Genomic DNA, 56,801 nt, shown 5'->3' on the forward strand with positions numbered 1-56,801 from the left:
CATCGCTCTCTCGGTGGTCTGTCGCCTATCCGCTATGCCATGGCATCATCAACCACCTCTATTTCCAGATGACTCGAAAGTACGAGGACGCTTCAGGGGGCCTCGCCAGCCTCGGAAACCTATTCCTATGATTCGCTCTACCGATTGACGTCGGTCAAGAGCGCTGGCGGCAATGCGATCGAGACCTACACCTATAGTCAAGGCGGTGATCGGCTCAGCAAAGCCGCGCCCGGTCTTGCAACCGGCACCTACGGGTATCAATCCGGTACGCACTGGCTAACCAGCATTGGCAATAGCGCGCGCACCTACGATGCAAATGGGTCTATGACCGGCAACGCAAGCGGGGGCATTGCGTGGGGTTTTGGCTACAACGGGCGCGGTCGGCTCGCGATGGCCCAGCAGGGGGAAGGCACGCTAGCGACTTACGCTTACGACGCACTGGGCGAGCGTGTGAGCAAGACTGTGGGTACCTCGCAGACACGCTTCGCTTACGACACGGCCGCCCACCTGCTGAGCGAACTGGGGGATGCTTCGCGTGACTATGTGTGGCTCGACAACATGCCGGTTGCAGCGGTGACTGGGGAGGGAGTGGTGTTCATTCACGTCGATGATTTGAATACTCCGCGGGCGGCCACCGACGCCAGCGGCGCACAGGTGTGGACGTTCCCGCGTCGAGCCAATCCGTTTGGCGAGACGCAGCCGAGCACGACCAACGGCACCACCATTAATCTTCGCTTTCCTGGGCAATACTTTGATGCCGAGAGCGGGCTGAATTACAACGTCCATAGGGACTATGAACCCGCGACGGGGCGGTACATCCAGAGCGATCCGATCGGCTTGCGGGGTGGTGTGAGTACTTATGCCTATGTGGGCAATAACCCGCTCACGTATATTGACCCGTTGGGCTTGTGGTCTTTCTCTTTCGAGGCTTACCTTGGGTTTGGCGGCGGTATCCAGTTTGGCCGTGACCCTACGTCTGGCGAATGGTTCTATGGCGGTCGCATTGGCGTAGGCGTGTCAGTTGGTGGCTCGCTCGATCCTGTCGGCAAGCGACCCGGTGCAGACGGTAAGGATTGCACCCATGGCTCAACGCTCGGAATTTTCAATGAGGGCGGAGCCACTGCTTTCTTTGCATCCTGGAATCCGATACAAAACTCAGTCGGCTTGAATCTAGACAGTTCGGGCAACGGGTACGAGGAATATGGGCCGGCCGACTCTCCAACCCTCAATCGAACCCCGAGGAAAGGTTTTGGGATTGGATGGTCCACCGGGATTGAGGTTGTAGGCCACTAGACATGAATGACCTTGCCACCAATTTTGGAAGAATGCCTGGGCCTCTAAAGGTCATAACATTGTTCTCGTTAACGTCAGTGCTGCTTGTCGTTGGGACGATCGTTCCAGGCGGGGCTGTTGTCGGTCAGAAGAAGATCGGCTTCGTGGACTGGTGGATCAACGGCAGCGGACTAGTATTCGCCGTAGCTATTTTTCTTTTCTTCAGAGCGGGGATCTTGCTGCTAAAAACTCGACGGCTTGGTCGACTGGCCTATATATCCGGCGTCGCAGGAATCTACCTTGCAGGCTATTTTATCGAGCGGATCAACGGCGTGAGTTACTCTCGCGACGAATATTTTTATGATCTTCTCTTTGCGGCTTTGCAAGTTATAGCTTTGAGCGCTTATTTTTTTCTGAACCGCCGGGTGAAGGACTTCCTGGTTACGTAGCAAGGCTGCGTAAGCAGATTCGAGCCGCCCGGCTAGTACTTCGCTGCCCGGAGCGGGCTTGCTGCAATGAGGACTTGCTTCAGCGCCAGATACGTCTTATGCCGTTCTCGACAATGGCAAAACCCTGGTTATGCAGAACGCGCAGGTCCTTGCAGCCATAGATGGCTGGCGCTGTTCAAAGTAGTTTCCGATAGGGCGAGGGCGATAAGAGGTCAGTGCGAAGAAGGTGTCTTCGTCAGCGGCCTTCCGAGCCGGAAGAGGTCATGAGCAACGAAGGGCGTCGTTGTGAACTGCACCCCAGGGATTGGACGGGTGTCCAGCTTCCGGGGTGCAGTTCACTTGATTCGCGACGCGGTTTTTCAGGCTACGTGCCCCAGGCTATCCGCAGAAAGCTTTGGATGGCTTGGGGCATTTGCTACCAGATAGCGATTCACCAACGCATCACGCGTCGACTTCGTCATCCTTGAACGCATCAATGGGGATGCATGCGCACATGATGTTCTTGTCGCCGTACACGTTGTCGACGCGCGCGACGGGCGACCAATACTTCTGCAGCTTGAGGCTGGGAAGCGGGAAGGCAGCCAGCTCGCGCGGGTAGGCGTGGGTCCACTCCGTAGCGGTAACCATGGCCGCGGTGTGCGGAGCGTTGCGCAGCGGGTTGTCTTCGCGATCAAGACGGCCATCTTCCACGGCGCGGATTTCTTCGCGGATCTGGATCATGGCGTCGATGAAGCGATCGAGCTCGTGCTGGGATTCGCTTTCGGTCGGTTCGACCATCAGCGTGCCGGCGACCGGGAAGCTCAGGGTCGGGGCGTGGAAGCCGAAGTCGATGAGGCGTTTGGCGACGTCTTCTGCACCGATGCCCGTGGCGTCCTTGAGCGGACGCAGGTCGAGGATGCACTCGTGTGCCACCAGGTCGTTACGGCCGGTGTACAAGGTCTTGAAGTGCGGAGCGAGGCGCTTGGCGATGTAGTTGGCGTTGAGCAGGGCGACCTGGGTTGCCTTGCGCAGACCTTCGGTGCCCATCAGGGTGATGTACATCCAGGAGATGGGCAGGATGGATGCGGAGCCGAAGGTGGCTGCACTGACCATGCCGACATCGCCTTCGTTACCGAGCGCGCGCGGCAGGAACGGCGCCAGATGCGACTTGACGGCGCACGGACCCACGCCCGGGCCACCACCGCCATGCGGGATGCAGAAGGTCTTGTGCAGGTTGAGGTGGGAAACGTCCGAACCCCACTTGCCCGGCTTGGCGACGCCGACCAGCGCATTCATGTTGGCGCCGTCGGTGTAGACCTGGCCACCGTGCTGATGGACGATGTCGCAGATGGCGACAACGTCTTCTTCGAACACGCCATGCGTGGACGGGTAGGTGATCATCAGCGCGGCGAGGCGGTCGGAGTACTTCTCGGCCTTGGCGCGGATGTCTTCCACATCGACGTTGCCGTTGCTGTCGCAGCGAGTAACCACGACCGTCATGCCGCACATCTGGGCGGATGCAGGGTTGGTGCCGTGCGCCGACTCGGGGATCAGGCAGATGTCGCGATGAGCCTCGCCGCGCGAGCGGTGATACGCACGGATGGCGAGCAGGCCAGCGTATTCACCCTGGGCACCGGAGTTGGGCTGCAGGCTGACGGCATCGTAGCCGGTGCATTCCACCAGCATGGCTTCGAGTTCGTCGATGAGCTGCTTGTAGCCGGTGGTCTGGGATGCCGGTGCCAGCGGGTGAATGTTGGCGAACTCCGGCCACGTGACAGGGATCATTTCCGCCGTGGCGTTGAGCTTCATGGTGCACGAGCCCAGCGGGATCATGGTGCGGTCCAGCGCCAGGTCCTTGTCGGAAAGGCCGCGCAGGTAGCGCAGCAGTTCGTGTTCGCTGTGGTGGGTGTTGAACACCGGATGCTGGAGGAAGTCGACATCGCGGCGCAGCGCAGCGGGCAGTGCGTCTGGCGTCGCGGCATCGAGGGCGTCGATGTCGTTGGCCGAGGCACCGAACAGGCTGGCCAGGGCGGCCACGTCGGCGCGGGTGGTGGTTTCGTCCAGGCTGATGCCCACACTGTGCGCGTCGATGGCGCGCAGGTTGATGCCTGCGGCCGCAGCGGCCGTGTGGATGGCAGCAGCGTCGATCCCGGTGACGTGCAGCGTGTCGAAGAAGTTGTCGCCGACGGCAACGTTGGCCTTGCGCAGTGCGCCGGCCAGGATCGCCGCAAGACGATGGGTGCGATGGGCGATGCGCTTCAGGCCATGCGGGCCGTGGTACACGGCATACATGCTGGCCATGACAGCGAGCAGCACCTGCGCGGTACAGATGTTGGACGTGGCCTTCTCGCGACGGATGTGCTGCTCGCGGGTCTGCAGCGTGAGGCGGTAAGCCGGCTTGCCTTCCGCGTCAACGGATACGCCGATGAGGCGGCCCGGCATGGAGCGCTTGTAGGCATCGCGGCAGGCGAGGTATGCCGCATGCGGGCCACCGAAACCGAACGGCACACCGAAGCGCTGGCTGTTGCCCACGACGATGTCCGCGCCCCAGCTGCCCGGCGATGCGATGAGGGTCAGGGCCAGCAGGTCAGTGGCCACGGCGACGATGCCACCACGTGCGTGCACGGCCTCGGCCAGGGCGCGGTAGTCGTTGGCACGACCGAAGGTGTTGGGGTACTGCAGCAGCACGCCGAAGCTGTCGACCGTGGAGCCTTCGGCATCATCACCGATATGCAGTTCGATGCCGATGCCGTCGGCGCGCGTGCGCAGCACTTCCAGCGTCTGCGGATGGACGTCGCGCGACACGAAGAAAACGTTGGATTTGGACTTGGCCGAACGCTTCGCCAGCGTCATCGCTTCGGCGGCCGCAGTGGCCTCGTCCAGCAGCGATGCGTTGGAGATGTCCATGCCAGTGAGGTCGGCGACCATCGTCTGGAAGTTGATCAGCGCTTCCATGCGGCCCTGGGAGATTTCTGCCTGGTACGGCGTATAGGCCGTGTACCACGCCGGATTCTCCAGCACGTTGCGCAGGATCACGTTGGGCGTGTGGGTGCCGTAGTAGCCCTGGCCGATGAAGCTGCGGAACACGGTATTGCGGTTGGCAATGGCGCGAATGCGGGCCAGTGCGTCCACTTCCGTGATGCTCTCCGGCAGTGCCAGCGGCGCGGGTGACTTGATGGAGGCGGGCACGATGGCGTCGGTGAGGCTTTCAAGCGACGCCTGTCCGACCACATGGAGCATGTCCGCGATTTCAGCGTCGTTCGGGCCGATGTGGCGCTCGACGAAGGCGTCGTGGTTTTCGAGTTCGCGCAGCGAAGGATGGGATGTCTGGCTCATGGGTAGGGGCGTCCGGATACAACGTGCCGTGCCGCACGTGGGGCGCCCCTCTGTCCTTTTGCCTGAGAGTTTGGAGGGGCATGAAAGCCGCCTCTTGCACCTTCGGCGCCGGATCTAACCGGTCTCTCCAGAGTGTTTCCGTGCACGGTGGTTTGGGAGCCTGAGCGATTACGGGCGTTGCGCCTTCGGCAGCGGGTCGGACCCGCTTCTCCCACCGAGCAATATGACGGGGATTATAACCCGGCGCGGTGGGCGTTTGCCGACAGGGCGAGGCGCTGGTCAGGGTCGGGCCAGGCTGTGCTTACCGGGGATGGGGCCATGCCCGGGAGCGCTGGCGTCCCGCGCGCCGGTGATACAGCCACGGAGGCCGCTCCACGGCGCGATTTTCCGGCTCCCGGACCCCCCGGCGGGCTGGATCTATGATGAGCTTCAGCCCTTTGAGGAGACCCAGGCAGATGGCCAGCACCCCCTTTGCACTGCAAGGCATCGACCACGTGGTATTGCGGGTCATCGACAGCGCGGTGATGGAGCGTTTCTACCGGGAGGTGCTTGGCTGTGTGCCGGAGCGCCGCCAGGACGAGATCGGGCTGGTGCAACTGCGTGCCGGGGCGGCTTTGATCGACCTGGTGGCGGTCGACAGCAAGCTCGGGCGCATGGGTGGGCCAGCGCCTGGCGAGAGGGCGCATAACGTGGATCACATCTGCCTGCGTATCGACCGTTTTGACGAAGCGGCCATCCGCGCGCACCTGGAAGCGCACGGTGTGCGTGTGGGTGAGGTGGGATCGCGCTATGGCGCGGGCGGCGAAGGTTTGTCGATCTACCTGTACGACCCGCAGGGCAACATGGTGGAACTCAGGGCCACGTAATCAGGCAATTCCTGCCCGGCCTTCGGGGAGTGTCGTGTTCTGTCCGGTCAGTGGCCCTGTTCGCTGGTCAGGCTTTGTCTGATTGCGTCGTAGGGCGTGTGCACATGATCGGTCAAGTCAGACTAACGACGTGATCAGCGCAGCATCTTCGCTGATCTTCCAGCGGCTCGTTGCGCGTGCGCCTTGAGGACGCCTAAGACTTCTTCCGAAGTATTTCGCCTATGTTCGAACCTCCCCAACGACACGGAGGTTTTATGAAAAGGCGGCTTCTTCTTTCCTCATTTTCAGCTGCAATGTTTGCGGCTGGCATGAGCATTTCCCTGCTGGCATCTGCGGAGGTTCGCGCGAGTGCCAGTGTGTCAGCGAGCTTCAGCACGCTGGTGGCATTTGGCGGCGTTGAGGTATCGGCCGATTCGATGCAGGCGGCCGGAGCGTCCCGCGTCATCAAGGGTGCATCGCTTGCAGGCAGTGATCTTCAGCAGCTTTACAGTGCGCCCGATGGCGATGTGGTGGCGATGGTTGCGTCGAAGGATCTGCCGCTGTCGCAGCGGGACACCGAGACGCTGCAGCGGTTGATGCTTACGAAGATTCCTGTGTTCATCCGCATGAATGGGCAGTCGTCCGTCGACCGGCAGAGGGTGGCGATGCTGCTGGGTGTTGCGCCGAAGGGAGAGTCCGCCCTTGTCCATCGCGACACATCGGGCGACATGATGGTATTTCTTCCTTCCACCACGGAGGCAGCCAGCGACGGCGCCATCCTGCGCGACCTGCGAGCCGCGCGGGCCATGCAGGTTGAAGCGGAGGCCGACGCACCTGCGGCCCCCGTGAAGAAGTCAGTCCGTACGGCCAGGTCGATGAGCGCTGTCGCCTCAGTGAATTCGGTCACTACCCCGCCGGAGATTTCGTTTGCGCCCATTCGCCGCTACAAGCTTTTTCCCGTCAGCAAGGAGAATGGCATCGGCGGAGGTACGACCATCGAGGTGGCGCGTGCGGTCACTCAGGTCGGCGACCGCAAGATCATCACGGTAACGTCCGACATGGATATCACGCCGCCGTATGTCGGGTACTACCGGACGCCGGAAACGATCTACAACCAGTTTGCGTTGCCGACAAACTACGGGGCGACCCACCAGGTGTCGTATACGCCGCCGGAAGGGGGCGAGGAACTCCTCCGAAACCTGGACTATCTGCCCAAGTCCGACGGCCGCACCGATTTCGACTTCAACGACACGAGCACGGTGACTACCACCTTTGGTGGCACCGCCGGTGCAGAGGTCAGCTCGTCGGGCAAACCGGATGAGGCGCTTGCGGCGAAGGCGTCCGTGCAGGCTTCAGCCAGTTACACCAAAACGCGTACGCGTGCGTTGAGCATGAAGTTCACCGATTATTCCCTGCAGGCCTCGTCGGCCGAGTTGGGGCGGGTCAGCTGGAAGGCTCCGATTGCATCGCGTGCTTACCATAATGTGCTCAATGGCAATGGCGGCGGGTTGTGGTGGAGGCGCTATCACACGTCCCATCATGTGGTAAGTGCGATGACGCCGATGATGCGATCGGCACATCTGGCCGGCGAGTCCACCTGGTCGGTGCCCGGCGCCTCTGACGGGAATGTCACGGTCACAGTGAAAGTGGCCTTCGAGAGGGCCGAGTACCGTTCGCCAAGCACGAGATTGTTGCGCCACGTCAATAAGGAGGCGGTAGCCAGCATCGAGATTCCGATGGAGGACCCGTACCTCACGCGCGAAATGACCGTGCTCATCAGTTCCTGGGAGGATGGCCGGTGCCTGGCTGGCGTGGAGGGCAGGGCCGAACTCCTTGCATGCAACAAGGCTGACCGGCGTCAGATGTGGTCACTGGATACGAACGACCGCTACGTCAACTTCGCATCCAAGACGTGCCTGACCGCTACCAGGGGCAACCAGCCGGTGTCGCTCCAGCCATGCGTCCTCAACGGAAACAACCAGCGCTGGCGCTGGCTGGCTGACCGCCTGCATCTGTATCGCGGCGGCACCCGTGGTGACCGGTTGTTCGTGAAAAACGGCGAGCTTCATTCGTCGGTGCCGAGTCCGGGCATCGAGAGCTTCCCCGTCAACAGTCACCACCCCTTGCTGCCGCCGTATCCCAGCTATCCCTCGCCGCCGTTCCCGGGCGAGCTGGTGCCGGCACCGTCACATGTGGCGTCACCCACGCGCGTCGATCCGTCCGTGGTGAATCTGCCGCCGGTCGATGATCGTCAGCGCTGGGACGTGCAGGTGCTTCGCAGCGGGTTGTAGCGGTGGGTGGGTGCGCGCGTTCGCCCGAGGGCGCGCGCACTTCTGCATGAATGGATGCCTTCGGTAGCGAAGGCCAAAAAAAACGAAGCCCCGCATCTGCGGGGCTTCGTCTATAATTGGTGCCCAAGAGAGGACTCGAACCTCCACGGTTTTACCCGCTAGTACCTGAAACTAGTGCGTCTACCAATTCCGCCACCTGGGCAGGTGTCCCGAGACGTTTGCGCCTCGTGAGCCGCGTAGATTAGGCATCGACCTCACTCTTGTCAACAGTCTTTCTACATTTGGATGCGAAAATGATCGCGTCCCCTCATACAAGGTTTATTCGTGACAAAAAGCAAACAAGGTTCCGGCGGTACGCGTGGGCCCAAGAAACCCCGCGCGACGCGCCCGACCAAGGCGCTGGAACGTTATCGCGACACCATGCCCCCGCGACCTGTGGACCCGCAGGCCGATCGCGAGGCGCGCCGATACGAGCAGCCCATCCCCAGCCGTGAGGCCATCCTCTCGTTATTGAACGAGCGGGGCGAATTGCTCTCCGCCGAAGCCATTGCGCTGGCGCTTGGCCTGTTTACCGAATACGACATCAACGCACTGGGCAAGCGCCTGGCTGCGATGATCCGCGATGGCCAGCTGCTTCAGAATCGCCGCGGCACCTATGCCCCGGCCCAGAAACTCAGCCTGCTGCCGGGTCGCGTCATTGCCAATGCCGAAGGCTATGGCTTCCTGCGCCCGGATGAAGGCGGCGAGGATCTTTACCTGTCACCCCAGCAGATGCGCACCGTGATGCACGGCGACCGTGTGCTGGCCAGCGTGGTGGGCATCGACCGTCGCGGTCGTCGTCAGGGCGCCATCGTCGAAGTGCTGGAGCGCCGCTCGCCCAGGCTGGTGGGGCGCATCGTGGTCGAAAACGGCATGACGCTCGTCGAGCCGGATGACCGTCGCCTGCATCAGAACATCATGATTCCCGCCGGTCGCGAAGCCGGCGCGCGTCAGGGCCAGATCGTGGTGGTGGAAATCACCGATCCGCCGTCTGCCCACCGCGGCCCGCTGGGCACCATCCGCGCTGTGCTGGGCGAGCGTCTGCAGCCGTCGCTGGTGGTCGAGATGGCCATCGCCAGCCACGACCTCCCGCACGAATTCCCGCCCCAGGTCGTCCGTCAGGCTGAAGAGGTTGAGCCGCAGGTCACGGCCGCTGATCGGGCAGGGCGCACGGATATCCGTCACCTTCCGCTGGTCACCATTGATGGTGAAGATGCGCGCGACTTCGACGACGCTGTTTACGCCGAACCGCTGAAAGACGGCGGCTTCCGCCTGATCGTGGCCATCGCCGACGTGTCCTATTACGTGCCGGTCGGTACTCCGTTGGATGTGGAAGCGTACGAGCGCAGCACGTCCACGTACTTCCCGGGCTTCGTGGTGCCCATGCTTCCTGAAACGCTGTCCAATGGCATCTGTTCGTTGATGCCGAAGGTCGAGCGCATGTGCATGGTGTGCGACATGGAGATCGACGAGGAAGGCGAGGTTGTCCGTTCGAAGTTCTATGACGCCGTGATGCTGTCGCATGCGCGCCTCACCTATAACAAGGTGTGGCAGGCCGTGGGTGAGCGCAACAAGGATGTCCGTCAGGAAATTTCCGACGTGTTGCCCCAGGTGGAAAACCTTCACCGTCTCTACAAGTCGATGGCCAAGGCACGCAAGCGTCGTGGCGCCATTGATTTTGAAACGCCTGAAGTCAAGTTCCGCCTCGCGCAGTCCGGTGAAGTGGTGGCCATGGGTGCGCAGCCGCGCAACGATGCGCACAAGCTCATCGAGGAATGCATGATTGCGGCCAACGTGCAGGCGGCGAAGTTCCTCTCCCGGCGCAAGATCCCCGCGCTGTACCGCGTGCATGCACCGCCGCCGGCCGAGAAGTACGAAGACCTTTTGCAGTTCCTGCGCGAGTTCAAGCTGAAAATGCCGCCTGCGGACGAAGTCACGCCGGCCGATTTCTCGGCGCTGCTGAAAAAAGTGCACGACCGTCCGGAAGCGGCACTGATCCAGTCCGTGCTGCTGCGTGCGCAAAGCATGGCCGTGTATCACCCGCAGAATGAAGGCCACTTTGGTCTGGCGCTGGAAGCGTACGCACACTTCACTTCGCCGATCCGTCGTTACCCCGATCTGCTCGTGCATCGCGCCATCCGCTACGCCATCACGAAGAAGAAGGCGCCCGAATACACCTACACCGACACGGAAATGGCCGCCATGGCCATCCATTGCTCGCAGCGCGAGCGCCGTGCGGAAGAGGCCGAGCGCGACGTCGACGAGCGCTTCAAGTGCGCGTGGATGGAAAAGCACGTGGGCGAGGAATTCGACGGCACGGTTACTGGCGTCACCTCCTTTGGTCTGTTTGTCGAGCTGATCGAGTCGCGCGTGTCCGGTCTGGTGCATGTGTCCCAGCTGCCGAACGACTACTACAAGTTCGATCCCATCCGTCACCTGCTGGCTGGCGAACGCACGGGCACGCAGTATCGTCTTGGCGATCACGTACGCGTGCAGGTGCTGCGCGCCAGCCTGGAAGATCGCAAGATCGACTTCCGTCTGGTGGCCCGCATCGAGTTGCCGCTGGCGTCAAAGTCGAAAGAAGCCGTAATCAAGCCGGCAGCGAAGTCGGGCATGGGTGCGGCACTGGGTCGCGCCGCGAAAGCTGTGGGTCGTGTGTTTGGCCGGGGCAAGAAGGTCGCCAGCGAGCCGCAGGCGAGCGATAATCCGCCTCCTGCGCCGAAGTCGCCGTCGCGTCGTCGCGAAGAGCCCGAAGCGGTCGCTTCCCGTCCGCCGCGTCGCAAGGCTGCTGCCGTTGAGGCGCCGCGTCCGGCGGGTCGTGCCGGTACACCGGCCGCCGCGAAGAGTGGTGGTCGCTCGCGCGCTGCGGCGGAGCCGGCACCGGCGCCCACGCGCAGGAAAACACCGAAGAAACCACGGAGCAAGCCCCGGTCATGAGTGAAACCTGGATAGTCGGCATCAACCCGGTCGAAGGCGCGCTCGCCAACGACCCGGAGCGTGTCCGCGAAGTACTGACCGAGCAGGGCTCGAAAAACGCACGCGTCGGCGAAATCGCCGATGCGGCGCGCAAGTTGAAAATTCCGGTCAAGCCGGTCGCGCGTGAACAGCTGGAAAAACTGGGCGGCGAAGCGCGTCACCAGGGCGTCATTGCGCGTTACGACGTCCCGCCGATGCGTGGCGAGAACGACCTCCCGGACCTGCTGGAAGCGGCCGGCGCCAACGCGCTGGTGCTGGTGCTTGATGGCGTGACCGATCCGCACAACCTGGGCGCATGCCTGCGCAGTGCGGCAGCGGCAAACGTCACCGCCGTGGTCGTGCCCAAAGATCGTGCCGTTGGCATCACGCCTACGGTGCGCCGTGCGTCGGCAGGTGGAGCGGACCTCGTTCCGGTCATTGCCGCCACCAACCTGGCGCGCGCCATGCGCATGCTGAAAGATGCCGGTGTGTGGATCACCGGCCTGGATGGCGACACCCAGCAGTCGATCTATGGCATCGACCTGAAGGGCCCCATCGCGCTGGTGATGGGCAGCGAAGGCGACGGCATGCGCCGGCTGACGCGGGACACCTGTGATTTCGTGGCCAAGATCCCGATGCCCGGTGGCATGGAGAGCCTCAACGTCTCCGTGGCCACGGGTATCGTTCTGTTCGAGGCACTGCGGCAGCGCGGAGGCAAGTGATGGAAACGCACTTCTTGTGGCATGACTGGGTAGGTCTGGCAGGTGTCGGCCTGGTCCTCATCGCGTTCTTCATGCTTCAGGCACGCCAGCTCAGCGGCCAGTCGTATGTGTACCAGTCGATGAACCTGCTGGGTGCGTTGGGAATCCTGCTGTCGCTGATCTTTGGCGAGTTCAACCTGTCCGCATTCCTGCAGGAACTGGCCTGGTTTCTCATCAGCGGTTACGGCATCGCGCGTGGCGTGCGTGAGCGTCGCGCGGCGAAATTTACCGCCCCGTAGTAGAATGGCGCCGCTCCGACGCAATGTCGGGGCGGCTTCGGGGACGACCCCGAACGCGCATTATCCTCCGCGGGGACGACCCCGCCTTTGCGGAGACACGCCATGTCATGGATCGTGCTTGCTCTTGCTGGTCTGTTTGAAATCGTCTGGGCTATCGGGCTGAAATACACCGAAGGCTTTACCCGCCTGTGGCCGAGCGTCGGCACGGGTGCCGCCATGGTGGTTAGCATCTGGCTGCTTTCCACCGCGACCCGAAGCCTTCCCATCGGTACCGCTTATGCCGTGTGGACAGGCATTGGCGCCGTGGGCGCCGTGATTCTGGGTATCGTGCTTTTTGGCGAATCCGCAGCACCGTTGCGGTTGCTGTGCGTCGGCCTGATCGTGGCCGGCATTCTGGGCCTGAAGCTCACGGCCTGACCGCAACCGGCTGCCATGTGGGAGCGTGTTCGCTCCCACAGCAGGCTTGCCCGGGCTGGTATTACTTGGTCTCGAAGTCTGCGCTGGCCGTCAGGTCGCGCTTGGCGCGGGGAGCCACCAGCGGCTCGCCGTGCACCACGAACCAGACGTTTTCCGCGATGTTGGTTGCATGATCGCCGATGCGCTCGATGTTCTTGGCCATGAACAGCAGATGCGTGCACGGAGTGATGTTGCGCGGGTCTTCCATCATGTAGGTCAGCAGCGAGCGGAAGAGGACGGTGTATGCGTCGTCCAGCTCTGCATCGTCTTTCCATACCTGGTACGCGGCCTCTGCATCGCGGTCGCGGTAGGCGATCAATACCTTGCGCAGCAGTTCATTGGCCAGGTCGGCCAGGTGCGCGAGGCCACCGGCCACGGCGACGGGCGCCACCAGGTTCAGTGGAATGGAGCGCTTGGCCACGTTGGCCGCGTAGTCGCCGATGCGTTCGATGTCGGCCGCAATACGCAGGGCAGCGAACACATTGCGCAGGTCGCCCGCGATGGGAGCGCGCAGCGCCAGCAGGCGGACCACGTCGTGGCTGATTTCCTGCTCCATGACGTCGATGGCGTCGTCGTTGTCGACCACGCGCTGGGCAGCGCGCTCGTCGCGACGGGCCACCACTTCGATGGCGCCCTCAAGCTGCTTGGCAGCCAGTTCGCCCATGCGCACGATTTCGCCGGTCAGCCGGGTCAGTTCGTCGTCGTAGCTCTTGATGATGTGTTCGCGGGACATGCGCTTTGCCTTGAAGTAATGGTTAAGGCCTAGCCGAAGCGGCCGGTGATGTAGTCTTCGGTCTGCTTCTTGTTGGGCTTGGTGAAGATCTTTTCAGTGCGGTCGAACTCGATCAGCTCGCCCATGTACATGAACGCGGTGAGGTCCGAGCAGCGTGCCGCCTGCTGCATGTTATGCGTCACGATGACGATGGTGAAATCGTTTTTCAGTTCTTCCACCAGCTGTTCGATACGGCTGGTGGCGATGGGATCAAGCGCCGAGGTCGGCTCGTCCAGCAGCAGGACTTCCGGCTTCAGGGCAATGCCACGGGCGATGCACAGACGCTGCTGCTGACCACCGGAGAGGCCAAGTGCGCTCTGCTTGAGCTTGTCTTTCACCTCGTCCCACAGCGCAGCGCTGCGAAGCGCCTGCTCCACACGGATTTCCATGTCGGCGCGGGAAAGTTTCTCGTGGTGGCGGATGCCGTAGGCCACGTTCTCGAAAATGGTCATCGGGAAGGGCACGGGCTTCTGGAACACCATGCCGACCTTGCTGCGCAGGCGGTTCAGCGAGTACTTCGGATCGAGGATGTTCTCGCCGTCCAGCACGATTTCACCAGAAGCGACCAGCTTCGGATAAATGGCGTAGATGCGGTTGAAGATGCGCAGCAGGGTGGACTTGCCGCAGCCGGACGGGCCGATGATGGCCGTGACCTTCTTCTCGGGGATGTCCATCGCGATGTTCTTCAGCGCGTGGAATTCACCGTAGTGGAAATTGAGGTCGCGAACCGTCATTTTCGCAGCGGCCATGGTGCCGTCGGAAGCGCTGGCCTGGGCCGTGGCGGCGAAGCTGGGAGCGGCTTCGTTCATGTTAGTCATTGGACACCTTGGAGCGCGAGAACGCGAAGCGGGCAGTGAGGCTGAGCAGCAGGACGAACATGGTCAGGACGAATGCACCGGCCCACGCAAGCGTGTTGATGTCCGGGCTGGGATCCTTCGTGTATTCGTAGATGACCTGCGGAAGGCTCGGCATCTTGTCCAGCGGATTGAAGGTCATGAAGTTGTTGCCGAAGGCGGTGAACAGCAGCGGGGCGGTTTCGCCGCTGATGCGCGCCAGGGCAAGCAGCACGCCGGTCACGATACCGGATCGCGCCGAGCGGATCAGGATCTGCACCGTGAGCTTCCACTGCGGCACGCCGAGCGACAGCGCAGCTTCTCGCAGCGTGGAGGGCACCAGGCGGAGCATTTCGTCCGTGGTGCGCACGATGACGGGCAGGGCGATCAGGGCCAGCGCAATACCGCCGGCAAAGCCGGAGAAGGTGATATCGCCATTGGTAGCCCACTTCATGGGCAGCACGATGATCGTATAGGCGAACAGGCCCAGCACGATGGAGGGGGCCGAAAGAAGAATGTCGTTGAGGAAGCGGATCACCGGCCCGAGGCGCGAGCGCAGCGAATATTCCGACAGCCACGTACCGGCCATCACGCCAATGGGCGTGGCAATAAGGATGCCCAGCGAGTTGAGGATCAGGCTGCCGACCATCGCGTTGGCCAGGCCGCCTTCCTCACGATACGCGGTGATCCTGGTGAACAGCTGCGGCTTCAGCGCGGAAATGCCCTGGCTCAGGGTCTCCCACAGAATCCAGGCCAGAAACAGAAGGCCGACGCCGGTCGCCAGAACGCTGAGCACCATGGCGATGATGTTCTTGAGGCGGCGGCGGGCGTAAATGTGCGAGGTGGCCATCAGCGGCCCTCCTTGTTGCCAAGCTGGCGCAGCATCAGGCGCGCAATCAGCAGCACGATGAAGGTGACCACGAACAGCAGGAAGGCCAGCGCCATCAATGCAGACTTCTGCAGGCCCTCTGCCTCACCGAACTGGTTGGCGATGGTCGAGGCAATGGAGCTGCCGGTTTCCAGAATGGACGGGGTGAACTTGAACGTGTTGCCCAGCACGAAGGCCACGGCCATCGTTTCGCCGAGCGCGCGGCCCAGGCCGAGGAACACGCCGCCGATCACGGCCGAGCGTGTGTAGGGCAGCACGATGTCCCACACCACTTCCCATGTGCTCGAACCCAGCGCATACGCCGACTCCTTCAGGCGCGTGGGCACCGTCTGGAACACTTCGCGCATCACCGAGGAGATGAACGGGATGATCATGATGGCCAGGACCATGCCGGCGGTGAGCACACCTGCGCCGAAGAATGGGTATTCGCTGGAGAAGAACTTCGCGATCCACGGCACATGCTGCACCAGCCAGGAAATCTGGCCATCCGGCGGCGTGTCGCTGAAGTTGTTCATCAGCCACGGCTTGACGTGCGCAGCCACGAAGGGGGCGAAAATGAAAAGGCCCCACATGCCGTAGATGATCGAGGGGATGCCGGCCAGAAGTTCGATGGCCGAGCTGACCGGGCCGCGCAACCACGAAGGGGCGATCTCGGTAAGAAACAGGGCGATGCCGAAGCTGATCGGCACGGCAATAATCAGGGCGATAAGCGCGGTAATCACCGTGCCCATGACTGGCACGAGCGCGCCATAGCGGTCGTTGCCCGGGTCCCAGGCATCACTGGTGAGGAAGCCCCAGCCAAACGTACCGAAGGCATCACTGCCGCCCCACAGCGTGGAAGCTGCGGCGCCAAGCAGGGCCACAAGCACCAGCAGGGCGCAGCTTTTGAGCACCCAGCCGAACACCCGGTCGTTGCGTGCATCTCGCGCGTTGCGCGCCGCCTCCGCCTGACGGGCGGGTGAGACGGTGGGATTGACGCTTGCGTGCATGGGGCTTGGCTTTCCTGTGGATCATTACGTCAATGGGTCGCCGTCCCCATTGGTACGGCGACCCGCCTTTTTGCGCAGCTGACCTGATGGAAGGTCAGCTGCCTTTTTTGCTTAGTTCTTGAACTCAGCCGACCAGTAACCTTCGATCTGCTTGACCAGGGTGTCCGGCAGGGCCACGTAATCGAGCGAAGCGGCCTGGTCCTGACCATTCTCAAGCGACCACTTGAAGAAGTCGAAAGCAACCTTGGCGTGCGAGGCGTTCTTGGCCTTCTTGTACATGATGACCCAGGTGGTCGCCGTGATCGGCCATGCCTCGGCGCCCGGCGCGTTGGTCATGATCAGGTTGAAGTCCTTGGAGTTCTTCCAGTCGGCCGTGGCGGCGGCGGCGGCGAACGTCTTGGCGTTCGGCTGCACGTAAGCGCCCGAAGCGTTCTTCAGCTGTGCGTAGGTGATCTTGTTCTTGACCGCGTAAGCGTACTCGACGTAACCGATCGAGCCCGGGATCTGGCGGACGTACTGCGACACACCTTCGTTGCCCTTGCCACCCACGCCGGTCGGCCATTCAACGGCCGTGCCGAACTTGACCTGGGTCGCCCACTCGTTGCTGACCTTGGACAGGTAGTTGGTGAAGTTGAACGACGTGCCCGAACCGTCCGAACGATGCACGACGGTGATCTTCGTATTCGGCAGCGTCAGGCCCGGGTTCAGCGCGGTGATCTTCGTGTCGTTCCAGGTCTTGATCTTGCCGAGGTAGATGTCAGCGAGGGTCTCGCCGTCCAGCTTCAGCTTGCCGGCTTCCAGGCCCGAGATGTTGACGACGGGCACGATGCCGCCGACCACGACGGGGAACTGACCGAGGCCGAACTGCTGCAGGTCTTCGGCCTTCATCGGAGCATCGGACGCGCCGAAGTCGATGGTGCCTTCCTTGATCTGCGCGACGCCGGCGCCCGAACCCACCGACTGGTAGTTCAGCTTGTTGCCGGTCTTCTCGGCATACGTGGCGGACCACTTGGACAGGACGGGGTAAACGAAGCTCGAACCGGCACCGGTGATGTCGGTGGCCTGGGCGGCCATGCCGAACAGGGAGGCGGCGACGATCGTTGCGATGCGGAGTTTGCTTGAGGTCAACACGGAAAGTTCCTCGGATGTAAGGTGTCGGGCGAGGCCCGCCCGCTCTCTATTTCAGGGGTGCCGTGTTGCAATGAAATGAGTTAATTGTTTCAGCTGTGTGACACGCGTCGCCGGGCTGTCATTTTTGACGCCGGAAACGTGCCTGCAACTGCCGTCCTTCCTCGCTTTGTGGCGAGATGTCACGGACAACCGGATTTCCCCTGCCGCGATGGTGGGGTTTGATTGTTACAGGTTGATGATTCGGCGACGGGCAGCACGGTGGCTGCCACGGCCGGGTCAGAGCGCGACGGCGCCTGGCAGGTTGTCAGAGGCCAGATCGCGCTCCTGAAGTTCCAGTCGGCGCCAGCGGTTGACGATTTCGCAGAAAAGTTCAGCGGTGCGCTCAGCATCGTAAATGGCTGAGTGGGCTTCGCGGGCATCGAACTCGATGCCGGCGGCCAGCACCGCCTTGCTCAGCACGGTCTGCCCGTAGGCCAGGCCGCCGAGGGTGGCGGTGTCGAAGCAGCTGAAAGGGTGGAAGGGATTGCGCTTGTGACCCACGCGGCGCACGGCCGCGTTGAGAAAGCTGAGATCAAAGGCCGCGTTGTGGCCGACCAGAACCGCCCGCTGGCATTCGGCATCGCGCACGGCCAGACGTACACCGTTGAACACATGGTCCAGTGCGGCCCGCTCGGACAGCGCGCCTCGGAATGGGTGGTCAGGGTCGATGCCGGTGATCTCCAGCGAGCGCGGATCGATGTTGGCGCCGGGAAAGGGCTCTACATTGGCCGCGATGGCAGGCAGGGGAACCATGAGGCCCGCGCCGTCCATCGCAATGGGGACGACCGCGATCTCCAGCAGGGCGTCGCGGTCGGGGTCAAACCCGCCCGTCTCGACGTCCACGACGACCGGCAGGAACCCCCTGAACCGCTCGGCCATTCGGCTGGCGGTGCTGTTGCTCGTTTTATCCATGCGCGAAGGATATCAGCCCCGGAGCCTGTCGTTCTGCGGCTTGCCGGTCGCAAGTTGTTAAGACGGCGTACTGGTGTCGTCGTTTTGTCACAAAAACAGCACGGAACGGTAAACGGGCAGAGCCATGCTGCGCGCCGTCAGACCCCTCCTTGAGAAAATTCGTATGGGGTGACAGGGGATCAGCCATGCCTTATTCATTCAAGCGGAGACATTCCATGCGTTCCACATTGCTCGCGGTAGCGATCGCCACCGGCTTGGGCTTCACCAGTTTCTCGGCGGTTGCCGCGACTCAGAAAGCACCGGCCAAGGTGAGCGTCGACGCTGCCACTCTTGAGCAGATGCAGGCCCAGCTGGCCGCACTGCAGGCCAAGGTGGCCGAGCTGGAATCCAAGCAGGACGCGCAGGCTGATGCACAGGTCGAAACGGCCAAGGTCATCAACGAAGTGCAGGTTGCCTCGGCCAAGCCGACGGACGATCTGGCCAAGAAGCTCGACAAGATCGACAAGCTGGTCAGCAACACCAAGATCGGCGGCACGATGTTCTTCGACTTCACCAACGTCGACCACAAAGAATATGCGGCCAACGGCCCGGGCAAGAAGGTGGACGGTCACGGCGCCGTCAACGGCACCGGCTTTGACGTCAAGCGCTTCTACCTGACCGTTGATCACCAGTTCGACGACATCTGGTCGGCGAACCTGACCACCGACTTCAACTACGTGTCGGCCATCTCCCAGACCAGCCTCTTCGTGAAGAAGGCTTACGTGCAGGGCAAGTTCGATCCGCTGTTCACCGTGCGCTTCGGTGCGGCTGACATGCCCTGGATTCCGTTCGTTGAAAAGTGGTATGGCTACCGCTTCCTGGAAAACACGATCACCGATCGTTCGTTTGAAGGCGGCCGCGCCGGTTCCACGGCCAACGCTGGCGGCGTTGGCGCATTCGGCAACTCGTCCGACTGGGGTATCCATGCCCTCGGTGCGACGACGGGCGACAACTCCATCAACTACCAGCTCTCCGTGGTCAACGGTCGCGGTTTCCGCAACCCGAGCCGTTCGGACAGCGTCGACGCAGAAGGCCGTTTCGCCTACTCGCCGATCGAGCAGATGGTTGTTGCCATCGGTGGTTACACCGGCAAGCGCGGTAACGACGTGACCAATGGCCAGCCGACCCGCGATGCATCGCGCGGCGACTTCATGGTGGCGTGGCGTGACAAGACCTTCGGCATCGGTGGTGAGTACTTCCACGCCGAAAACTGGGACGACATCCTGAAGTACACCGGTACCGGCACGGCACCGCTGTCCGTCAAGGACAAGGCCGACGGTTACTCGCTGTGGGCTGACTGGAAGTTCCTGCCGCAGTGGGCTGTCTTCGCCCGCTACGACAGCCTGGACTACAAGTACACCACGCCGACCAACATCGACCGCAAGCTGAAAGATACGTACTACAACGCCGGCGTCTCGTACGACGTGCTGAAGAACCTCAAGCTGGCTCTGGCTTACAAGCACAACGATCTGGAAGGTCCGGCGCTCACGAAGTATGAGTACAAGACCAACGAGATCGGCTTCTGGGGCATGCTGAGCTTCTGATCGGTTATCGGAAGGGAGTTCGACTCAGGGACGACATGGCGGCGGGCGAAAGCCCGCCGCTTTCTTTTTGTCATTTTGACCTGACGAAGTTCGCACTTCAGTTGTGCGCCCGGTCAACTCTCAATCCGAAAAATCTGAGAAATGTCGTATGCGGCGCGACGGCGAATCGAGCGTTCAGACGTCTGAAACGGCATGAAAAGGCTGCGCATTCGTGGAATGCCGGCTTATTCATGAATAGATGCAAGCATATGATTTGTAAGTGAAAAAATGGGCGTCAGCCTGAACGAAAAAGCCTTTCCTGCCCGATTTGCGCACACGTGCTGCGCCGCCACACTTGCAACGCCAATCGCCTCTGCGTAGGTTCGGCCCCATGAACCTCCAGGCCCTCCTCACAGCACGCCGTACGCTCCGCACGATTTTCGTGCTGGTCGCGCTGCTGTTCGTGAGTGTCGGCGTTCATGCCGCATGGCACGATGATGCGGCGGGCAACGGCATTCATGCCACCCCAGTCGAGATGACTCAGGTGCTTGCCGATGCTCCGGACAGCGATCAACTCCCCGCTGATCTGCCGTCCCTTGAAGATAACGGCGGCGTGGATGACACGTTCGTCGTTCCCCCTTTCAGCCATGTCAATGTCACGCGCTTTCCCACTGGCGTCGTGATGTCGCCTGTGCCGTCGTTGACTCCGCACCATCCCGCGCTGGATCTGCGTCCTCCGATCGTCTGATCCCTCATCGGCCGCGAACCGTTTCCGGCTGATCTCCCCGCTTTCGATCGCACTTCCCCAACGCCATTCAGCGCGCCTTTGCGTGCGCCTTCCCTATTCGATAAAGAGAGGAATTCCCATGGAAAATCTTATCCAGGGCTTTGCAGATTTCCGTCGTGACATGTCCGCCGAGCACCGCAGCCTGTTTGCAAAACTGGCTTCCGGGCAGACGCCGCACACCATGTTCATCACCTGCGCCGACTCGCGCATCATGCCGGAACTGATGTTCAACGCTGAGCCGGGCGAGCTTTTCGTGTATCGCAACGTGGGCAACATCGTGCCGCCGTATGCGCAGCACGTCAGCGGCGTCGTTGCCGCCATCGAATACGCCGTGCTGGCGCTGAAAGTTCAGCACATCGTCATCTGCGGCCACTCGGACTGCGGCGCCATGAAGGCTCTGCAGAATCCCGCCGCGCTCAAGGGCATGCCGTCCGTGACGCAGTGGCTGATGCACGCCGATGTTGCCCGCTACGTCGTGGCAGAAAACCGCCCGACCATCCTCGGTGAGGAAGGTCTGCGTTATCTGACGGAAGAGAACGTCGTGGGCCAGCTTGAGCACATGCGCACGCTTCCCGTCGTGGCTGCGGCCATGGCCAATGGCAGCCTGCGCATCCACGGCTGGATTTACGACATCGCCCGTACCGAAATCACGGCATTCGACGCCATGGAAGGCACCTTCCGTCCGTTGGTCGCCGGCAGCAACAACCTCCCGGACGCCACCCCGCACGCACGGTTCTCCGTGCCGGTGGCCTCCGCCGCTTAAGGATTGTCACCATGCGTGCGTATTTTTCCCAAGGCCTTTTTGGCCGCGACCTGCTGGGATCAGTGGTCGTTTTTCTTGTCGCTCTGCCATTGTGCATGGGCATCGCCATTGCGTCGGGCATGCCGCCCTCCGCAGGGTTGATCTCAGGCATCGTTGGCGGTCTGGTGGTGGGTGCCATTGCGGGCTCACCCTTGCAGGTCAGCGGCCCGGCAGCGGGCCTGGCCGTGCTCGTGTTCGAGCTGGTACGCGCGCATGGTGTGGCAGCGCTGGGTCCGGTGGTGCTGCTTGCCGGTGCCATTCAGCTGGTAGCCGGCGTCTGTCGCGTCGGCGTCTGGTTCCGCATGACATCGCCGGCCGTCGTGGCCGGCATGTTGTCCGGTATCGGCATCCTGATCGTTGCCTCGCAGGCACACGTTCTCATGGACGCGGCGCCGAAGGCTCGTGGTCTTGAGAACTTCGCTGCGCTGCCGGGCTCCCTGTATGAAGCGATTACGGGGGAGGGCGAGTCGCATATCGCCCTGATGATTGGCCTGGGCACCATCGCCATCATGCTTGCGTGGGAAAAGCTGCGTCCGGCGAAGATGAAGTTCCTGCCTGGCGCGCTCATTGCCGTGGTGACCATGACGGCAGCGGCGCAGTACTTCGCTGTCAACGTCAATCGCGTGGATGTGCCGTCGAATCTGTTCTCGGCCATCAGCCTGCCGACCATGGGCAGCCTGTTCGGCCTGTTCGATTCGACACTGCTGATCGCCGCCGCAACCTTCGCCTTTATCGCCAGTGCCGAAACGCTGCTCTCCGCGGCAGCCGTGGATCGCATGCACGACGGTGTGCGCACCAATTACGACCGCGAGCTTGCCGCTCAGGGCGTGGGCAACATGGTGTGCGGTTTTCTCGGTGCGCTGCCGATGACGGGCGTGATCGTGCGCAGCGCGGCCAATGTGCAGGCAGGTTCTGCCACGCGCATGGCAACGGTGATGCACGGTGCCTGGCTGCTGGTGTTTGCCCTGCTGCTGCCGTGGCTGATGCGCATGACTCCCGTGTCGTGCCTGGCCGGTATCCTCGTGTTTACCGGTGTGAAGATGGTCAACCTGAAGCAGGTGAAGGATCTGGCCGTGTTCGGCAAGGGCACGGCAGCGATTTATCTCGCTACCACCCTGGCCATCGTGGCGACCGATCTGCTGACCGGTGTGATCGTGGGCTTTGGTCTGTCGCTGTTCCGTCTGGCCCTGATGTCCTCGAAGCTGAAGGTCGATCTGGCTCACCATGATGGTGACAAGAAGGGCACCGCATCGCTGACGCTGCGTGGCTCGGCCACCTTCCTGAAGGTGCCGTCGATGGCACGCACGCTGGAAAGCGTGCCGCCGAACACCCGCGTCAATGTGGTGATGGATGGCCTGCATCACGTGGACCAGGCTTCACTGGAGTTGCTGCGCGACTGGGGCCGCAATGCCTCGAAGAAGGGCTGCGAACTGGTGGTGGACTGGAAGGAACTGCATCTGAAGGTCGAAGGCGCCCGCGCCGCATAGCGGACGCCAGGAGGCTTGCTGAAAAGAAGACGCCCGGTTAGCCGGGCGTCTTCTTTTTATAGCGACACAGGTCGATGATGACGCATTGCGGACAGTCCGGCTTGCGCGCCTTGCACACGTAGCGGCCGTGGAGGATCAGCCAGTGATGGGCGTCCTGCTTGAATTGGGCCGGAATCACTTTTTCGAGTTTGTCTTCCACCTTGCGCACGTCCGCGCCGGGCGCAAGGCCTGTGCGGTTGGCGACGCGAAAAATATGCGTGTCCACGGCGATGGTGGGTTCGCCGAATGCGGTGTTGAGCACTACGTTGGCGGTTTTGCGCCCGACGCCGGGCAAGGTTTCCAGCGCTTCGCGTGAGCGGGGTACTTCGCCGCCGTACTCGTCCACCAGAATGCGCGACATCGCGATGGCGTTTTTTGCCTTGTTGTTGAACAGGCCAATGGTGCTGATGTACGACTTCAGTTTTTCCACGCCCAGATCGAGAATGCCTTGAGGCGTGTTGGCCACGGGGAACAGCCGGCGCGTGGCCTTGTTGACGCCCACGTCGGTGGCCTGGGCGGAAAGCGCCACAGCCAGCAGCAGCTCGAACGGTGTGGTGTACTCCAGCTCGGTCTTCGGGTGCGGATTGAGTTCACGCAAGCGCGTGAACATCTCGACGACGTCGGCCTTCTTCATGTCTCGGGGCCTTGCTTGCGGGCTTTTGCCCGTGCCAGTGCTTCAAGTACGGCGTTACGCGCCGTGGGCGCGGCGACATCCACCTTGCTGGCAGCCAGTTGCGCTTCGCGACGTTGGCGCTCTGCGGTGAGGCGCGCCTCACGTCGCTGAAAATGCATGCGCGCAGCATCGGCGTGCCGACGATCGTTCGCCTGGCTCAATGGCATCGGGTCCAGCGTGATGCAATCGACCGGACAGGCCGGGACGCACAGCTCGCAACCGGTGCACAAGTCACTGACGACGGTATGCATCAGTTTGGCCGAGCCGACAATGGCGTCCACCGGGCATACCTGGATGCACTTGGTGCAACCGATGCATTCGGCTTCCACGACGCGGGCCAGCGTGCGGGGCTTCTCCACGCCGTGTGCAGGGTCCAGTGGAATCACCGGCTTGCCCAGCAGATGCGCGAGCGCAGCGATGCCCTGCGCGCCGCCGGGAGGGCACAGATTGATGCCGGCTTCGTCGCGGGCCATGGCGTCGGCATAGGGCCGACAACCATGGAATCCGCATTGCTCGCACTGCGTCTGTGGCAGCAGGGCGTCGATCCGGTCGGCTAGCGTGGGTGTGTTCACGTGCCTGGCGCGTGCGGCCGGTAAGGAGTTAACGGACGGTGGCGCCGGGCGCGGCGCCCTGGTCGGCGTCCAGCAGGAACAGGTCGCTGCCGCCTTCGCCGGCCGACAGGATCATGCCCTCGGACAGGCCGAAGCGCATCTTGCGCGGAGCCAGGTTGGCAATGAAGACGACGTTGCGGCCCACCAGTTTTTCCGGCTCGCCATACGCAGCGCGGATGCCCGAGAAGATCTGGCGCGAACCGAGAGGGCCTGCGTCCAGTTCAAAGCGGAGCAGCTTGTCGGAGCCTTCAACGAACTGGCAGGCGACGACCTTGCCGATGCGCAGGTCGAGTTTGGCGAAATCGTCGATGGAAATGGTGCTGGCGGTTTCGCTGGCGGTCTCGGTCATGGCTTTGGGTGCTTCCTTGGGTTTGCTGGTTTTTGCGGGTGCTTTTTTCGGTGCATCGGGAGCGGCGAGCGAATCTTTCGACGCGTCCACCATTGCTTCGATGCGTTTGGCATCCAGGCGGGAGAACAGCGGTTCGAAGGTCTTCACCGTGTGGCCGAAGAGTTCGCGACGTGCGTCGGTGAAGTCACCAATGGGTGCATCGAGGAAGGCTTCGGCTGCCGCCACGGTGACCGGAAGAATGGGCTTGAGCAGGCCGGACAGCAGGCGGAACGCATTGATGGCGAACGTGCACACCTGCAGCAGTTCGTCGCGTCGCGCTTCATCGCGCGCCAGCACCCACGGCGCGCGCGCGGCGATGTAGCCGTTGACGGTGTCTGCCATGGCCACGAAACGGCGGGTGACTTCTGCGTAGTCGTCGCTCTCGTAAAGTGCATCCACGCCGTCGTACTGGGCGAGCAGCGACTGCCAGAGCTGGGTGGCTTCGTCGTCGAACCGGTCGCCGAGCTTGCCGGCAAAGTGGCTGTGCACAAAGCCGGCCGTGCGGCTGGCGATGTTGGCCCATTTGCCAACCAGGTGCGAGTTGACCCGTTCTTCAAAGGCCTTGAGGTCCAGGTCCACGTCGACCGGCGTCGCGCTCAGCATCGTGGCGAAATAGTAGCGAAGCGCTTCCGGATGCAGGCCCGAGTCCAGATACGTGCGCGCCTTGATGAAGGTGCCGCGCGACTTGGACATCTTGGCGCCGTTGACGGTCAGGTAACCGTTGACGTGCAGCGCCGTGGGCGTGCGCATCTGCGCGCCATGCAACATGGCGGGCCAGAACAGGCCGTGGAAATTGATGATGTCCTTGCCGATGAAGTGGTGCATCTCGGCGGAGCTGCCTTCGGCGAGGAAGTCGTCGAAACGCGTGCCGGTGCGGTCGCACAGTGCCTTGAACGCTGCCAGATAACCGACCGGCGCATCCAGCCACACGTAGAAGAACTTGCCCGGTGCATCCGGGATGGGGAAGCCGAAGTAGGGCGCGTCGCGGGAAATGTCCCAGTCGCGCAGGCCCCCATCAAGCCATTCCATCAGTTTGGCCACGACGCCCGAATTGGCGACAGGCACGCCGCCCGTGCGTTGGCCACCCAGCCACTCGCGCAGCAGGGTCTCGAATTTGCCCAGTTCGAAGAAGTAGTGCTCCGAATCGCGCAGCACCGGGGTGACGCCGGACATCACCGAATACGGGTTGATCAGGTCGGTGGGCGCGTAAGTGGCGCCGCAGTTCTCGCAGTTGTCACCGTACTGGTCGGCCGTGCCGCAGTTCGGGCACACGCCCTTGATGTAGCGATCCGGCAGGAACATGTCCTTTTCCGGGTCATAAAGCTGCTGGATGTCGCGGCGGGCGATGAAACCGGCATCGCGCAGGCGCGTATAGATGGCCGTGGCCAGCTCGCGGTTTTCCGGCGAATGGGTGGTGTGGTACTGGTCGTAGCTGAAGTGGAAATCGGTGAAATCCGCTTCGTGACCCGCACGGATGTTGTCGATGAACGCTTCGGTTGTGATCCCGGCCTTCTCGGCCGCCAGCATGATGGGCGTGCCGTGGGCGTCTTCGCCCGCCACGAAATGCACTTCGTTGCCCCGCATGCGCTGCGCGCGCGCCCAGATGTCGGCCTGGATGTAGCCGAGCAGGTGGCCCAGGTGCAGCGGGCCGTTGGCGTAGGGAAGGGCGTTGGTAACGAGAATGCGGCGCGGCATGACGGGCCCGGTCTGCGGAATGACCGAAGATTATGGCATGGGGTCCGCCATCGGGGAGCGGGCGAGGCCGCTCCCCGGAGGGAAAATCAGTTGATCCGTTCCCAGATCTGGCTGCGGCCCAGCAGCGAGAAGCCGATGTAGCCATGCACGTCGAGCTTTTCGCCGCCATCGGTCAGTTCGAGCTTGACCTTGTAGATCTTGCCCTTCTTCGGATCGAGGATCTGGCCGCCGGACCACTGGTCGCCGTCCTTCTTCAGGCCCCACATGATCCGCATGCCTTCGATGGGCTTGTTCTTCAGGTCGCCATCGCAGGCCGTGCAGGTGGGGTGCGGGCCCTGGTCGGACTGAAGCACCTCAAGCACTTTTCCTTCCAGTACGCCGTTGGTCTCGGTGATTTCCACCACCGACTTCGGCTTGTGGGTCGTGTCGTCGATCGTGCGCCATTTGCCAACAGGGCTGTCGGAGGCGGCGAAAGCCGGCACGGCAGCGAGGACGAGGGCGGCGGCGACAGCGGCGCGGAACAGTTGCTTCATGCGTTGGGACTCCCCGTACGGTTCTGTATGGCCCGGAGACTGACGAGCCTTCGCCGGGTCGTCAAGCTGCATTGCGCCACGGCTGGCATAATGGGCGATCCCTGCATTTGACCTGTCTCATGAGCCACGCCAGCGAAACCCTCGTACGCAGCCTTCTCGAAGGGGTCATTGACCCGCATTCGGGCCAGCCTCTCGCTCCGTCGATCCGGGCGGTGGGCGTCGACGGCGCCCGCGTGTCGGTGGATATCCAGCTCGGCTATCCGGCCCGCGGCTATCTGGATGCGGCCGCCGCCGCTGCCAAAGCCGCGCTGGAAGCGGATCCGGTCATTGATGCCGCCACCGTCTCGGTGACTCACCGCATCCACGCTCACAAGGTACAGGGCCAGCTCGCGCCCTTGCCTGGCGTGAAGAACATCATTGCCGTCGCTTCGGGCAAGGGTGGCGTGGGCAAGTCCACGGTCTCGGTCAATCTGGCCCTGGCCCTTGCAGCGGAGGGTGCCAATGTCGGCATTCTGGACGCCGACATTTACGGCCCCAGCCAGCCGCGCATGCTTGGCCTCACGGGCAAGCCCGCGTCGCCGGATGGCAAGAGCATCGTGCCCATGCGGGCTCACGGGCTGCAGGCCATGTCCATCGGCGTACTGATCGACGAGGACACGCCCATGATCTGGCGCGGTCCCATGGTTACCCAGGCGCTGATGCAACTTCTGACTGACACCCGCTGGGAAGACCTCGACTACCTGATCATCGACCTGCCGCCCGGCACGGGCGACATCCAGCTGACGCTGTCGCAGAAGGTGCCGGTGTCCGGTGCGATCATCGTGACCACGCCCCAGGACATCGCGCTGCTGGATGCCAAGAAGGCGCTGAAGATGTTTGAAAAGGTGGAAGTGCCGGTGCTGGGCGTGGTCGAGAACATGGCCACCCACGTGTGCTCTAACTGCGGCCATGAGGAACACATCTTCGGCCACGGCGGCGGTGCACGCATGGCCGAACAGTTCGGCATCCCCTTCCTGGGTGAGCTGCCGCTGGACATCCGCATCCGTGAGCAGGCAGACGGCGGCACGCCCACCGTGGTCGCCATTCCCGATTCGGACCTGACCGCCCGTTATCGCGCCATTGCCCGTTCGGCAGCCGCGCGGCTGTCGTTGCAGGCCCGGAACAAGGCGATCACTTTCCCGAAGATCGTCATCCAGAACACCTGACTGGCGCCCCGGGGCGCAGTTGGCGTACCTTTCTTTAGTTATACGCACGCGTGGGCAGGTGCCTGCGCGGGCCCTACGGAGATCTGAAGTTGAGTATCAAGTCCGACAAGTGGATCCGCCGCATGGCCGAAGAGCACGGCATGATCGAGCCGTTTGCACCGGGGCAGGTGAAAGAGCGCGATGGCCACCGCCTCGTGTCTTACGGCACCTCCAGCTACGGTTACGACGTGCGCTGCGCCGCCGAATTCAAGGTGTTCACCAACATCAACTCCACCATCGTTGACCCCAAGGCCTTCGATGAGCGCAGCTTCGTGGACGTGACATCGGACGTCTGCATTATTCCGCCCAACTCCTTTGCCCTGGCCCGCACGGTCGAATACTTCCGCATTCCGCGCAAAGTGCTCACCATCTGCCTGGGCAAAAGCACCTACGCGCGCTGCGGCATCATCGTCAATGTGACGCCGCTTGAGCCGGAGTGGGAAGGCCATGTCACGCTGGAATTTTCCAACACGACGCCGCTTCCCGCAAAAATCTACGCCAATGAGGGCGTGGCGCAGATGCTTTTCCTCGAATCAGACGAGGAATGCGAAGTCAGCTACGCCGACCGCGGCGGCAAATATCAGGGCCAGCGCGGCGTCACGCTGCCCAGCACCTGAACGAACCGCGCGTCGTCGCATTCACGTATGACCCGGTCGAGCGGTAGACTCGCCCATTCCATGAACCACCCCCAAACTTCAGGGAGATTCACCGCATGATCCGTGTTCCCACCTGGCTGGCCCGCGCTGGCGCCGCCGCCATGCTTGCCAGCCTGCTCGTGCTTGCCGGCTGCCACAGCGGCAGCTCCAAGGTCGATCATGTGTCGACCGAACAGGGTCAGTTCGACATGACGCTGAAGGCTTACAAGAGTGGCCAGTTCCTCGTGGATGGCGCAGTGCTGTCCGCCGCCGACACCGGCAGTCACTTCAGCTTCCTGAAAGACACCGGCCACCTGCCCAAGACCGTGCTGCTGCTGCCCAGCGATGAGTCCAAGATCCGCGACAACCATCTTGGCTTCATGGCCCGCATGCAGCTCGATTACGGTTTCACCGTGTACTACGACAAGAAGGGCGAACTCATTCGTCTGAATGCCGTCGAGGCCAAGGCCCGCGCGCTGGAAGACACACCGCAGAAGTCGGAGCTTCCGGATCGCATGCAGGGCAAGGACGCGGCAAGCGGCACCTACGATCCGTCGAACCGGAACCAGCAGGGTTTCTGATCGTGCATCAGGGTCGAAAAAACGACGTTCAGTAGCCGGTCAAAACGCGCTGCGACGGTCAGGAAGGCGCCCCTCGTGAGAGGGGCGCCTTTTTCTTTTGGGTGAGCGCCAGGCCATGGGCTGGCGCTGGTCGATCAGGCGGGCATTGCCACCATGGTTCGTGGATGTTGGCTATCCGTGGGTCAATTCTCGAAATCTGCTTTGGTTGCCGTCAGCGACGACAGGATCGTGCATGCAAGACGTTGGGGCGCTCGCCGTTACGCCGGATCGGTCGTGGGTGCCTGCGTTGTCGTTCGACTGTCCTTACGACGTCTTTTGGACGCCTTCAAAGCTGGTTTTGTAGGCGCCGATCACATAGGCGAGCTGGAACTCCGTGGCGCCTGTCACCGCGTCAAGGGCATCCTTCTCTAGACCTCCCGTCCGCGCGGTGCGTGCCAGGGCTTGGATCGCGGCGGCCAGTACGTCGGCGGCGTCCTGAACGGCTTTCATCGTGCCGCCCAGTTCTTTGTAGTCCATGCTGTCGGCCCAGCGATCGGCGTTCTTGCTCAACTTTTCAAATTCGTCCTGCGTTACGGTTTTGTCCGCGTCGATCTGTTGCAAGTAGTAGCTAACGCCCGGATCGGTAGATGTCAAAGTCAGGCTCATAACACGCTCCTTATGGGTGGGTGGCTGAACCTAGACTTCATCGCAGAGTGCGCGCAACTCTCCCCGCCCGCTCACATGGCGCGCGCAGAGGCGGACTCCTACATCCGATGGCCGCTCAATGTTTCCCTGTCAATCACAATCATCGCGCCCGCATCGGGCGACAGCGTCACGCTTGCACCGGCGCACCCAATGAGGCCATGAACGCCTACATCCTATGGCCGAATAAAACGGCAATGGCAGGCATCGTCGCGAGTCGGGACATCGGGGGCGTGAACGTCCACGTCCGCAGGATTGCCGACTGTTTTGCCGAAAAAATGTCGGTGGCTATGGCGCCTCGTGACCGGAGTGCATGCAATGGCCCGACGCGGCATGTACTGCGACGTCGGGCCATTGCCATCATTGTCCGGGTAACTCCACAGGCAGCTTTTCGCGGAGGCGACGGATCAGCTCGGCAGAATCCGTTTCATCCCGCGGTAATGGCCGGCCGCTTCCCCATACAGGGCCGGGCCACGCATCGTCGCCCACGCGGCGGGCAACGACATGCACATGCAGCTGCCGCACGATGTTGCCCAGCGCACCGATGTTGATCTTCTCGCACGGGCCCGTACCGCGCAGGGCCTCCGTTGCCTGGTTCACTTCGTCCCACAACGCCTGCTGGTCGCTCCTGGAAAGGTCCGTGATCTCGGCCAGGCCGTCATGCCTCGGCACCAGTACCAACCATGGGAAGCGTGCGTCGTTCATCAGCAGGACACGGCAAAGCGGCAGGTCGCCCACCACAAGCGTGTCGCCCGCGAGGCGGGCATCCAGTTCGAACCTCACGCGTCAGCGGCCAGATGTTTTGCGAAGAACGCGAGCGTGCGCTCCATCGCCAGCGTCGCACTGGACTCGTCGTAGCTGGAGCGTGCGTCGCAGTTGAAGCCGTGATCCGCCGGATACACCCAGGTATCCATTTGCGGCATCAATTCGCGATGCTTTTCCACCATGTCTGCCGGGATGGAGTGATCACGTTCCCCGAAATGGAACACCACGGGCGCCTTGGCTTCCTCGGTGAGAAACGGAACGTTGCGCGAGCCGTAGTAACTGGCCGAGGGCAGGCCAAGCCGGATGGCAGCCATCACCGCGATGGTGCCGCCCCAGCAATATCCCACCGTGCCAACCTTGCCGGCGTCGGCGATGGCGAGCGCGGCAATGCCTACGTCCTCCATCGGACGACGAAGGCCCAGTTCGGTGACCAGTTTCACGCCTTTCTGCGCCGACTCAGGGTCATAACCCATGTCCACGTGCTTCTGCACAGGATCAAACAGGGCGGGCGCTATGGCGACATACCCCTGGTCGGCAAACCGGTCGGCCACGCTGCGAATATGGGCGTTCACGCCGAAGATTTCCTGGATCACCACGATGCCGCCTTTGGGCGTCCCGGCAGGCCGTGCGACGTAGGCGTCCATGGACTCATTGGGTCGGGTGGTGTCGAGAGTGATGAAGCTACCCATCGTAAACTCCGTGATTGTGGGTGACAGGGAAACGGTGACTGGCCATCAGTGGTAGGAATACTCCTACAAGCGTGCAATCTCCGCGAGAGCAGCGAGTGGATGCGTCTCACGGGCAGGTGCATAGTCCGGCTCCCTGACGACGGAAGTAATGCCATGGCGCTGACGATTACATCCACGAATGCGGGCGTTCAGAACTATATTGACCAGACGATGGGAGACGAGGATGTCACGCTGGATGAGTTTGAGGCCTTGAGCAAGGCAGCTGACAGGCGGGCAGGCAACCTGGACTATCCGGCGTTGACCGATACGATGGCCGCTTTTCAGAAAGCGGCCGACGATCTGGCGGAAGCGACAAAAGCCCTGGCATCTGCTGCCAGGCGCGGGGAGATCACAGGCTATAAGCTTGACGCGGTGATGGGTGTCGTCGAGTTCCAGCTTGCCTACGTCGTTGCAGGTTACGAAACCTACTTTGAGCACGAAGAGCCGATGCCCTGAGGCTTTCCCGCGTGTCGCCGGCCCAGGCTCCCTGCTCGACGAAAGCTTCGTCTGGCGCAGGTAGCCGGTTGCGCTATAAATGAGTCCATTCCCCGTTGAGACCTGCCCCGATCCCTGGCAAAGGTGTCTTTCGGGCGGGAAGGGAGGAACCGGGTATAATGGCCGGTTTCCCACCTCCCGGTACCCACGACCATGTCGTCCCAGGCCGCCCCGAAAGTAGGTTTCGTCAGTCTCGGTTGTCCGAAGGCTTTGGTCGATTCCGAGCGCATCCTTACCCAGCTGAAAGTAGAGGGGTACGAGATCGTGCCGACCTACGGCGCGGCTGACGCCGTGGTGGTCAACACCTGCGGCTTCATCGACTCGGCCGTGCAGGAGTCGCTGGACGCCATCGGCGAAGCCCTTCACGAGAACGGCAAGGTCATCGTCACCGGCTGCCTGGGCAAGCGTTCGGAGCTGATCCGCGAGGCTTACCCCGACGTGCTGGCCATCACCGGGCCGCAGGATTACGCCAGTGTCATGAGCGCAGTGCACGCGGCACTGCCGCCCAAGCGTAATCCGCTGCTGGATCTGGTGCCGGACACGGGCGTGAAGCTCACGCCGAAGCATTACGCGTACCTGAAGATTTCCGAAGGCTGCAACCACCGTTGCAGCTTCTGCATCATTCCGTCGATGCGCGGTGACCTGGTCAGCCGTCCGGTGGACGAAGTGCTGATCGAGGCCGAAAAGCTGGTGAAGGGCGGCGTTCGCGAACTGCTGGTCATTTCCCAGGACACCAGTGCATACGGCGTGGACATGCGTTACGCCGAGCGCACCTGGCGCGGTCGCGAGTACCGCACGCGCATGACAGAGCTGTGCCAGGGCCTGTCCGAACTGGGTGTGTGGACCCGCCTGCACTACGTGTACCCGTACCCGCACGTGGACGAAGTCATGCCGCTGATGGCGGAAGGCAAGATCCTCCCGTACCTGGACATCCCGTTCCAGCACGCCAGCCCGCGCATCCTGAAACTGATGAAGCGTCCCGGCAACGTCGACAAGACGCTGGAGCGCATCCAGAACTGGCGCCGCCAGGTGCCGGACCTGACCATCCGCAGCACCTTCATCGTGGGCTTCCCCGGCGAGACCAACGAGGAATTCCAGGAGCTGCTCAACTTCTTGCGCGAAGCCGAGCTTGACCGCGTGGGCGCGTTTGCCTACTCGCCGGTGGACGGCGCGCTCGCCAACGATCTGCCGAACCCGATCGACGAAGAGCTGAAGGAAGACCGCCTTGAGCAGTTCATGGCGGTGCAGGCCGAAATCTCGGCAGCGAAGTTGCAGCGCAAGATCGGCCGCACCATGAAAGTGCTTGTGGATGAAGTGGACGCCGAGGGTGCATGGGGCCGTTCCAGCGCCGATGCGCCCGAAATCGACGGTGCCGTGCGCATCGACGATGGCCAGCTGCTGAAACCGGGTCAGTTCGTGGACGTGGTGATCGAAGACGCCGACGCGCACGATCTTTACGGTCACCTGGTCTGACCCATGCGTTACGTGGCACCCACGAGGGCGGCCTTCGACCGCCGTCTTCTCGGGGTGCCACCGCTTTCCCGGTGGGCATTCGCCCACGATCTGCTCGGCTCTGATCATTGGCCCGACGTGGCGGCGCTCAATGCGCTGCCCGGCCGCGATGCCGGGCGCACGTTTGTCACGCAGGATGTGGCGCTGCTGTCCGATGGGCTGCATTACGAAGAGCGCATCGCGAATCACGGTGCCATCGCCACGCGTGCAGACAACTGGCACGACCTTCTCAACGCACTCGTCTGGCTTCGCTATCCGGCATTGAAGCGTGCGCTCAATGCGAGGCAGATGGTCGAGATTGCGCTCATGGGGCGCAAGCAGCGCTCACGCCCGCAGTGTGCGCTTACCCATTTTGATGAGGCCGGTTTGCTGGTGGTGCTGAGTGATCCCGCGATGCTGGACGCATGGGATGTCCACGACTGGCACGGGCTCTTCTGGCGTCACCGCGATGCATGGCTGCGTGGCGACGCGCGCGTGGAAGTGTTTGGACACGCGCTGCTGGAACACGCGCTGACACCGGACACGCTGCTGGTGGGCAAGGCGCTGGTGGTGATGGGCGATGCATCGGTGGATGTCGCGCAGCTGTGCGCCAACGTTATCAGTGACGGCAGCATTCTTCGAGATCCGCAGGAATTGCGCCCATTGCCGGTGAGCGGCGTGCCGGGCTGGCACACGCGAACGGATGAGGAAGCGTTCTATCGGGAAGCGGCGTGCTTTCAACCGCTGCGCGCCGGACGGACATATCCGCCGGCGCTGTTGGGCTGATCGTTCAGATCAGGCCGTGATCGCGGGCGTACTGACCCAGCAAGCTGTCGTGATCCACGCCTAACTTGCGCATCGCGTCGCGCTTCTGGCGGCTGATGGTCTTGACGGATTTGCCTTCGCGCTCTGCGATTTCGCCCAGCGACAGGCCGCTGACAAACATCCGGATCACATCGCTCTCGCGGGGCGACAAAGGCATGTCGGTGGTGGGCGTGGCCGTTTTTTCTGCCTCGTTCAGCGCATGGAGCAGGCTTTCGCTGAGGTAGGTTTCACCGGCATCCACGGCGCGCACGGCGTCAGCCAGTTCATCCATCGGCGAGCGCTTGTCCACGATGCCCGCCGCGCCGCGCGCCAGCATGGCGTGCAGGGCGCTGGCCCGGTCGATCATGGTCAGCACCAGCAGCGAAACGTCCGGAAATTCGCGGGTAACGTTCTCGATGAGCGTCAGGCCATCGTTCTGCGATTCGCTGGGCATCAGGAAATCGGTAATCACCACATCGCAGGGATGTTCGCGCAGCAGCTGGACCAGTTCATCCGCATTCTTGGCGGTGGCCACCACATTGATGCCCGCGGTACGAAGGGCCAGGGAGCCCCCGATCGCTACCAGCGGGTGGTCGTCGGCTAGGATGACTTTGAGCGACATGCTTTATGGTTCTCGTTTGGGACGGCGCGACAACTTCACGAATCGCTTGCCATTGATTATGCCTAGGAACCATCGTCGCGCGTACGGATCAGCATGATTTTCCGAATTATCTTAATTTTACTGCTAATTATTCCCGTCTCCGTGCAGGCGCAGACTGACGCTGCGCCGCGTGAGCAAACGTCCTGGTTGCGTTTGCATCCGGTGCTGGTCGTGGGCGCGTACCGTGAGGGATACCCGCCTTTTGAGGAAATTCGTAGGGGTGAGCTGGAAGGGCTGGGCCCGGACTACCTTCGTGAGCTCGCCTCGCGACTGGGTGTCACCCTCGAAACCCGAATGTTTCCCACCTGGCCGGATTTGCTGGCTGCGCTCGCGCGCGGTGAGATTGACGTGGCGACCAGCGTCACCCCGCTGGAGGCAGGCATGCCCGGTGTTCGCGTGGGCGCGACCTATTTCGAGTCGCTGCCGGTGCTTGTGGAGCGCGTGGACGCACCCGTGGCCAGCCCTCTGGACGAGTTGCAGGGCAAGATCGTGACGGTACACGCGGGCTATTTCGACGTGGCCGCGTTACGCCGCGAACTGCCCCAAAGCACCATTCTTGAGACGGCATCTACCGAGGAGGCCCTGCGCCGGGTGGCCGATGGCCGGGCAGCCGCCTATATCGACAATCCTTACACCGCCCGCGAGTTCATCGGCCGGCTGGGTATGGAAAGCCAGCTGCGCATAGGCGCCCCGGTGGCGCTGCCCCTGAGCGCGCTGGCGTTCGCCGTGCCGGAAGACCGGGCTGTGCTGGGTGAGGCGCTTGATCGTGAACTGGCCGGGCTGACGGCAGCGGACCATGGACGCTTGCGCGCGCGTTGGGTCGGGCGCGATGTGGCGCCGCTGCCCCGGGCCGGCCAGATTCCCCTGAGTGCCAGCGAGCGCGCCTGGCTGCGCGGCCTGCCGGCCCTGCGCCTGGGTGTCGATCCCAGCTACGTACCTTTCAGCCTGTTGAGTGAGCGGGGCGAGGCCGAAGGTCTGGCGCTGGATTACGTGCGCGAGATCGCCGACGAACTGGGCATCCGCTTCATTCAGGTGCCCAGCGCCAACTGGACGGAAACCGTGGGGCGCGTGAAGCGTGGTGAGGTGGACGTGGTAGGCGCGGTCAATCCGCGCAGCGCCACGTTCCCCTGGTTGCAGGCCAGTGTGCCGTATCTCGAATTCCCCATCATGATCGTGACGCGCGAGGGCTCGCCCACCGTGGCGTCGCTGGACGATCTGGCCGGGAAGCGCGTCATTGCCAATACGTCGCGCGAACCGGTGAAGCGCCTCGTTGAGCGCATTGTCGACGTCAAGGCCATGCCGGTGACCACGGAGCAGGAGGGCCTGGAGCGCCTGGTCAACGGCGACGGCGATGCCTTCGTCGGCAATCTTGCGTCCGTGGATTACCTCATTCGCGCGCATTACCTCGGTCGCCTGAAAGTGGCAGCGCCCACGGGCGAAAACGAAGCGATTGCCATCGGCGTGCGCCGCGAGCTGGCGCCGCTGCTGCCACTGGTCAATCGTGTGCTGGTCAACATGGCACCGCGCAGGCAGCAGGAAATCCGCAATACCTGGTTCGCCTCGCACTACGTCGTGGGCCCCACGTGGCGTGACATTGCCGGACGGGTCGGCCCGTTTGTCGCGGTGCTGCTCGCATCGCTGGCGGCCATCAGCTACGCGTATCTGCGCCTGCGTCGTGAAACGCGGCTGCGCGTGCGCAGTGAGCGCCAGCTCGCCGACGTCACCGCGCATGTGCCGGCGGTCGTTTACGAATTCATTCGCGACCGCCACGCGCATTATTCGCTGGCCTATGTGGGCGGCAATCCGGAAACCATCGTCGGCGCCACGGCCGACGAGCTTCTGGACGGTGGCTTGGCGGTACTGGAGCGCGTGGTGCCTGAAGATCGCGTGGCGCTGAAAGACGCCATCGAACGCTCCGCGCGCGAACTCACGCCATTGCATGCCACGATTCGCTATCGCCTGGAAGGTGCCACCCGGTACCTCAGTTCCGATGCCGTGCCACTGGCGCGTCCGGACGGGGCGGTGCACTGGAATGGTTACTGGATTGATGTAACCGCGCAGCAGCTGGCGGCACGCAATCTGGCGCGCGCCAAAGAAGAGGCGGAAGCCGCGACGCGGGCGAAAAGTGATTTCCTGGCCACGATCAGCCATGAAATCCGCACGCCCATGAATGGCGTGATCGGCCTGCTGGATGTGCTGGAGCAAACCTCGCTGGACGGCGAGCAGCACTCTCTGGTCGCGACCATCGAGCATTCGGCGTCTGCGTTGTTGCAGATTCTGGATGATGTGCTGGACTTCTCGAAGATCGAAGCCGGTCATCTTGAGCTGGAGCCGCGTCCGGCCGATCTTCGCGAACTGGTCGATGGCGCGGTCAGCATCATGGCGGGGCAGGCGCATTCAAAAGGCCTTCGCCTTCGCGTGCAACTGGACCCGCGACTCGCGGCGCTACATGCGCTGGACGCCGGCCGCCTGCGTCAGGTGCTACTGAACCTCATCAGCAACGCGATCAAATTTACGGCGTCGGGCGAGGTCGTCGTGGAAGTGATCGTGGCCGACGATGCCATGGCGCGACAGGGCATGCAGATCCGGGTCACCGACACCGGCATTGGCATCCATGCGGCGAAATTGCGTCATGTGTTCGGGTCGTTCAGTCAGGCCGAATCGTCCACCACGCGCCGCTTCGGCGGCACGGGCCTGGGCCTTGCGATTTCGCGCCGGCTGGTCGAGCGCATGGGCGGCCATATCGGCATTGAAAGCGAACTGGGGCAGGGCTCCGCGGTTACCGTGACGCTTGATCTTCCGGTGGTATCGCGCGAACTGGTGCGGCGCGTGGATGGCAGGCACACCGCGTCCATTGATGGCGTCAGTCCGTCGTTGCATGCGGCGCTAGCGGGCATGCTGGAGACACTGGGCATAGCAACGGTGGAAGATGCGGGTGAGGTCCGCTTCACCGGCGATGCAGCGGCCACGGGAGCGCGCGTCGTGCGGCTGGTGGATACCGTGCTGCCGCGCGGCCATGCGCGCGACGGCAGCACGCTGATCCTCAGCACCAATCCGCTCAAGTGGCCTGCCGTGGGCACGGTAGCCCGCTGGGCATTGGGGCAGGGCGACGACGCATTGTTCAGCGCCGACGCACGCACCCCCGTGCCCCGCAAGCACGCGCGCATCCTTCTGGCCGAGGATCATCCGGTCAACCAGCACCTCGTGCGCATTCAACTGGACCTGCGCGGCTACGCCTGCGATGTGGTGGAGAACGGCGAGGATGCACTACTGGCGCTCTCGCAAATTCAGTACGACCTGCTTCTGGTGGACTGCCACATGCCATTGGTGGACGGTTATGCGGTGGCCCGCGAGGTGCGCCGTCGTGAAGCTGGAGGGGATCGCCATCTGCCTATCATTGGCATGACGGCCGATGCACGGCCTGATCAGGACGACGCCTGCCGCGAGGCAGGCATGGACGACCTGTTGCGCAAGCCCGTGCGCCTGGATGCGTTTCACGCGGCCGTGGCGCGCTGGCTCAAGGCCGACGGTGTGGCCGCCGCAAACGAAGACGCGCCGGCGGAGGCATTTGATCTGCCGCGCCTGCGCCGCACGTTCGGCGGCGACACGAACGTCGCACTGGTTGCCTCACACGGCGCGCAGGCGACGATGGATGCGTTGTCCCGATTTGATGACGTGCTGGCGCGCGGCGAGCCGGAGGAACTGGCGGGCTGGGTGCATCACGTGCTGGGTGGCGTGAATGCGTTCGGTACATCGCATGTGGCCACCGAGGGCGACGCGCTGGAGCGCAGCCTGCGTGACACGCACGTTGTGGACGCCACCCGGCTGCGTGCCTATGCGCAGGACGTGCATGGGTTCGCCGACAAGCTGCGTGCGCTGGCCAGGGAGCTGGGCGGCGAGGCTTAGTCGTATTCCACGGCCGCCACGCAGAAGCGTGTGCGACCACCGGGCAGTTCCGCATCGAACTCGTCGTCCACGCGCTTCTTCAGCACGGCGCGCGCCATGGGTGAGTCGATGCTGATCCAGCCAAGGCGGGCGTCGGTTTCGTCGGGGCCGACAATGCGATAGCGCACCATCTCGCCGGTTTCCACGTTTTCGATGTCTATGGTTGCGCCGAAGAACACGGCATCGCGCTGGGTCGGCGCCGCTTCCACTACTTTGAGCGCAGGGATGCGTTTGCTGAGATAGCGTGCGCGACGGTCGATCTCGCCGAGCTGCTTCTTGCGATAGATGTATTCGGCGTTCTCGGAGCGGTCGCCTTCGGCGGCTGCGGCGGCCAGTGCCTTGACGACTTCGGGCCGCACGGTGTGCCACAGGTGATCCAGTTCTGCCTTCAGGCGCTCGAAGCCTGCGCGCGTGATGATCGCGGTGGACGAGGGGGAGGGTGGACGCCAGCGGCTCATGCGCGTGCCTCTTCGTTGCGCCACGTATGCGCCAGTTGTTCCAGATCGAAACGCAACGGATGGTCGCCGGCTTCGCTCAATATGCGATCAATGAGCGCCAGTGCCTCGCGACGTTCACCCAGCTGATCCAGCATGCGTGCCGCAATCATGCCGTAATGCGGTGCGCCGAAATCTTGGGGCCATGCGGTACGGAAGCCTGTGGCCAGGCGCAGCGCAATGCGTGGCATGGCCGCCTGTGCGGCGGTTTCGGCGAGTGGTCCCGCTGTTTCCGGTGCATCCGGAAGGAAGTCCGGGTCGATGTCCATGCAGTCGATCACCACGGTCAATGCGCGGCGCAGGTCGTTCTGCGCCACGAGTGCGGCGATCCAGATCTGGCCGTGCACCAGCAATTCCGCGTGACGGTTCTGCTTGCGCAACAGCTGGCGGTAACGCGTATGCACCGCTGGCGGTGCGGAGTAGCCGCGCAGCCGCTCGGTCAGAAGATCGGTAGCGGCGGCGATGTCGTCCATCGCAACGAAGTCCACGTGCGCCAGCAGGTCGTCGTCGGCGTTCTGACCCGATTCCGCTGCCAGTGCCTCGGCCTTGGGCGAAAGGCCCAGCTCCGCATGGTGCTGATGAAGCAGCGAGCCCATCAGGTAGAAGTTGAAGATCGTCAAGTAGTTCGCCACCAGGTAATACAGCGGGATCGACAGGGGCGTGCCGCGCAGCGCGTGCTCGGCGCCCAGTTGCAGCAAGCTGGTGAGGAAGACGAGGCCCACCAGCACGAAGTACGCGCGGCCGAGCCGCGCGATCACCGCAAACCAGTTCAGCGGGTTGAGCGCCGCGCCCAGCCCGTCATAGGCCAGCGACATGGTGATGATGGGCATCACGAAGCCGAAACCCAACGACACGAGAAGGCCGGATACGCCAAAGAAGAACGGCGCCAGCACGGAGGCGGCGGCGCCCACCAGCTGAATGATGATGAGGCTGATGGCCTGGCCCTGTTCGGTCTCCATCACCATTTCCGGCGGGTCGGCAAAGCCGTCGGCCGTGTGGCGAAGGCACTCGAACGCGTACATGTACACGGCAGACCACCCCATGAACGCAATGAGCATGCCGATGCCGGGCACCACGCTCAGTACGTTGAACAGCGCCACCGCGATGATGGTGATGAGGGCGGGACCGCGCAGCGGATAGCGCACGCCATGAGCCAGCCGTTGGGCAAAGGGCGTATCGGCGTCGAACACCGCGTGCCTTGGCATCAGCGCTTGCCGCCGAAGATGCTGCCGAGAATGCCGCGTACGATTTGCTGGCCGACAGATGATCCGACCTGGCGCGTCACCGACTTGGCCATCGTTTCGATCATGCCCTGGCGGCGTTTGGTGCCAAGGAGGGCGTCGCGCACCGCGCCGCCCCAACCTGCGTCGGCGTCCTGCTGTGCCCCACCGGTTCCGGCCTTCCGCCCGGTGACCGGCGGGGCGTTGTCGTCGTTTTTCGCGCTGGCGCGCGCGGCAAGCATTTCTTCCGCGGACTCGCGATTCACCGCGTTGTCGTACTTCGCGCCAACAGGCGAGCGCGCGCGGATCGTGGCGCGTTCTTCATCGGTGATCGCGCCAATGCGGCAGGTGGGTGTGCTGACCAGAATCTGCTGCACTGGCGTGGGCACACCGCCGTCGCCCAGCGTGGATGCCAGCGCTTCGCCGACGCCCAGAGCGCCAATGGCTTCAGTGACGTCGAGTTTGGGATTGCGGGCAAATGTTTCTGCCGCCGCGCGCACGGCCTTCTGGTCGCGCGGTGTGAAAGCACGAAGTGCGTGCTGCACGCGATTGCCAAGCTGACCCAGGATGTCGCCGGGCACGTCGTCCGGATTCTGCGAGCAGAAATACACGCCCACGCCCTTGGACCGGATAAGCCGAACGACCTGTTCCACGCGCTGGCGCAACGCGGGCGGCGCGTCGTCGAACAGCAGGTGCGCCTCGTCAAAGAAGAACACCATCTTCGGCTGCTCCAGATCGCCGACTTCGGGAAGCTGCTCGAAGAGTTCGGACAGCAGCCACAGCAAGAAGGTGGAATACAGGCGCGGTTTCAGGATCAGTGTCTGCGCTGCCAGCACGCTGATGACGCCGCGGCCGCTCATGTCCTGGCGCATGAGGTCGGCAAGCTCCAGCGCGGGCTCGCCAAAGAATGAGTCGGCCCCGTCGGACTCCAGCTTCAGCAGGGAGCGCTGGATGGCGGCGATGCTTTGCGCGCTGATGAGGCCGTATCGGGCAGAGATGTCTTTCGCGTGCCCGGAAGCAAAGGCGAGCATCGCGCGTAGATCGGGAAGGTCGAGCAGCAGCAGGCCTTCGTCATCCGCCACCTTGAACACGACTTCGAGCACGCCTTCCTGGGTGTCGTTCAATTCCATGATGCGGGCGAGCAGCGTCGGCCCCATCTCCGACACGGTGGCGCGCACGGGGTGGCCGAGCTTGCCGTAGATGTCCCAGAAGACGACCGGGTTCGCTTCCGGCTTCCAGCCGTTCAATCCCAGCCTGGCCAGTCGCGCATTCAGCTTTTCCGAGGGCGCCGCAGCCGCATGGGACAATCCGGCAAGGTCGCCCTTCGCGTCGGCGAGGAAGCAGGGCACACCCATTCGCGAGAAGCCTTCGGCCAGCACCATCAGCGATACCGACTTGCCGGTGCCGGTAGCCCCCGCGATCATGCCGTGGCGATTGCCATAGCGGGAATCCAGTTCCACCTGGGCTTCGTCGTTGCGGCCAATGAAGATGCTGGGCATGGCTGAGGTCTTCACTATGAATGAGTCGTCCGGATTGTAGTTGAGTCGTCAGCCGCGCACAGGTAACGTGGCCGGATTGTTCGCCCATCGAGTAGTCCATGCCGTCCGCTGTCCTGTTGCGTCGCTTCGCGCTTCTTCCTCTGGCTTTGCTTGCCGCGTGTTCGTCCGGCGGCGGCACACGCCCCGGCAGCGGCAAGGCGACCCCCCAGGTCAACGCGCTGTACGACCGGATGAATCAGGCCAGTAAAGGCTATGAGGCGTCCATAGATCAGGCGCGTCGGGGTGACACGCCGACGGCCGCCAAGTCGCGCGCCGTGGCACTGGACCAGTTGAAGGACGCCTCGGCCCGCTGCGGGCTGACTCCCGGCTGCGATCCGCAGCGCTTCTTCTCGGTGTTCGATCGCCTGCTGCGCCTGAAGGACGGCAGCTTCATCGAGGGCGAAGACGGCGACGACATGGCCGACAGTCCAGAGTCGGGTGCTTCACCGGGCGACGCCAGCACGTCGCCGGCGGCCGGCATGGCAGCACTGCCGCAGGCCCAGCGCAGCGTCACCATGCTGCGCGGGCACGAATTCTCCGACCTGATGGTCATGAATGGCCCGGTGAAGGCGTCGCTGGAGCTGTGGCTGACCCAGCTTCGCCCGAACCTGATGGACGCGTACGTCAATTACCAGTTCATGCGCTACCGCATGTGGCCCGAGTACAAAGTGGCCGGGCTGCCCGAGGCGCTGCTGTTCGGCATCATGGCCAAGGAGTCCGGAGGCAAGGTGCATGCCGTGTCGCGCTCCGGTGCTTCGGGCCCGTTGCAGTTCATGTACGCCACCGGCCTGCGTTTTGGCCTGTCCAACACCGATGGCTTCGACCAGCGCTTCGACCCGGGCATGGCAGCGCGCGCGAATGCGCAGTACATCGACGAACAGCTGGAAGTGTTCAACAACAATCTTGAGCTGACGCTGGCGGCTTACAACGGCGGCGAAGGCCGCATGAAGCGCATGGCCGCCGCGAACCCGGGCGTCAGCTTCTACGATCCGCAGATTTACAACCAGATGTCGGCGGAAACCCGCGACTACGTGCCGATGGTGCTGGCTGCCGCCTGGCTGTTCCTGCATCCGGACAGTTACCACCTGAAGTGGCCGCGCGTGGATGGCGAGCCGGGTGCCATCGTGCTGAAGCGTCCCGCGTCGCTGAGCGAGCTGACCATTTGCTTGGGTTCCGCCGAGGGCATGACCGATGGCTGGTTCCGCACGCTGCGCAACCTCAACCCGCGTCTGGACCCGATGATCGCGCAGCCGGTGGGCACGCGCCTGGAAGTGCCCAAGCAACTGGAGCGGGTGTACGCGTCCAGTTGTGCGGATGGCCCGTGGCCCATTCTTGCCAACGATCTGCACACGGCGGTAAAGATCATTGCGCCCCCACCGCCGCCCTCGTCGTCTGCCCCCACGCCGACGCCCGCGCCCGCAAAATCGCAGGGATCACGCAGCTACACAGTGAAGCGCGGCGACACGCTGGTCAGCATTGCGCGCAAGGTCGACTGCGCCGATGTCGAAGACATCGCCCGCATGAATGGCCTGAAGGGGCACCAGCTGAAAGTGGGACAGGTGCTGAAACTGCCGGTCTGCCGCTGAGCGGCACCGGAGCGCGCCATCAAGCGATGGCGCGCGGATCCATCCAGTCCGAAACGGCATCGCGACGCGGTGCCGACAATTCCTTGATCTGACGTATCAGGCGCAGGATCTGGCGGTGGAGGTCTTCCATGCCAGCGCGCTTGGCGTTCAGGGTTTCGTGATAAACCGCTGCGATCCACAGTGCCACGCCGCGCGTGGCAATCAGGTGGTTGTCCGAGCGCGCCTTGGTCAGCCCGATGTCGGGGCCGAGGCCATAGGTGCTGTAGCGCTCATCGGCAGGCGTGCCATACAGGTGAGGGAAATCACAGGCCGCAGCCAGCTCCATTTCCCGCTTCACCAGTTGCTGCAGGTCGGCGTGTGCGCGGGCGGGCAGGGCAAGCACGACGCGTTCAATATCGGCTAGCTGCCTGCGAAGACGGATCTCGCGATTGACAGCAATGAGGTGGCTGACGAGGCGCATTGGATAATTCCCCCAGGACGATGCGTTTCGACCCGTACCGTCCCCCCGGTGGTACGCGAAGGCTTGGAGCATACCCCCTTGCCGCGTCCAATGTAAGCCGTTTTGGTCACAAGGTGACGCGTCAGGTCACAACCGGACGCATCAGCCCTGCCAGCGGCCCAGCCTCTGTCCTACCGTGACCTGCTGCTGCGGTGCGAGCTCGTCCAGCTCGTAACCGGGCGGAAGCAGCAGGATCACCGTGGAGCCCATGTTGAAGCGCGCCATTTCGCCGAACTGTTCGATGTGAACGTTGCGGCCGCGGCAGTCGTTGCGACGGATGGAGGAGGCGTACGGCGGAATGACCAGGCCGTCCCACACCGTGGCCACGCTGGATACCAGGATGGCGCCAACCATCACCGACACGAACGGGCCGCGCTCGCCATCGAAGTGGCAGACCAGGCGTTCGTTGCGCGCAAAAAGTCGCGGAATGGCGGCCACGGCAAACGGCGCCACGCTGAAGATGCGGCCGGGCACGTGCGTGGTGTGGGTCAGTTCGCCGGCCAGCGGCATGTGCACGCGGTGATAGTCACGCGGCGAAAGGTAGATGGTGACGAAGCGGCCGTTGCGGAACGGCAGCGCGGCAGTCTCGTCGCCCAGCAGCTCGGCAGCGGTGTACTCCTGGCCTTTCGCCTGGAAGATGCGGCCATCGACGATGCGGCCCATCTGGCTGATGCGTCCATCCGCCGGGCACAGCAGCAGGTCCTGGCCCGGGGCGGCCGTGCGCGCATCGGCACGCAGGCGGCGGGTGAAGAACGCATTGAAGTGCTGGTAAGACAGCGGGTCCGGCTGAGCGGCCTGGCTCATGTCCACGTTGTAGCGGCGGACGATCTGCGAGATCAGGAAGTTTTTCCACGGCGCGAACGTCCACCGGGTGGCCCAGTAGATCACGCGCGAGAGGGCCCGATGCGGAAGGATGTATTGCAGGAGGACTTTGGGTGTCATCGAAGGATTATGCGTGAAGTCTTCGGTTCACCGGAAGTTGTGTCGTCCATGGGGCACGGCGCGCACCCCTGGGCCGGCCGTGCCGTCTTCTTAAGCGGGTCCGTGGTCAGCCAGCTATACTGTTGCGCCCATCCAGGCACGCCGCCCCGTGACGCACGAACTGTCTTCCATCATTGATTTCATCCGTTATGGCGCCAGCCGTTTCTCGGCCGCCGGGCTGACGTTCGGGCACAGCCACGACAATCCCATTGATGAAGCCACTCATCTCGTGCTGGCCGCGCTGCATCTGCCGCCGGATCTGCCGCCCGCGTACGGCACCGGCCGTCTGGTGGCCGACGAGCGCGAGCGCGTGCTGGCGCTGATCGAGCGCCGCATTGTCGAGCGCGTGCCGGTAGCGTATCTGGTGGGTGAAACCTGGTTCGCCGGCCTCAAATTCAAGAGCGACAGCCGCGCGCTGGTGCCGCGTTCGCCCATCGCCGAGCTGATTGAAGGCCGCTTCACCCCGTGGCTGGATGATCGCCACGTGGAGCGCGCGCTTGATCTGTGCACCGGCTCGGGCTGCATCGGCATCGCCATGGCCGAGTACAACCCCGACTGGCAGGTGGACATCGTCGACATCAGCGACGACGCGCTGTCGCTCGCCAATGAAAACATCGCCTACCAGCACGTGGAAGGCCGTGTGCGCGCCATCAAGTCCGACCTCTTCTCGGGCGTGAAGGGCGAGCGCTACGACCTCATCGTGTCCAACCCGCCTTACGTCACCAACGACGAATACGCGGCGATGCCGGCCGAATATAGCCATGAGCCTGTCCTTGGTCTGACATCCGGTGATGATGGACTGGACATCACGCTTCGCATCCTTGCCGAGGCCGCCGATCACCTCACCGACGACGGCCTGCTCATCGTGGAAGTGGGTGACAGCGAGCATGCGCTGGTCGAGTTGTTGCCCGAGTTGCCTTTTGTCTGGCTGGAGTTCAAGGTCGGTCAGATGGGCATCTTCGCGCTGGAACGTCGCGATCTGGTCGAACATGCCAGCGCCATTGCCGCGGTGCGCGCCACACGCCCCTGACCTTTTTCCGGAAGCCCTGTGTCCTCCAATACGTTCGGCAAGATCCTGAGTGTCACCACCTTCGGCGAAAGCCACGGCCCGGCCATCGGATGCGTCATCGATGGCTGCCCTCCCGGACTGAAGCTGGAGGCGGATGATTTCCGGGCCGATCTGGACCGTCGCGCGACAGGGCGCTCGCGCCATACGTCGCAGCGGCGCGAGACAGACGACATCGAAATCCTCTCCGGCGTGTACGAGGGCCAGACCACCGGCACGCCCATCGCGCTGCTCATCCGCAACATGGATGCGCGCTCGAAGGATTACGGCAACATCGCCGACACCTTCCGTCCCGGCCACGCGGATTACGCATACTGGCAGAAGTACGGCATCCGCGACCCGCGCGGTGGTGGCCGCTCATCGGCGCGCGAAACCACCATGCGGGTCGCGGCGGGAGTGGTAGCGAAGAAGTGGCTGGCCGAGCGCCATGGCATCGCCGTCCACGCGCATCTGGCTCAGCTGGGTGCCATCACGCCCCGCGGCTTCGACCCGGCGGCCATCGAGGAAAACCCGTTCTTCTGGCCGTGGGCCGAGCAGGTGCCGGAGCTGGAAACCTATATGGATGGCCTGCGCAAGTCCGGCGACTCGGTCGGCGCGCGCGTCACCGTCATTGCCCACGGCGTGCCGCCCGGTTGGGGTGAGCCCATCTACGGCAAGCTCGATGGCGACCTCGCTGCGGCGATGATGTCGATCAATGCGGTCAAGGGTGTGGAAATCGGCGACGGCTTCGCCGCCGTGACCCAGAATGGCTCCGTGCACCGCGACGAAATGACCGCAGACGGCTTTACGTCCAACCATGCCGGTGGCGTGCTGGGCGGCATCAGCACCGGTCAGGCGGTGGTGGCTTCGATGGCGTTCAAGCCCACCTCCAGCATCCTGGTGCCCGGTCACAGCATCGACAAGGCCGGTCAGCCGGTGGATGTGGTGACCAAGGGCCGCCACGACCCATGCGTCGGCATCCGCGCCATTCCCATCGCCGAGGCGATGATGGCCCTCGTTCTCATGGATCACGCGTTGCGCCATCGTGCCCAGTGCGGTGACGTGGGCGACGTGTCGCCGCGCATTCCGGGTGCTGTCGGGCAGGGCAACGCATGAACGGCAAGCCGAAGCTATGGATTTCCCGCCCCGTGTTCGAGGACGTGATCGCGCCCCTGCACGATGTGTTCGACGTGCAGATGGAGCCGGTGGAGCGGCCCATCCCGCCCGCCGTGCTCGTGGAGCGTCTGGCGGATGTGGATGCGGCCATCGTGGGTCTGGCCGACCGCATTGAAGCGTCCGTGCTGGCCCAGGCACCGAAGCTGCGCTTCGTGGCCAACCTTGGCGTCGGCTACAACAATCTGGATCTGGACGCACTGACCGCCGCCGGAGTGGGGGCGTCCAACACGCCGGACGTCCTCAATGAAACCGTGGCCGACTACGCCTGGGCGCTGATGCTGGGTGCCGCCCGCAAGGTCAACGCCGCCGAGCGCTGGTTGCGCGATGGTCAATGGAAGTCATCGCGTTTCGACGGCTGGCTGGGCGCGGATGTGCACGGTCGCACGCTGGGCATCCTGGGCATGGGCCGCATTGGCCAGGCCATCGCGCGTCGTGCTGTCGGCTTCCGCACGAAAGTCATTTATCACAATCGCTCGCGGCTGGCCGACGACGTCGAGCGCGAGTGCGCTGCCCGCTACGTCGACAAGGACACGCTGCTGGCCGAGTCGGACCACCTGATCCTGGTGCTGCCGTTCACGCCGGCCAACCGCCACGCCATTGGCGCGCCCGAACTGGCCCGCATGAAGCCGACGGCCATTCTCATCAACATTGCCCGTGGTGGCATCGTCGATGACGTGGCGCTGGCCCACGCGCTGGCACAGGGCACCATTGCCGGTGCGGCACTGGATGTCTTCGAGGGCGAGCCGGCGCTGCACCCGTCGCTGCTGGAAGTCGACAACGTTTTGCTGAGTCCGCATATCGCCAGCGCAAGTCGAGACACGCGTCGCGGTATGGCGGCGCTGGCTGTGGACAATGTGCTGGCTGCGTTCGGACAAGGTCCGCATGCGGGCCGGCCGCCCAGCCTTTTGAATCCGGGTGTGCTGGCCTGAGGCCTGCGCACCTTCTTCCGCCCCCAAGACTAAAGAGACGATGAGCAAGAAGACGAGTTACAAGGTAGCCATTGTCGGTGCCACCGGCGCCGTTGGCGAAACCCTGCTGTCCGTCCTCGCCGAGCGCGAGTTTCCGATCAGTGAGCTTGTGGCCCTGGCGAGCGAGCGCTCCGCTGGCGGCACGATCGACTTCGACGGAAAACCGGTCATCGTCAAGGATCTTGCCACGTATGATTTCGATGGCGTGGACATCGCGTTCTTCTCGGCAGGCGGTTCGGTCAGCCGCGAGCACGCGCCGCGTGCCGCCAAAGCCGGCGCCGTCGTCATTGATAACACCTCCGAATTCCGTTACGTGGACGGCATCCCGCTGGTGGTCAGCGAGGTGAATCCCCACGCCATCGCCCAGTACGAGTCCAGCGGCGGCATCATCGCCAACCCCAATTGCTCCACCATGCAGATGCTGGTGGCGCTGGCGCCCATTCACCGTGCTGTTGGCATCGAGCGCATCAACGTCGCCACCTATCAGTCGGTGTCCGGCGCAGGTCGTTCGGGCGCGGAAGAACTGGGCAAGCAGACGGCAGCCATGCTGAATTTCCAGGAAGTGGAAACCAGCAAGTTCCCCAGGCAGATCGCTTTCAACGTCATCCCCCACATCGACGACTTCCAGCCCAACGGCTACACCAAGGAAGAAATGAAGATGGTGTGGGAGACCCGCAAGATCCTGGAAGACAACACCATCCAGGTGAATCCCACGGCGGTGCGTGTGCCGGTGTTCTACGGTCACTCCGAGGCTGTGCACATTGAAACGCGCGAGAAGATCACGGTCGAGCGCGCCCGCGAACTGCTGGAGCAGGCGCCTGGCGTGGTGGTTCAGGACGAGCGCAAGGCGGGGGGCTACCCCACGCCGGTCACCGACGCGGCGGGCAAGGACGCGGTCTTCGTCGGCCGCATCCGTGAAGACATCTCCCATGAGCGCGGTCTGGACCTGTGGGTGGTGTCGGACAACATCCGCAAGGGTGCTGCCCTCAACGCCATCCAGATCGCCGAAATCCTGATCCAGGACTACCTGTAATGCGATTGACCGCCGGGTTCGCGCTGCTCCTTCTGGCCCCGCTTTGTGCGGCGGCCGGACAGCGCGACGCGGCGGCGCCCGCGTCTGCGTCCTCTGTGGCCAGTGCCAGGGCCACGGCGGCCCGGGAGGCTGCGGCCTCCCAGGCCGCCGAGCTTCAGAAACTACAAAAGCGTCTCGATGCGCTGGAAAACGACACCCGCAGCGCGCAGGACAAACTGCGCGAGCGGGACCGTATCATTGCCGAGCTGGAGGCCCAGCTGAAGTCGGCAGGCCACCCGTAAGGGCGAGTTCAAGGGGAAGCGCGTACGGAATTCATGACGGCGTTAACGTTGTCGTGTAACTACCCGTATCCGCTATTGTTCATTCTTGTATGGGTGCACTAAAGTGGCGCCTTTGCGGCCAACTGCCTTTTTTCAAGAGCAGGCCGCCGGCAACCGGTTTAGTTCGGGGGAAGTGATTGATGAACCGTTCGTTGAAGCTGTCCATCATGCTGGCGCTTGCCGTCGGTACGGGCCAGGTACTGGCGCAGAACCTGGGCCAGGTCCAGGTCAAGTCGACCGTCGATCAGCCGTTGCTGGCGGAAATTCCGCTCTCGGGTGTGTCCGGCGACAATATCCACGTCACGCTGGCCTCCGAAGACGCCTTCAGCCAGGCGGGCATCAATCGCAAGGGCCTGCCGGTCGAACTGCAATTTGTGGTCAGCCGCAATGCGCAGGGTCAGTCGGTCATCCGCGTCACCAGTGCCGAGCCGGTACGTGACACGTATCTGGACTTCCTGGTCGAAGTGAATGCGGGCGGCAGCAAGGTCGTGCGCGAAGTGACCATGCTTCTGGACCCGCCGCGCTTTGGCGGTGCTGCGCCGGCCAGTTCGGCCGCCGGCGTCCCCAGCCGCACCTCTCCGGTGCCGTCGCGTTCGTCGTCGCCGACCACCGAATCCAGCGCGCCTGCACCGTCCCGCACCAGCTCCTTTGCTGGCGCGCCGACCCAGCCGGTCAGCCACCACACGCCGGCCAGCGGCACCATCGGCCCGGTCCAGCGCGGCCAGACCCTGTCCACCATCGCCCGCGAAGCGGCCGGCGGCAGCGACATGAATCGCATGCTGGTGGCCTTGCAGAAGGCCAACCCGGACGCGTTCTACCGCGACAACATGAATGCGCTGAAGACGGGTGTCGTTCTGCGCGTACCCAGTCCGGAAGACGTACAGGCCCTCACCGCTGCGGCGGCGCTGGCTGAAGTGCGTCGTCAGAATGAAGACTGGCGCGGCGGCAGTGCCCGCGCGCCGTCGGCAGTGGCAGACGCCGCCGCCACCGGTCAGGCCGCTCCGGCCGCATCGGGCAAGAAATCCCCCAGCGACCGTCTGGCGCTCGCGCCGGCCGCCGAAGGCGGCGACAGTGCTTCCACTCGCGCCGGAACGGCAGGCGGCAAGGGTGATGCCGCCGTGGCTGGCCTCAAACAGCAACTGGCCACCACGCAGGAATCGCTCGCTTCCATGAAGCAGCAGGGTGCGGAGCTGAAATCCCGCATCGGCGATCTGGAAGAGATCAACCAGAAAAACACGCGGCTTCTGAGCCTGAAAGACTCGGAAATCGCTGAATTGCAGCGCAAGCTGGCCGAAGCGCACAAGGCAGCGGGCCAGCCGGCCGAGCCGGTCGCTGCCGCAACGACGCCCGTGGCTGCCGCACCCGCCGCGGCTGCCACCAGCCCGGCCGCAGCGGCACCTGCCGCCAGCACGCCTGCGGCCAGCGCTTCGGTCGCTGCCGTTCCGGCACCCGGCGCCACCGTCGCCATCACGCCGATCAAGGATGCTGCGCCCGCAGCCTCCGCGCCGAAGCCGCCCGTGGCCACGCCGTCCACGCCGCACATCACGCCCGTGGCGCCCACCGCCGCGCCGGAGTGGTACATGCAGCCGCTGGTCTGGGGTGCCGGCGGCATCGTGATCCTACTGGGTCTGCTGGCCGCCGTTTTTGGTCGCCGCAAGAAGCCGGTTGCCGCGGTAAGCAACTCGTCGCTGGCCGATCGCTTCGGTGATGAGCAGGCGTTCGACAGCTTTGGCCACACCGACGAGCTGGACAAGGATCAGCGCGAACTGCTCGACGCGCTGGCCGAACATCCGGACGACGTGGGCCTGCACCTGGAACTGGTCAGCCTCTATTACGGCCGTCGCGACGTCGACCACTTTGAAGCCGCTGCCGAAGCCATGTACGCCCACGTGGCCGACCCGGAACAGGCCGAGTGGCAGGAAGTGGTCACGATGGGTGAAGACCTCGTTCCCAGCCACCCGCTGTTCGGTGGCACGGGCCAGTCGCCCGACGAGGACGAAGACGGTCACCAAGCCGCTGCGCTGGAAGAATTCGACCTTGGCAGTTACGTGGTCACCCCGCAGGAGCCTGAGCGCCCCAGCGCCACCACGCCGCTGAAACACAGCGAATACCACTTCAATTTCGACCTGACGCCGCAGCAGCGCGCCGATGCCGAAACCCACGCCACGGCACCGGACGTGTTCGCTGTGAACGCGGAAGAGTCGCCGTACATCGAGCCGCTTTACGTTGACCCGCAGCCGCATCACGACGATGCGCCGCTATCGGCCTTCGACGACGTGCTGCCGCCGGAGACCGTGCACCATCTGCCGGTCAGCGATACGCCGGCACCGGCCGTTGAGCCGGAGCTGCCGTCCACGTGGAAGTTTGACGAGCCGGAATTCGGTGAGGAGCCGGTTTACGCGGCAGACACCGAGAACGAAGGCTTCAGCGACGACCCGGTGGACACCAAGCTGGACCTGGCCCGCGCCTATCTGGACATGGGTGACGCCGATGGCGCCCGCGCCATGCTGGACGAAGTGATCGTGGAAGGCTCGCAGATGCAGAAGGACACGGCCCGCCGTCTCCTGAGCGACATCGGCTGACCGTTTGATCGTAAGAGTTGTCTCGCAAGAAGCCGGCGCAAGCCGGCTTTTTGCGTTGGGTGGTACTCTTGCCCATTCCTCCGGTTACCCTTCTGGCTCCATGCGTATCGCTCTAGGCGTCGAATACGACGGCACCGACTTCTTTGGCTGGCAGCGTCTCAGCCACGCCTCGACCGTGCAGGGCGCGCTTGAGTCGGCCCTGACCCGCGTTGCCAATCATCCTGTGGAAGTGACCGCATCCGGCCGTACGGATGCGGGCGTGCACGGTCGCTGCCAGGTGGTCCATTTCGACACTGATGTCGTGCGTGACATGCGCGGATGGATTCTGGGTGCATGCTCCAACCTGCCGCATACCGTGGCGGTGACCTGGGCGCAGCCGGTGGCCGACGACTTCCACGCACGCTTCTCGGCCCGCGCACGCCAGTACCGTTATCGCATCCTGCCGCGCATGGTCCGCCCTGCGCTGGACGCCCGCTTCGTGGCGTGGGAGCGTCGCGCGCTGGATACCGACGCGATGCATGAAGCGGCCCAGGCTCTCATCGGCGAACACGACTTTTCCGCGTTCCGCGCCATCCAGTGCCAGGCCGCGCATGCGCGCCGCAATGTGCACTCGATTCGCGTGCTGCGAGAAGACCGCCACGTGGTCGTGGAGATTCAGGCCAATGCCTTCCTGCACCACATGGTCCGCAACATTGTGGGGTCGCTGCTGGTCATCGGTCGTGGCGAGCAGTCGCTTGGCTGGATGGGCGAACTGCTGGAAGGGCGCAATCGCGAAGTCGCGGGCGCAACCGCACCGGCCGAGGGTCTGACTTTCCTTGGTCCGCGTTACGAGGCGCACTGGGGCCTTCCGGCCGAGGTCACGCTATGAGAACCCGCATTAAGTGCTGTGGCATCACCCGTGCTGAAGACGCGCAACGCGCCGCTGAGCTCGGCGCCGATGCCATCGGCTTTGTGTTCACCCGCCGCAGCAAGCGTTTCATCGAACCGGCCGCTGCCGCGCGTATCCGCGCGATGGTGCCCCCGTTTGTGAGCGTGGTCGCGCTGATGATGGATGACGATGAGGCCTGGGTGCGCGAGGTCATCGAGGTCGTGAAGCCGGACATGCTCCAGTTCCATGGCGAAGAAACCGACGAGGCGTGCGCGGCGTTTGGCCTGCGCTACCTCAAGGCCATCGCCATGGGCGAGGGCGAGCCGGCGCTGGCGCGCCTGCATCAGTATCCGGGCGCATCCGGCCTGCTGCTGGACGGGCATGGCCTGGGGCAGATGGGTGGCAGTGGCCATCGTTTCGACTGGTCGCTGATGCCCGCCGGCCTGACCCAGCCGCTGCTGCTGGCCGGAGGCCTTACCGAACACAACGTTGCAGAGGCGATTGCCATCGCCAGGCCTTATGCCGTGGACGTCTCAAGCGGGATCGAGACATCGCCGGGCATCAAGGATGAGGCTAAGATGGAACGCTTCATTTCCGCCGTACACCAGGCGTCCGCCCACCGCTGACGCCCAAAGCCACCACAGGTAACGCAAGGCATGACCAAGATCGCGGATTTCCACGCCTACCCCGATGCGCATGGCCGCTTCGGCGACTTCGGTGGCGTGTATGTAGCAGAGACGCTCATGGAGCCTCTGGCCGAACTCACCGAGGCTTACAATCGCCTGCGCAACGATCCGTCGTTCATCGCCGAACTGGATCGTGACCTGAAGTACTACGTGGGTCGCCCGAGCCCCATCTATCACGCAGAGCGCCTGTCCCGGCACGTGGGCGGCGCGAAGATCCTGCTCAAGCGCGAAGACCTCAATCACACCGGCGCGCACAAGATCAACAACACCGTCGGCCAGGCACTGGTTGCCCGGCACATGGGTAAAACGCGGATCATCGCCGAGACCGGCGCGGGCCAGCACGGCGTGGCCAGCGCCACCGTTGCAGCACGCATGGGTCTGAAGTGCGTCGTGTACATGGGCGCCGTGGATATCGAGCGCCAGAAGATCAACGTCTATCGCATGAAGCTGCTGGGCGCGGAAGTGATTCCGGTCACCTCCGGCTCCAAGACGCTCAAGGACGCGCTCAACGAAGCGATGCGCGACTGGGTCACCAACGTGGCCGACACCTTCTACATCATCGGCACCGTCGCCGGCCCGCACCCGTATCCGCAGATGGTGCGCGACTTCAATGCCATTGTCGGCCGCGAAGCACGCCAGCAGATGCTTGAGCAGTATGGACGTCTGCCTGACGCCATCACCGCATGTGTTGGCGGTGGTTCCAATGCCATCGGTCTGTTCCACGCATTCCTCAACGATGCCAGCGTGCGCATCGTGGGTGCGGAAGCGGCAGGCGAGGGTATTGAAACCGGCCGTCATGCCGCGTCGCTCGCAGCGGGCAAGCCGGGTGTGCTGCACGGCAACCGCACCTATGTGCTCAGTGACGAAAACGGTCAGATCACCGAAACCCATTCGGTATCGGCGGGGCTCGACTATCCGGGTGTGGGTCCGGAGCATGCGTTCCTGAAAGATGCGGGTCGTGCGGAATACGTTGGCATCACCGACGACGAAGCTCTGGAAGCCTTCCATCTGCTTGCGCGCACCGAAGGCATTCTGGCCGCACTGGAATCCAGCCACGCCATCGCGCAGGCGATGAAGCTCGCGCGTGAATTGCCGGCCGATGCGCTGGTGCTCGCCAACCTTTCCGGTCGTGGCGATAAAGACGTCCACACCATCGCCGCGCGTGAAGGTATCGAACTGTGAAGACCCGTTTTGAACGTCGATTTGCCGAGCTGAAAGCAGCCGGCCGTACGGGCCTCATTCCGTTTGTGACGGCAGGCGATCCGCTGCCCGAAGCTGTGGTGCCGATGCTGCATGCGCTGGTCGCAGGCGGTGCAGATGTCATCGAACTGGGGGTGCCGTTTTCCGATCCCATGGCCGACGGCCCGGTGATCCAGCACGCCAGCGAACGCGCCATTGCGCGCGGTGTGGGCTTGAAGACCGTGCTTGGATGGGTGGCCGAATTCCGGCAGACCGATGCGGATACGCCCATCGTGCTGATGGGCTATCTCAACCCGCTGGAAATGTACGGTTACGAACGCTTCGCCACCGACGCCGTAGCTGCGGGCGTGGACGGCGTGCTGCTCGTGGATTGCCCCATCGAAGAGGCTCATGTGCTTGAGCCGCTGCGTGCTGCGGGCCTCGATCAGATCCTTCTCGCATCGCCCACCACCGCACCCGCGCGTATGGAGCGGCTCTGCAAGGCATCATCAGGATTCCTGTACTATGTGTCCTTTGCCGGCATTACCGGCAGTGCCCAGCTCAGCACCGACGACATCGCAGCCCGCGTGGCCGCCATTCGCACGGCATCGAGCGCTCCGGTCGCTGTCGGTTTCGGCGTTCGCAATGCGGGCAGCGCCGTGGCAATCGCCGCGTTCGCCGACGCGGTGGTTATCGGAAGCGCGTTGGTCGAGCGCCTTGCCGAGGCCACTTCGGTCGACGATGCCGCCACGCGTGCACACGACTTTCTCGCGCCGATCCGGGCCGCGCTCGATGCGCGCAAGGGTTGAGCCGGGTTAATACTGGAGGGATGGTATGAATTGGTTGCAGAAAATCATGACGCCGAAGACCCGCGCGCAAAGCGCGACCGGCGGCAAGGGCAAGGTGCCCGAAGGTGTCTGGGAAAAGTGCGCGGGTTGCGGCACCGTGCTGTATCGCCCGGAACTCGAAAAGTCGTTGATGGTGTGCCCGAAGTGCGGTCATCACCACGCCATTGGCGCGCGTGCGCGCCTGTCGGCCTTCTTTGACGAAGGCAGCACCACCGAACTCTGGCCGAAGCTTGAGCCGGTGGATGCGCTGAAGTTCAAGGATCAGAAAAAGTACAAGGACCGCATCATCGCGGCGCAGAAGTCCACGGGCGAAAAAGACGCGCTGCTGGCCATGTCCGGCAAGCTGCTTGATCGTCCGCTCGTGGCGGTCGCGTTTGAATATGCCTTCATGGGTGGTTCCATGGGGTCGGTGGTGGGCGAGAAGTTTGCCCGTGCGGCCGAACTGGCGCTGGCTGAGCGCAGCGGCCTGGTGTGCTTCGCAGCCACGGGTGGCGCGCGCATGCAGGAAGGCCTGTTCTCGCTGATGCAGATGGCCAAGACGTCGGCAGCACTTGCACGCATGCGTGATGCTGGCGTTCCGTACATCTCGGTGCTTACGTATCCGACCACGGGCGGCGTGTCGGCAAGCCTTGGCATGCTGGGCGACGTCAATGTTGCGGAGCCGAAGGCGCTGATAGGTTTTGCCGGTCCCCGCGTCATCGAGCAGACCGTGCGCGAAACGCTGCCCGAAGGCTTCCAGCGTTCGGAGTTCCTGGTGGACCACGGTGCCGTGGACGTCATCGTGGACCGTCGCGAAATGCGCGACAAGCTGGGCGCCATGCTCGGCGTGCTGTCGAAGGCACCGCGCGCGGCGTGATGCCGCGCGTATGAATCAGGCGATGGTGTGGCCCAGCCACACCGACGCGCTGCCCAGACCGCAACCGATGGCAATGGCCGCGAGCACGTCGCTGGGGTAGTGCAGGCCCAGCACTACACGTGACGCGG

Annotated in this window: 52 protein-coding genes, 1 tRNA gene and 1 riboswitch (1 of these 54 running past the window's edge); of the genes, 31 read left to right on the forward strand and 22 right to left on the reverse strand. The window is 63.5% G+C overall.

The features are described from left to right. Positions 1-144: 144 nt before the first annotated feature. Complete coding sequence (locus tag FHW69_RS19165; protein WP_305067783.1) at positions 145-1,293, forward strand: RHS repeat-associated core domain-containing protein; 1,149 nt, start codon at positions 145-147, stop codon at positions 1,291-1,293. Between the two features lie 2 nt (positions 1,294-1,295). Then, positions 1,296-1,721: a hypothetical protein gene (locus tag FHW69_RS17725; protein ID WP_183424440.1), complete on the forward strand. Its 426-nt coding sequence runs from the start codon at positions 1,296-1,298 to the stop codon at positions 1,719-1,721. A gap of 441 nt (positions 1,722-2,162) precedes the next feature. On the opposite strand, the gene gcvP is transcribed toward FHW69_RS17725, so the two are convergent. Continuing rightward, positions 2,163-5,036 (reverse strand): aminomethyl-transferring glycine dehydrogenase, encoded by a 2,874-nt coding sequence (gene gcvP / locus FHW69_RS17730; protein WP_183424441.1) that lies wholly within the window; start codon positions 5,034-5,036, stop codon positions 2,163-2,165. Between the two features lie 40 nt (positions 5,037-5,076). Then, positions 5,077-5,177, reverse strand: a riboswitch (glycine riboswitch). Positions 5,178-5,491: 314 nt separating this feature from the next. Here gcvP and FHW69_RS17735 point away from each other — a divergent pair. After that, entirely contained in the window at positions 5,492-5,902 is a 411-nt protein-coding gene (locus tag FHW69_RS17735) for a VOC family protein (protein WP_183424442.1), read from the forward strand. A 308-nt stretch (positions 5,903-6,210) separates the two neighbouring features. Beyond that, positions 6,211-8,172, forward strand: a complete 1,962-nt coding sequence (locus FHW69_RS17740; RefSeq protein ID WP_183424443.1) for an RICIN domain-containing protein — start codon at positions 6,211-6,213, stop codon at positions 8,170-8,172. 117 nt (positions 8,173-8,289) lie between these two features. Here the strand turns inward: FHW69_RS17740 and FHW69_RS17745 are convergent. Then, positions 8,290-8,374 (reverse strand) — tRNA-Leu (locus FHW69_RS17745). 218 nt (positions 8,375-8,592) lie between these two features. On the opposite strand from FHW69_RS17745, the gene rnr reads away from it, so the two are divergent. The 4 genes from rnr (at position 8,593) to sugE (ending at position 12,583) form a co-directional block, all read left to right on the forward strand. Then, positions 8,593-11,148, forward strand: a complete 2,556-nt coding sequence (rnr, locus tag FHW69_RS17750; protein ID WP_183424511.1) for a ribonuclease R — start codon at positions 8,593-8,595, stop codon at positions 11,146-11,148. Next, a complete protein-coding gene (gene rlmB, locus FHW69_RS17755; protein WP_183424444.1) occupies positions 11,145-11,888 on the forward strand; it encodes a 23S rRNA (guanosine(2251)-2'-O)-methyltransferase RlmB in 744 nt (247 codons plus the stop codon). The genes rnr and rlmB overlap by 4 nt, the downstream gene beginning before the upstream one ends. Further along, entirely contained in the window at positions 11,888-12,166 is a 279-nt protein-coding gene (locus FHW69_RS17760) for a hypothetical protein (RefSeq protein ID WP_183424445.1), read from the forward strand. Before rlmB ends, FHW69_RS17760 begins: the two co-directional genes overlap by 1 nt. A gap of 102 nt (positions 12,167-12,268) precedes the next feature. Beyond that, positions 12,269-12,583 (forward strand): quaternary ammonium compound efflux SMR transporter SugE, encoded by a 315-nt coding sequence (gene sugE / locus FHW69_RS17765; RefSeq protein WP_183424446.1) that lies wholly within the window; start codon positions 12,269-12,271, stop codon positions 12,581-12,583. Between the two features lie 61 nt (positions 12,584-12,644). Here the strand turns inward: sugE and phoU are convergent, their stop codons facing one another. The 6 genes from phoU to rnt form a co-directional block, all read right to left on the reverse strand. Then, complete coding sequence (gene phoU, locus FHW69_RS17770) at positions 12,645-13,355, reverse strand: phosphate signaling complex protein PhoU (protein WP_183424447.1); 711 nt, start codon at positions 13,353-13,355, stop codon at positions 12,645-12,647. Between the two features lie 29 nt (positions 13,356-13,384). Continuing rightward, the gene (gene pstB / locus FHW69_RS17775) at positions 13,385-14,143 is read right to left on the reverse strand and encodes a phosphate ABC transporter ATP-binding protein PstB (protein WP_255494888.1); all 759 of its coding nucleotides are present in this window, start codon (positions 14,141-14,143) and stop codon (positions 13,385-13,387) included. A gap of 61 nt (positions 14,144-14,204) precedes the next feature. Next, the gene (pstA, locus tag FHW69_RS17780; RefSeq protein WP_183424448.1) at positions 14,205-15,077 is read right to left on the reverse strand and encodes a phosphate ABC transporter permease PstA; all 873 of its coding nucleotides are present in this window, start codon (positions 15,075-15,077) and stop codon (positions 14,205-14,207) included. Then, positions 15,077-16,105, reverse strand: a complete 1,029-nt coding sequence (pstC, locus tag FHW69_RS17785; protein ID WP_183424449.1) for a phosphate ABC transporter permease subunit PstC — start codon at positions 16,103-16,105, stop codon at positions 15,077-15,079. Before pstC ends, pstA begins: the two co-directional genes overlap by 1 nt. Before the next feature lie 111 nt (positions 16,106-16,216). After that, on the reverse strand, positions 16,217-17,233 hold the full coding sequence (gene pstS / locus FHW69_RS17790; protein WP_183424513.1) for a phosphate ABC transporter substrate-binding protein PstS: 1,017 nt from the start codon (positions 17,231-17,233) through the stop codon (positions 16,217-16,219). 279 nt (positions 17,234-17,512) lie between these two features. Next, positions 17,513-18,187 (reverse strand): ribonuclease T, encoded by a 675-nt coding sequence (rnt, locus tag FHW69_RS17795; protein WP_183424450.1) that lies wholly within the window; start codon positions 18,185-18,187, stop codon positions 17,513-17,515. A 215-nt stretch (positions 18,188-18,402) separates the two neighbouring features. On the opposite strand from rnt, the gene FHW69_RS17800 reads away from it, so the two are divergent. The 4 genes from FHW69_RS17800 to FHW69_RS17815 all read left to right on the forward strand — a co-directional run bounded on the left by FHW69_RS17800 (position 18,403) and on the right by FHW69_RS17815 (position 22,825). Continuing rightward, a complete protein-coding gene (locus tag FHW69_RS17800; protein ID WP_183424451.1) occupies positions 18,403-19,770 on the forward strand; it encodes a carbohydrate porin in 1,368 nt (455 codons plus the stop codon). A gap of 421 nt (positions 19,771-20,191) precedes the next feature. After that, on the forward strand, positions 20,192-20,497 hold the full coding sequence (locus tag FHW69_RS17805; RefSeq protein WP_183424452.1) for a hypothetical protein: 306 nt from the start codon (positions 20,192-20,194) through the stop codon (positions 20,495-20,497). Positions 20,498-20,615: 118 nt separating this feature from the next. Continuing rightward, positions 20,616-21,299 carry a carbonic anhydrase gene (locus tag FHW69_RS17810; protein ID WP_183424453.1) on the forward strand — a complete coding sequence of 228 codons (684 nt, stop codon included), beginning with the start codon at positions 20,616-20,618 and terminating at the stop codon, positions 21,297-21,299. A gap of 11 nt (positions 21,300-21,310) precedes the next feature. Then, a complete protein-coding gene (locus tag FHW69_RS17815; RefSeq protein ID WP_183424454.1) occupies positions 21,311-22,825 on the forward strand; it encodes a SulP family inorganic anion transporter in 1,515 nt (504 codons plus the stop codon). 37 nt (positions 22,826-22,862) lie between these two features. On the opposite strand, the gene nth is transcribed toward FHW69_RS17815, so the two are convergent. The 4 genes from nth to FHW69_RS17835 form a co-directional block, all read right to left on the reverse strand. After that, positions 22,863-23,498, reverse strand: a complete 636-nt coding sequence (gene nth, locus FHW69_RS17820) for an endonuclease III (protein WP_183424455.1) — start codon at positions 23,496-23,498, stop codon at positions 22,863-22,865. Beyond that, positions 23,495-24,109 carry an RnfABCDGE type electron transport complex subunit B gene (locus tag FHW69_RS17825; RefSeq protein WP_183424456.1) on the reverse strand — a complete coding sequence of 205 codons (615 nt, stop codon included), beginning with the start codon at positions 24,107-24,109 and terminating at the stop codon, positions 23,495-23,497. Before FHW69_RS17825 ends, nth begins: the two co-directional genes overlap by 4 nt. A 28-nt stretch (positions 24,110-24,137) precedes the next feature. Beyond that, a complete protein-coding gene (gene metG, locus FHW69_RS17830) occupies positions 24,138-26,231 on the reverse strand; it encodes a methionine--tRNA ligase (RefSeq protein WP_183424457.1) in 2,094 nt (697 codons plus the stop codon). Between the two features lie 86 nt (positions 26,232-26,317). After that, the gene (locus FHW69_RS17835) at positions 26,318-26,764 is read right to left on the reverse strand and encodes a DUF2147 domain-containing protein (protein ID WP_183424458.1); all 447 of its coding nucleotides are present in this window, start codon (positions 26,762-26,764) and stop codon (positions 26,318-26,320) included. Between the two features lie 119 nt (positions 26,765-26,883). On the opposite strand from FHW69_RS17835, the gene apbC reads away from it, so the two are divergent. The 3 genes from apbC to FHW69_RS17850 all read left to right on the forward strand — a co-directional run bounded on the left by apbC (position 26,884) and on the right by FHW69_RS17850 (position 29,224). After that, positions 26,884-27,969, forward strand: a complete 1,086-nt coding sequence (gene apbC, locus FHW69_RS17840) for an iron-sulfur cluster carrier protein ApbC (protein WP_183424459.1) — start codon at positions 26,884-26,886, stop codon at positions 27,967-27,969. 89 nt (positions 27,970-28,058) lie between these two features. Next, on the forward strand, positions 28,059-28,625 hold the full coding sequence (dcd, locus tag FHW69_RS17845; RefSeq protein WP_183424460.1) for a dCTP deaminase: 567 nt from the start codon (positions 28,059-28,061) through the stop codon (positions 28,623-28,625). A 95-nt stretch (positions 28,626-28,720) separates the two neighbouring features. Then, positions 28,721-29,224 (forward strand): hypothetical protein, encoded by a 504-nt coding sequence (locus FHW69_RS17850; protein ID WP_183424461.1) that lies wholly within the window; start codon positions 28,721-28,723, stop codon positions 29,222-29,224. Between the two features lie 303 nt (positions 29,225-29,527). Here the strand turns inward: FHW69_RS17850 and FHW69_RS17855 are convergent, their stop codons facing one another. The 3 genes from FHW69_RS17855 to FHW69_RS17865 form a co-directional block, all read right to left on the reverse strand. Then, positions 29,528-29,869 carry a hypothetical protein gene (locus tag FHW69_RS17855; RefSeq protein WP_183424462.1) on the reverse strand — a complete coding sequence of 114 codons (342 nt, stop codon included), beginning with the start codon at positions 29,867-29,869 and terminating at the stop codon, positions 29,528-29,530. A gap of 396 nt (positions 29,870-30,265) precedes the next feature. Next, positions 30,266-30,688: an HIT family protein gene (locus FHW69_RS17860; RefSeq protein ID WP_183424463.1), complete on the reverse strand. Its 423-nt coding sequence runs from the start codon at positions 30,686-30,688 to the stop codon at positions 30,266-30,268. Beyond that, complete coding sequence (locus FHW69_RS17865) at positions 30,685-31,359, reverse strand: dienelactone hydrolase family protein (protein WP_183424464.1); 675 nt, start codon at positions 31,357-31,359, stop codon at positions 30,685-30,687. Before FHW69_RS17865 ends, FHW69_RS17860 begins: the two co-directional genes overlap by 4 nt. Before the next feature lie 153 nt (positions 31,360-31,512). Here FHW69_RS17865 and FHW69_RS17870 point away from each other — a divergent pair, with 153 nt between their 5' ends. The 3 genes from FHW69_RS17870 (at position 31,513) to FHW69_RS17880 (ending at position 34,170) form a co-directional block, all read left to right on the forward strand. Further along, positions 31,513-31,854: a hypothetical protein gene (locus FHW69_RS17870; protein WP_183424465.1), complete on the forward strand. Its 342-nt coding sequence runs from the start codon at positions 31,513-31,515 to the stop codon at positions 31,852-31,854. Positions 31,855-32,046: 192 nt separating this feature from the next. Continuing rightward, positions 32,047-33,366 carry a 30S ribosomal protein S12 methylthiotransferase RimO gene (gene rimO / locus FHW69_RS17875; RefSeq protein ID WP_183424466.1) on the forward strand — a complete coding sequence of 440 codons (1,320 nt, stop codon included), beginning with the start codon at positions 32,047-32,049 and terminating at the stop codon, positions 33,364-33,366. Positions 33,367-33,369: 3 nt separating this feature from the next. Next, entirely contained in the window at positions 33,370-34,170 is an 801-nt protein-coding gene (locus FHW69_RS17880) for a DUF3025 domain-containing protein (protein WP_183424467.1), read from the forward strand. Positions 34,171-34,174: 4 nt separating this feature from the next. Here FHW69_RS17880 and FHW69_RS17885 read toward each other — a convergent pair whose 3' ends face one another. Then, positions 34,175-34,810: a response regulator transcription factor gene (locus FHW69_RS17885; RefSeq protein ID WP_183424468.1), complete on the reverse strand. Its 636-nt coding sequence runs from the start codon at positions 34,808-34,810 to the stop codon at positions 34,175-34,177. A 186-nt stretch (positions 34,811-34,996) separates the two neighbouring features. Between FHW69_RS17885 and FHW69_RS17890 the strand changes: the two genes are divergently transcribed. After that, on the forward strand, positions 34,997-38,755 hold the full coding sequence (locus FHW69_RS17890; RefSeq protein WP_183424469.1) for a transporter substrate-binding domain-containing protein: 3,759 nt from the start codon (positions 34,997-34,999) through the stop codon (positions 38,753-38,755). Here the strand turns inward: FHW69_RS17890 and greB are convergent. From greB to FHW69_RS17905, 3 genes are read right to left on the reverse strand one after another with little or no spacing between them, the layout of a single operon-like run. After that, positions 38,752-39,252 carry a transcription elongation factor GreB gene (greB, locus tag FHW69_RS17895; RefSeq protein ID WP_183424470.1) on the reverse strand — a complete coding sequence of 167 codons (501 nt, stop codon included), beginning with the start codon at positions 39,250-39,252 and terminating at the stop codon, positions 38,752-38,754. The two genes, FHW69_RS17890 and greB, sit on opposite strands and share 4 nt — an antisense overlap. Then, positions 39,249-40,493, reverse strand: coding sequence for a DUF4013 domain-containing protein (locus FHW69_RS17900; protein WP_183424471.1), 1,245 nt, complete (start codon positions 40,491-40,493; stop codon positions 39,249-39,251). Before FHW69_RS17900 ends, greB begins: the two co-directional genes overlap by 4 nt. Beyond that, on the reverse strand, positions 40,493-42,007 hold the full coding sequence (locus tag FHW69_RS17905; RefSeq protein ID WP_183424472.1) for a helicase HerA-like domain-containing protein: 1,515 nt from the start codon (positions 42,005-42,007) through the stop codon (positions 40,493-40,495). The genes FHW69_RS17900 and FHW69_RS17905 overlap by 1 nt, the downstream gene beginning before the upstream one ends. A 98-nt stretch (positions 42,008-42,105) precedes the next feature. Between FHW69_RS17905 and FHW69_RS17910 the strand changes: the two genes are divergently transcribed. Then, on the forward strand, positions 42,106-43,632 hold the full coding sequence (locus tag FHW69_RS17910; protein ID WP_183424473.1) for a transglycosylase SLT domain-containing protein: 1,527 nt from the start codon (positions 42,106-42,108) through the stop codon (positions 43,630-43,632). 19 nt (positions 43,633-43,651) lie between these two features. Here the strand turns inward: FHW69_RS17910 and FHW69_RS17915 are convergent, their stop codons facing one another. Next, positions 43,652-44,092, reverse strand: coding sequence for a hypothetical protein (locus tag FHW69_RS17915; protein ID WP_183424474.1), 441 nt, complete (start codon positions 44,090-44,092; stop codon positions 43,652-43,654). Between the two features lie 141 nt (positions 44,093-44,233). Continuing rightward, on the reverse strand, positions 44,234-45,073 hold the full coding sequence (gene asd, locus FHW69_RS17920; RefSeq protein ID WP_183424475.1) for an archaetidylserine decarboxylase: 840 nt from the start codon (positions 45,071-45,073) through the stop codon (positions 44,234-44,236). Positions 45,074-45,221: 148 nt separating this feature from the next. On the opposite strand from asd, the gene prmB reads away from it, so the two are divergent. From prmB to accD, 11 genes are all read left to right on the forward strand, one after another. After that, positions 45,222-46,142, forward strand: coding sequence for a 50S ribosomal protein L3 N(5)-glutamine methyltransferase (prmB, locus tag FHW69_RS17925; protein ID WP_183424476.1), 921 nt, complete (start codon positions 45,222-45,224; stop codon positions 46,140-46,142). 18 nt (positions 46,143-46,160) lie between these two features. Continuing rightward, positions 46,161-47,273, forward strand: coding sequence for a chorismate synthase (gene aroC, locus FHW69_RS17930; RefSeq protein WP_183424477.1), 1,113 nt, complete (start codon positions 46,161-46,163; stop codon positions 47,271-47,273). Beyond that, positions 47,270-48,262 (forward strand): D-glycerate dehydrogenase, encoded by a 993-nt coding sequence (locus FHW69_RS17935; RefSeq protein WP_183424478.1) that lies wholly within the window; start codon positions 47,270-47,272, stop codon positions 48,260-48,262. The genes aroC and FHW69_RS17935 overlap by 4 nt, the downstream gene beginning before the upstream one ends. Before the next feature lie 40 nt (positions 48,263-48,302). Continuing rightward, the gene (locus FHW69_RS17940) at positions 48,303-49,334 is read left to right on the forward strand and encodes an aspartate-semialdehyde dehydrogenase (protein WP_183424479.1); all 1,032 of its coding nucleotides are present in this window, start codon (positions 48,303-48,305) and stop codon (positions 49,332-49,334) included. Then, positions 49,334-49,615 carry a hypothetical protein gene (locus FHW69_RS17945; protein ID WP_183424480.1) on the forward strand — a complete coding sequence of 94 codons (282 nt, stop codon included), beginning with the start codon at positions 49,334-49,336 and terminating at the stop codon, positions 49,613-49,615. The genes FHW69_RS17940 and FHW69_RS17945 overlap by 1 nt, the downstream gene beginning before the upstream one ends. A gap of 179 nt (positions 49,616-49,794) precedes the next feature. Next, positions 49,795-52,236 carry a FimV/HubP family polar landmark protein gene (locus FHW69_RS17950; protein ID WP_183424481.1) on the forward strand — a complete coding sequence of 814 codons (2,442 nt, stop codon included), beginning with the start codon at positions 49,795-49,797 and terminating at the stop codon, positions 52,234-52,236. A 100-nt stretch (positions 52,237-52,336) separates the two neighbouring features. Beyond that, positions 52,337-53,104 carry a tRNA pseudouridine(38-40) synthase TruA gene (truA, locus tag FHW69_RS17955; protein WP_183424482.1) on the forward strand — a complete coding sequence of 256 codons (768 nt, stop codon included), beginning with the start codon at positions 52,337-52,339 and terminating at the stop codon, positions 53,102-53,104. Next, entirely contained in the window at positions 53,101-53,730 is a 630-nt protein-coding gene (locus FHW69_RS17960; RefSeq protein ID WP_183424483.1) for a phosphoribosylanthranilate isomerase, read from the forward strand. The genes truA and FHW69_RS17960 overlap by 4 nt, the downstream gene beginning before the upstream one ends. 30 nt (positions 53,731-53,760) lie before the next feature. After that, on the forward strand, positions 53,761-54,972 hold the full coding sequence (gene trpB / locus FHW69_RS17965; protein ID WP_183424484.1) for a tryptophan synthase subunit beta: 1,212 nt from the start codon (positions 53,761-53,763) through the stop codon (positions 54,970-54,972). Continuing rightward, positions 54,969-55,778 carry a tryptophan synthase subunit alpha gene (trpA, locus tag FHW69_RS17970; RefSeq protein WP_183424485.1) on the forward strand — a complete coding sequence of 270 codons (810 nt, stop codon included), beginning with the start codon at positions 54,969-54,971 and terminating at the stop codon, positions 55,776-55,778. Before trpB ends, trpA begins: the two co-directional genes overlap by 4 nt. A gap of 25 nt (positions 55,779-55,803) precedes the next feature. Further along, positions 55,804-56,673 (forward strand): acetyl-CoA carboxylase, carboxyltransferase subunit beta, encoded by an 870-nt coding sequence (gene accD / locus FHW69_RS17975; protein ID WP_183424486.1) that lies wholly within the window; start codon positions 55,804-55,806, stop codon positions 56,671-56,673. 15 nt (positions 56,674-56,688) lie between these two features. On the opposite strand, the gene FHW69_RS17980 is transcribed toward accD, so the two are convergent. Further along, a protein-coding gene (locus FHW69_RS17980) for a phosphatase PAP2 family protein (protein ID WP_183424487.1) crosses the window boundary here: on the reverse strand, positions 56,689-56,801 show its 3' portion. The gene runs 430 nt beyond the window's last position; the window shows 113 of its 543 coding nt (coding positions 431-543); its start codon lies beyond the right edge, outside the window; it ends in the stop codon at positions 56,689-56,691.

The organism is Luteibacter sp. Sphag1AF, assembly GCF_014192715.1.
Taxonomy (GTDB): Bacteria; Pseudomonadota; Gammaproteobacteria; order Xanthomonadales; family Rhodanobacteraceae; genus Luteibacter.

Excerpts from the sequence above, each read along its gene's own strand:
- FHW69_RS17725 (WP_183424440.1), top strand. The coding sequence starts at position 1,296 with ATGAATGACCTTGCCACCAATTTTGGAAGAATGCCTGGGCCTCTAAAG.
- gcvP (WP_183424441.1), bottom strand. The coding sequence starts at position 5,036 with ATGAGCCAGACATCCCATCCTTCGCTGCGCGAACTCGAAAACCACGAC.
- FHW69_RS17735 (WP_183424442.1), top strand. The coding sequence starts at position 5,492 with ATGGCCAGCACCCCCTTTGCACTGCAAGGCATCGACCACGTGGTATTG.
- FHW69_RS17740 (WP_183424443.1), top strand. The coding sequence starts at position 6,211 with ATGAGCATTTCCCTGCTGGCATCTGCGGAGGTTCGCGCGAGTGCCAGT.
- rnr (WP_183424511.1), top strand. The coding sequence starts at position 8,593 with ATGCCCCCGCGACCTGTGGACCCGCAGGCCGATCGCGAGGCGCGCCGA.
- rlmB (WP_183424444.1), top strand. The coding sequence starts at position 11,145 with ATGAGTGAAACCTGGATAGTCGGCATCAACCCGGTCGAAGGCGCGCTC.
- FHW69_RS17760 (WP_183424445.1), top strand. The coding sequence starts at position 11,888 with ATGGAAACGCACTTCTTGTGGCATGACTGGGTAGGTCTGGCAGGTGTC.
- sugE (WP_183424446.1), top strand. The coding sequence starts at position 12,269 with ATGTCATGGATCGTGCTTGCTCTTGCTGGTCTGTTTGAAATCGTCTGG.
- phoU (WP_183424447.1), bottom strand. The coding sequence starts at position 13,355 with ATGTCCCGCGAACACATCATCAAGAGCTACGACGACGAACTGACCCGG.
- pstB (WP_255494888.1), bottom strand. The coding sequence starts at position 14,143 with ATGGCCGCTGCGAAAATGACGGTTCGCGACCTCAATTTCCACTACGGT.
- pstA (WP_183424448.1), bottom strand. The coding sequence starts at position 15,077 with ATGGCCACCTCGCACATTTACGCCCGCCGCCGCCTCAAGAACATCATC.
- pstC (WP_183424449.1), bottom strand. The coding sequence starts at position 16,105 with ATGCACGCAAGCGTCAATCCCACCGTCTCACCCGCCCGTCAGGCGGAG.
- rnt (WP_183424450.1), bottom strand. The coding sequence starts at position 18,187 with ATGGATAAAACGAGCAACAGCACCGCCAGCCGAATGGCCGAGCGGTTC.
- FHW69_RS17800 (WP_183424451.1), top strand. The coding sequence starts at position 18,403 with ATGCGTTCCACATTGCTCGCGGTAGCGATCGCCACCGGCTTGGGCTTC.
- FHW69_RS17810 (WP_183424453.1), top strand. The coding sequence starts at position 20,616 with ATGGAAAATCTTATCCAGGGCTTTGCAGATTTCCGTCGTGACATGTCC.
- FHW69_RS17815 (WP_183424454.1), top strand. The coding sequence starts at position 21,311 with ATGCGTGCGTATTTTTCCCAAGGCCTTTTTGGCCGCGACCTGCTGGGA.
- nth (WP_183424455.1), bottom strand. The coding sequence starts at position 23,498 with ATGAAGAAGGCCGACGTCGTCGAGATGTTCACGCGCTTGCGTGAACTC.
- metG (WP_183424457.1), bottom strand. The coding sequence starts at position 26,231 with ATGCCGCGCCGCATTCTCGTTACCAACGCCCTTCCCTACGCCAACGGC.
- FHW69_RS17835 (WP_183424458.1), bottom strand. The coding sequence starts at position 26,764 with ATGAAGCAACTGTTCCGCGCCGCTGTCGCCGCCGCCCTCGTCCTCGCT.
- apbC (WP_183424459.1), top strand. The coding sequence starts at position 26,884 with ATGAGCCACGCCAGCGAAACCCTCGTACGCAGCCTTCTCGAAGGGGTC.
- FHW69_RS17850 (WP_183424461.1), top strand. The coding sequence starts at position 28,721 with ATGATCCGTGTTCCCACCTGGCTGGCCCGCGCTGGCGCCGCCGCCATG.
- FHW69_RS17855 (WP_183424462.1), bottom strand. The coding sequence starts at position 29,869 with ATGAGCCTGACTTTGACATCTACCGATCCGGGCGTTAGCTACTACTTG.
- FHW69_RS17865 (WP_183424464.1), bottom strand. The coding sequence starts at position 31,359 with ATGGGTAGCTTCATCACTCTCGACACCACCCGACCCAATGAGTCCATG.
- FHW69_RS17870 (WP_183424465.1), top strand. The coding sequence starts at position 31,513 with ATGGCGCTGACGATTACATCCACGAATGCGGGCGTTCAGAACTATATT.
- rimO (WP_183424466.1), top strand. The coding sequence starts at position 32,047 with ATGTCGTCCCAGGCCGCCCCGAAAGTAGGTTTCGTCAGTCTCGGTTGT.
- FHW69_RS17880 (WP_183424467.1), top strand. The coding sequence starts at position 33,370 with ATGCGTTACGTGGCACCCACGAGGGCGGCCTTCGACCGCCGTCTTCTC.
- FHW69_RS17885 (WP_183424468.1), bottom strand. The coding sequence starts at position 34,810 with ATGTCGCTCAAAGTCATCCTAGCCGACGACCACCCGCTGGTAGCGATC.
- greB (WP_183424470.1), bottom strand. The coding sequence starts at position 39,252 with ATGAGCCGCTGGCGTCCACCCTCCCCCTCGTCCACCGCGATCATCACG.
- FHW69_RS17900 (WP_183424471.1), bottom strand. The coding sequence starts at position 40,493 with ATGCCAAGGCACGCGGTGTTCGACGCCGATACGCCCTTTGCCCAACGG.
- FHW69_RS17905 (WP_183424472.1), bottom strand. The coding sequence starts at position 42,007 with ATGCCCAGCATCTTCATTGGCCGCAACGACGAAGCCCAGGTGGAACTG.
- FHW69_RS17910 (WP_183424473.1), top strand. The coding sequence starts at position 42,106 with ATGCCGTCCGCTGTCCTGTTGCGTCGCTTCGCGCTTCTTCCTCTGGCT.
- FHW69_RS17915 (WP_183424474.1), bottom strand. The coding sequence starts at position 44,092 with ATGCGCCTCGTCAGCCACCTCATTGCTGTCAATCGCGAGATCCGTCTT.
- asd (WP_183424475.1), bottom strand. The coding sequence starts at position 45,073 with ATGACACCCAAAGTCCTCCTGCAATACATCCTTCCGCATCGGGCCCTC.
- FHW69_RS17935 (WP_183424478.1), top strand. The coding sequence starts at position 47,270 with ATGAACGGCAAGCCGAAGCTATGGATTTCCCGCCCCGTGTTCGAGGAC.
- FHW69_RS17940 (WP_183424479.1), top strand. The coding sequence starts at position 48,303 with ATGAGCAAGAAGACGAGTTACAAGGTAGCCATTGTCGGTGCCACCGGC.
- FHW69_RS17945 (WP_183424480.1), top strand. The coding sequence starts at position 49,334 with ATGCGATTGACCGCCGGGTTCGCGCTGCTCCTTCTGGCCCCGCTTTGT.
- FHW69_RS17950 (WP_183424481.1), top strand. The coding sequence starts at position 49,795 with ATGAACCGTTCGTTGAAGCTGTCCATCATGCTGGCGCTTGCCGTCGGT.
- truA (WP_183424482.1), top strand. The coding sequence starts at position 52,337 with ATGCGTATCGCTCTAGGCGTCGAATACGACGGCACCGACTTCTTTGGC.
- FHW69_RS17960 (WP_183424483.1), top strand. The coding sequence starts at position 53,101 with ATGAGAACCCGCATTAAGTGCTGTGGCATCACCCGTGCTGAAGACGCG.
- trpB (WP_183424484.1), top strand. The coding sequence starts at position 53,761 with ATGACCAAGATCGCGGATTTCCACGCCTACCCCGATGCGCATGGCCGC.
- accD (WP_183424486.1), top strand. The coding sequence starts at position 55,804 with ATGAATTGGTTGCAGAAAATCATGACGCCGAAGACCCGCGCGCAAAGC.